Below are 56732 nucleotides of genomic sequence, written 5' to 3'. Positions count from 1 at the left end.
GACCGCCGCGGTGAAGGCCACCCCCGCCGATCACACTCCCGTCCCCGCCGCCTCCACTCCCGGCGTCAGGCCGCCGGCCAACGCGCCGGGCGCGCCCGGCGGTCCGCGCCCACCGACCAAACTTCAGGGCCGGCCCCAGAAGCGCCGCCGCGACGAGATGGACTTCCTGCCCGACGCGCTGGAGATCCTGGAACGGCCGCCCTCCCCCACCGCGCGCATCTTCACCGGCGTCATCATGCTGGCCTTCACCGCCGCCTGCGCCTGGGCATGGTTCGGCCATGTCGACGTGGTGGCGGTGGCGCAGGGCCGGGTGGTGCCGAGCGGCCGGACCAAGACCATCCAGCCGATGCAGACCGGCGTCGTTCGCGCCATCGACGTGGAGGACGGCCAGCTGGTCAAGGCCGGCCAGACCCTGATCGAGCTGGACCCGACCGAGGCCGCCGCCGACCGCGACCGCATCCGTTCCGACCTGTCCGCCGCGCGGGCCGAGGCGGCGCGGCTGCGGGCGGCGCTGGAGGTGGTGAACGGCAACCCCGATGCCGTCTTCGCCGCCCCCGCCGGCCTGTCGCCGGCCCTTGCCCGGATGCAGAGCCAGCTCCTCGCCAGCCAGATCGCCGAGCAGCGCGCCAAGCTGGCGGCGCTGGACCGCGAGCAGGCCCGGCGCGAGGCCGACCGCGCCACCGTGGCGCAGACCATCGCCAAGCTGAACGCCACCCTGCCGCTGATCCGCGAGCGGGCCGATGCCCTGTACGACCTGTCGAAGCGCGGCACCTCGTCCCGCTTCCAGTATCTGCAGCTTCAGCAGGATCTGGTCGGGCAGGAGCAGGAGCTTCTGGTCCAGAAGATCAAGCTGACGGAGGCCGACGCCTCCATCGCCGCCACCGCCGAGCAGCGCCGCCAGACCGAGGCCGAGTTCCGCCGCCAGCTCTACACCAACCTCGCCGAGGCCGAGCGCAAGGCCGCCTCGCTGGAGCAGGAACTGGCCAAGGCCGAACAGCAGGTCGATTTCCTGCGGCTGACCGCGCCGGTGGACGGCTATGTCCAGCAGCTGGCGGTGCACACGGTGGGCGGCGTGGTGACCACCGCCCAGCCGCTGATGGTCATCGTGCCGGAGGACAGCCATCTGGAGGTCGAGGCCTTCATCCCCAACAAGGACATCGGCTTCGTCCAGACCGGACAGGTGGCGGAGGTGAAGGTGGAGGCCTTCTCCTTCACCAAATACGGCCTGATCCCCGGCCGCGTCGCCTCGCTGTCCAGCGACGCCGTGCAACAGCAGCAGGCCGACAAGGGGACGGACAAGAATGGGGCCAAGGCGCCGGAGGCCGGATCGGTCTATGCCGCCCGCATCGCGCTGGACCGCGACACGCTGGAGGTCGACGGCAAACGGGCGCGGCTGCAGCCGGGCATGACGGTGACCGCCGAGATCAGGACCGGCCGCCGCCGCATCGCCGACTACCTGCTCTCGCCGCTGTCGCGCAGCGCCCAGGAAGCGATGCACGAGCGGTGAGATGTGCCCTCTCCAGGGATTCTCCCTCTCCCCCCCGGGGAGAGGGTCGGGGTGAGGGGGAGGCGTGGGGTGGATTTATGGAATGATGATAGGCGTTGCGTGTCGAGCAAAGCCACGCAGCGCGCCCCCCTCACCCTAACCCTCTCCCCGGGGGGGAGAGGGGATCCTCAGGATCCTCAGATTACGCCGCCACTCCATGCGCCATGTCATGCGCATCGTACCAGGCGTGCAGGCCGTGGGCGGCGTCCTCGAAGGTGGGCAGGGCTTCCGGCATCCAGGCCGCCGCGCTGTCGACCGTCCCGTGCGACGCCGCGTTGGCCGACACCGCGTGGCCCAGCAGGTCGCCGGCCTGAAGCTCGGCCACCTGCGCTTGGGCACCGAACAGGCTCTTGTCGGCGGCGACCACCAGCGTGCCGTTCCACCACATGCCGCTCTGGCCCTTGACCACGTCGCGCCCGTCGAGCGCGCCCTTGTCGTAGGTCACCGCGGCGTCGGTGGCGGCATAGCGGTGGCCGTTGACGCTGATGCTGTCGACCAACAGGTTGCGGTCCTGGCCGCCGGCGAAGCCGTCATTGTCGTACTGGACCTGCACCTTGTGGGCGCTGTCGGCCGACACGGTGGTGGTGAAGGCGTAGTTCTTGGCTGCGGTGCCCACCGTGGCGCCGCCGACCGCATGACCGTCGACCAGCAGGGTGAAATGGGCATTCACCCCGGCCGCCGCCGTGCCCTTGGCGTTGACCAGGATGGCGGCGCTGGTGGTGGCGGGGGCGCCGGTTCCGGGCGTCGTCGTCGTGCCGTAGAGCTGGCCGATCTTGGTCAGCAGCGCCTGGGTGTTGAGGTCGGTGTAGCCGGTGCCGGCGATCGGCGTCCCGGTCTGGTGGGCCAGCGACAGGAACTCGTCCTGGGTCAGGGCGCTGCCGCGCAGCGCGACCGCCTCCTGCTGGGCGAGCGCCACGGCGGCGGTCACCGCCGGCGCGGCGAAGGACGAGCCGTTGCCCATCAGCGTCCGCCCGGCCAGATCGGTCAGCCGGATGTCGGTGCCGTCGGCGCAGAGATCGGTGATGCCCGGATTGCGCTGGGCCCAGCCCGGCATGGTGCCGTCGCCGCCCGACGCGCTGACGCAGATGGTGTTGTGGTCGGCGGCGAAATAGGACACGTCGGTCGCCGTCCCGTTCTGTCCGGCATTGCCGGCGGCGGCCGACACCAGCACCCGCCTGGCGGCGAGGCCGGCCAGCTCGTCCGACAGGATGGTGGTGATCTCCGACGTGGCGGAGCCGCCGGCCAGCGACAGGTTGACGCCGACGATGTTGTAGTCCGACGCATGGGCCACGACCCATTGCAGCGCCTGCTCGATCGCCGACCCCGACGCGGTGGTGGAGGCGTCCGGCATCACCTTCAGCGCGATGATGCCGAGGTCCGGTGCCTGCGACAGGATGGTGGAGGTCACCAGGGCGCCGTGGGTGTCGGCGTTGGGGTTGCGCGCGTCGGCGTCGTTGTCGGCGTAGTCGTGCTGATAGACCACGCGCGAGGCGGTCTCCCAGGTCGGCGACCAGCCGCTGTCGATGACGACGACCGTCTCGCCCCTGCCGGTATAGGTGCTGTTCGCCATGCTGTCGGTCCCCGTCCTGCTGCCGTCGATAAGATGCGGGGCGGAGTATGAGGGCTGGCGGTGTGGCCTTCGGATGATAAGGACGGGGCGGAATTGGGGTGAGGTCCCGGCCTTCCGTCGAGCGTTATGGTGTCAGGCGGCGCGAACGACGACGGGATCGTCGGCTTCACGCTCGACCTGCTGGCTGATCGCCTTGATCAACCACTGATTGAGGGTCAGGTTCTTGGCCTCGGCGGCCTGGACGGCGGCACGGTGCAGGCCTGAATCGCAGCGGAAGAGAATCTTGCCGTTGAACGGCCGGTTGGGCTCCCTGCCCTCTTCCTCGCAAAAGGCGAGATACTCGTCGACCGCGCCGTGAAAAGCCTGGATGAAGCTCTCCACATTGTCGGCCTCGAAGAACACGCTGTCCGCTATGCCGATGACCTCGCCGGCCAACAGCTTCGTATCTTCCTCGAAGCGGATGCTGGCGGTGTATCCCTTGTATTGCATGTCGTCCGGTATCCGGGGGTGGGTGTTCTGCCCGCCCCCCGGCCCTCCTGTTGTCGATGTGTGGCTCTTTTATAGTGCTATCAAATTATGATAGCAATAACTTTAAGCAACCCTGGCCTTGCGGAGAAATTCGGCCACAGCCTTGACGGTATGACGGGCGACGGTGGGTTGCGGATGGGGCCGGGCGGCGATACCGATCTCGCCGTTCAGGGAGAGGCGGTGGTGGGAACCGCTCTTGCAGGTGACCGTGCCGCCGAGCGCGGTGATCAGGGTCACGATGTCGGCCCAGCGGATGTCCACCCGGGTGGGCTTTTCAAACAGGGAGGCGAGGATGGCGCGGTTGCGGGAATTCAGGGTCTGGGGCATCGGCTCGTTCATGTGCTCTCCGTAGGTTGTTGCAGCGGCGGCAGGATGGAGAATTTTCTTGACTCCCCTTTTCAGAGCTTCTATCGCTAGTAAAAAATGATGTTCTGATACCCTTCCTGCGCGAAGGGATGCGCACTGTATAGCCATTTTGGAGAATCGTCAATACGCCATTCTCGCGGCGCGCGTTTTTTCTGTGCCCCCTTTTGCTCATACCCAAAAGCTTTGTCCCAAGTCCCGCCCTTCCCGGCTTCCAAGCAGTGGGAATTGGTGCGGGAGCACCCCTTATGCGCCGTCGCATAAGCCTGGATCTGGTCCTCCCCCTCCGGCACCCCACCTGTAGAGGGACGGTCAGGCAGGACGGAGCAATGCTGTGCGAGGGGTGTGGATGAGGGTGCCGGTCGATTATCGCTGGGGGTTCGCCGCCCTGGTGTTCCTGCCGGCCGCCGGAGCAGCCCAATCTCCCGCCGCCCCTCCCGCCGCCCTTCTCCCTGGGGCGCCGGTGCTGGAATTGCCGGTGCGCTGCCGGATCGGGGCGGAGTGCTTCGTCCAGAACTATGTCGATGCCGATCCGGGGCCGGGGATGCAGGACTTCGCCTGCGGGCGGCTGACCTATGACGGGCACAAGGGGACCGATTTCCGGCTGCCCGACCTGGAGGCGATGCGGCGCGGGGTGGCGGTGGTGGCCGCGGCCCCCGGCACGGTCACCCGCGTGCGCGACGGCATGGAGGATGTCAGCATCCGGCAGAGCGGCGGCGCGCCGGCCGGGCGGGAGGCCGGCAACGCGGTGGTGGTCGATCACGGCAATGGCTGGGAGACCCAGTACAGCCACCTGAAGCGCGGCAGCATCGCGGTCAGGCCGGGCGACCGGGTGGAGGCGGGCACGCCGCTGGCCGAGGTCGGGCTGTCAGGCAATACCGAATTCCCTCATGTCGATTTCGGCATCCGCCACGACGGCCATACCCTCGACCCCTATACCGGCAAGGAGGCGGGAACCGGGGAGGCGCCCGCCTGCGCTGTCGACCAGGGGAAAGCACCCATGCCGTCCGGCACGCTGTGGAGCGACGCGGCGCGCCGGAAACTCGCCTACCGGCCGAGCGCCCTGCTCGGCGCCGGGCTGGCGCCCGAGGCGCCGAAGGCGGAGGTGGCGCGGGACGGCGGCTATGGCGGCAAGCCCCTGCCCGCGGATGCGCCGACGCTGGGGGTGTGGGCGGAACTGATGGGCGGGCGGAAGGGCGACCGGGTGACGCTGGAGGTGACCGGCCCCGACGGCCGCCGCCTGTCGCGCAACGAGGGCGCGGTGCCGCGTCCGCTGGCCGTGCTGTTCTTCGGCACCGAGGTGAAGAAGCCCGTTCCCGGCTCCTGGCCGCCCGGTCCCTACCGGGTGACGGTGACGCTGCGCCATGGCGACGAGACGGTGCTGCGGGAGGAACGGCGGGTCGATCTGCGCTGACCGGGTTGAGTGTAGGGTATCCAAGACAACGCGGAGGATTGGGCAAGTGACAACTGCCACGGCCTTGGCACTTGTCACGAAATGAACACGGACGCTCATCCCGAAAGTAGGCATCCGAAAGGATGAGACTACCTCCTTATTAAGTATTTCTGCCGTGTGATTGCCCGGTATCGGCAAGGCAATCCGGCAATGACAGACACGCAGCAGGCTTTCTACGTCGCGACCAACGGCAACGATTCCTGGTCGGGGCGTTTGGCGGCACCCAATGCCGACGGCACCGACGGTCCCTTCGCCACGCTGGAACGCGCGCAGAGCGCGATGCGGGCGACCGGCATCCGCGACACCTATGTGCGCGGCGGCAGCTATGCCATGGCGCGCACGGTCACGCTGACCGGGGCCGACAACGGCGTGCGCATCATGGCCTATCCGGGCGAGACGCCGGTCTTCAGCGGCGGCGAGCGGGTCGGCGGCTTCACCGCCATCGGCGGCGGGCTCTATGCCGCGCCGACGTCTGCCACCGGCCTCGACCTCTTCATCGGCGGGGTGCGGCAGAAGGTGGCGCAGACCGGCGACTGGAACGCCGGCGACGCCAAGTCCGGCTGGTCGGTGCTGGAGGCGGCGGCCGGCGGCGCCAGCAAGACCAGCCTGCGCATCGGGGCCGGCGACGGGGCGATGGCGGCGGTGCTGGCCGCCGGGGTCCAGCCCGGCATGATGGTCCAGACCTTCGACACCGAACGGCTGTCCGACAACATCGTCGGCGTCGCCTCCGCCGATGCCGGCAGCCGGACCGTCAACTTCACGCAAGGGGTGAAATACGCCCTGCGCAGCGGCGGCACCTACCGCCTGCTGAACGACGACGCCTTCATCCGCGACGCCGGCGAGTTCGCCTGGCAGGCCGAGACCGGCCGGCTGGTGGTGAAGCCGCAGGACCCCGGCACCCTGCTGGCCCAGGGCGCGGTGGTGCCGAGGCTGGGTACGCTCCTGTCGCTGAACGGGGCGAGCGGCGTCACCCTGCAGGGGCTGACCTTCGCCGACACGACCTGGGACGGCTCGGCCCTGACGCTGACCAATTCGTCGGGCAACAGCATCGCCGGCAACCGCTTTGCCGGCGTCGGCACGGCGATGACGCTGACCGGATCGTCCGGCAACGTGATCGAGGCCAACCGGCTGGAGCATCTGGGGGCGAGCGGCATCAAGGTCGCCTACGGCAGCAACGGCAACCGCATCAGCGCCAACAGCATCGACGGCATCGGCGAGGTGCTGAAGGACGTCGCCGGCATCCAGCTCTACGGCACCAGCGGCACGCTGATCTCCGGCAACGACATCCGCAACAGCCCGCGCTACGGCATCTCGATCAAGAACTGGGACGGCGCCACCGTCAATACCGACACGGTGGTGGAATACAACCGCATCTACGACACGATGACCGAGACCGCCGACGGCGGCGCCATCGAGATGCTGGGCCGCTCCAACGTCGATACCCGCACGACCATCCGCGGCAACGACATCCGCAATGTCGGCGGTCTGGCGACCGACGGATCGGGCTGGCTCGACCGCCACAAGAGCTTCGGCATCTATCTGGACGACATGGCCAACGGCGTCGCCGTCCGGGACAACTTCATCCAGAACACCGGCTGGGCCAGCGTCTTCATCCATGGCGGCGATTCCAACAGCGTCACCAACAACTTCGCCACCCTGTCCAACCCGCGCGAACGCTTCATCCGGCTGGAATGGGTGCCGAGCGCCGGCAGCATCGGCCTGCTCAGCAACAACAGCGTCACCGGCAACGTCATCTCCTCCTCGACGGGCGTGGATTACTGGGAGTTCTGGACCCCCGGTTCCTACAGCGTCACCAACAACCTGCTGCAGGGCGTGCGCGGGCTGACCGGCGGCGACACGGTGTCGTCGGGGCTGTTCGCCAACCCGGCGGCCGGTGACTTCCGGCTCGGCAGCGGGGCTGCGGCAGGATTGGGAATCCATGACCTGGACTGGGCGCGGATGGGGTCCGCTCCGCTGACGGTGCCGGGCATCCCCAGCCCCGGCGCAGGCGGCGGCAGTGGAGGCGGTTCGGGAAGCGGGACCAGCCCGGCGACCGGCACGTCTGCGGTCTCGTCCGGGCAGGCCTTTTCGCCGCTGGCCTACATCGCCTCCTACACCGACCTGTCGGCGGCTTTCGGCACCGACGCCGGCGCCGGCGCCGCGCACTACGCCGCCATGGGCCGGGCCGAGGGGCGGACGGTGAGCTTCGACCCGCTGGCCTACATCGCCTCCTACGGCGATCTCGCCAACGCCTTCGGCGCCAACGGCGATGCCGGTGCGGCACATTACATCACCGTGGGCCGGGCGGAGGGGCGGACGGTGAGCTTCGATCCGCTGGCCTATGCCGCCTCCTACGGCGATCTCGCCGCCGCCTTCGGCACCGACCGGACGAGCGCCGAGATCCATTACATCACCATGGGCCGGGCGGAGGGCCGGACGGTGAGCTTCGACCCGCTGGCCTATCTCGCCTCCTACGGCGATCTCGCCGCCGCCTTCGGCACCGACCGGACGAGCGCCGAGATCCACTACATCACCAACGGCCGGGCGGAGGGCCGGACGGTCACCTTCGATCCCACGGCCTATCTGGCCGCCAACAGCGACCTTGCCGCCGCCTTCGGCACCGACACCACCCGGGCCGAACTGCATTACCTGACCAACGGCCGGACCGAAGGACGGACGACCGGCTTCAACGCGTCGGCCTATCTGGCGGCGAACGCCGACGTGGCGGCGGCGACCGGCGGCGACCTGACGGCGGCGATGCGGCACTATATCGTCTTCGGCAGGCTGGAAGGCCGGGCGCTGAGCCCCGCCGGTTCCACCGCTCGCGCGGCCGGGATGATTCCCGACAGCGGCATGCTGGCCGCCGCCGGGATGGGGTGAGCAGGGCCGATCCCGGCAGGGAATGCTCCGGCCGGAGTATCACGTACCTGAGATTGCAGTAATTAATGGTCTGTTAGCCGGAAACGGAATTATTCTCCTCTCGATACGTTCTGGCGGGGGAGGAACCATGGTCACGAAGGCCGCTCAGGAGGGCGCCATGTCGGCGCTCTCATTGCTGGCGAAGCTGAAAGCCGCACCGGCTTCCCCGCTTCCCTCCGCAACTCCCTCGGCCGCGTCTTCCGCGGCGGTCTCCTCGCCAGCTTCCTCGCCAGCTCCCTCGGCCGCGAAGAAGCCGGTGACCGATACGGTATCGCTGTCGGCACAGGCGGTGTCGGCGATGAACGGGTCCGCCGACACGCCGGCCAAGCCGCCGGTACAGCTGAAAATCGCAGGCGATGTCAGCTTCGCGGATTTCCGGGCGACGAGCGCGCGCATCCAAAAGGTCATGGAGTATCAGTCGGCGCGCATGGACTTCGTGCGTGACGCCATGAAATCCCTGCGCACTCAGTTCGGCTTCGAGGAGGAGGGCGAAAACGCCGGCAATCTCATGCTGTCCGGCGAGATCGGCAAGGTCGTCGAACGTCAGGCGGTGTCGAGAGGCGGCGTCATGCCGGAGAAATCCCAGGAGGTGAAGGAGTGGGAGGCCGAGCGCCAGTCGGAGGCGACGCCACCACCGAAGGGCTGGGACACGACATCCATGATCACGCTGTTCCTGCCGGGATCCCAGGGAACCGACGACAAGCAGGTGGAAATCTGGCTGGACAACCGGGCCTTCGACAAGCTGGGCAAGATGTCGGCCGACGAGGTCAAGGCCGGTCTGGTCGACATGCTGAACGGTCCCGATGCCGCGGCGTCGCAGGCGGCGGTGGACAATGGCGCGTTCGGCGCCGCGATGCGGACGGACAGCGAGCACCATCCGGAATACCAGCAATCCAAGGCGCGGCTCGGCTTCTTCGATCCCCAGCAGGGCACGGACGCCCAGCCCTGGCTGATGATCCAGTCGAGAAGCGAGCCGGGCTATGTCCAGGAGAATGCCGGCAAGCTGGTCGATACGGTCATGTCCATTCTCAAGGAAGGAGCAGCCGGCTCTCCGCCCCCGGCCTCGCCCCCTGGCCCCTCTCCCGCCTGACCGGGTGACAAGCCGGGCGTGAGCCGTTACAACGGCCCGTTCGGCGCCGCTGTCCCGCGGCACCCGGATTTCCATGCGGGGATGATGGCCCAGGCTCTTCTCGACACCCCCTTCGTCCAATCGGCGAAGCCCGGTTCCGACTCCGGCCCCGGTCCGGATAGGGCCGGTCCGGGGAAGCCGTCCGGACGGCGGTGGCCGCTGCTGGTCAAGCTGGCGGTGACGGTCGTGGTGCTGGGCGCGCTCGCCGCCGGGGCCGACTGGCCGGGTATCGCCGCGCGCCTGTCGGCCGCCGATCCGTGGCTGTTCGCCGCCGGCTTCGCCGTGAAGGCGCTGACCCTGCCCTTCGCCTCGCAGCGGTGGCGGGCGGTGGGGCGGGCCGCCGGCTTCTCCCTGACCCGCTGGACCGCCTTCCGCCTGCAGATGGCCAGCGGTTTCGTCGGCCAGATCCTGCCGGGATCGGTCGGGGCCGACCTGCTGCGCGGCTGGTTCACCTGGCGGCTCGGCCACCCGGCCGGGCCGGTGATGCTGGCCCTGCTGGTCGACCGGCTGATGGCGCTCTTGGGCGTGGTGCTGATCGGGCTGGTCGGGCTGCCGCATCTGGCAGCGGTGGCGCCGCCCGCCGTCGCCGGCACCGTGCTGGCCGGGGCGCTGGTCCTGGCCGTCGCCATGGGGCTGCTGCTGCTCGCCGGGCGCATCCCGCGCGACCGGCTGCCGATCCCGAAGCGGCTGCGCGACGGGGCGTTGGGGCGGACCCTGTGGGGGGCGGTGGCGCAGCTGCGCGCCATGGCCGGCAACCCGGCCGCCTGGGCGGCGCTGGGCCACAGCATCGGCGTCCATCTCGCCACCATCACCGCCACCATCCTGTTCGCCCGCTCGGTCGGCCTGCCGCTCGGCTGGCTGGACGGGCTGGCCATCGTGCCGGCTGCCATCGTCGCTGCCGCCTTGCCCGTCTCGCTCGGCGGCTGGGGCGTGCGCGAGGGGGCGATGGTCGCCGGTTTCGCGCTGCTCGGCTTCGATGCCGACGCGGCCCTTCTGGTCTCGCTGCTGATCGGGCTGTCGATCGCCGTCCTCTCGCTGCCCGGCGGCCTGTTCTGGCTGCTGCTGCGCAACGAGACCGCCGCCCGGACGGCTGTCCCGACGTCTGATGGCGGACCCGACGCCTTTCCCACGGACTTCTCCCGATGACCGACCAGCCGACTTCGACGCTTTCCCAGCCCGCTCCCGTGGTGGCCACCCCCGCCGCGATGGAACCCGCAGCCGAGACGCGCGGCCTCTCTCCGCGCCAGCAGCGCATCCGGTCGCTGTTCGACGCCATGGCCCCCCTGCGCGACCGCTGGGCCGAGCGCAACCGCGCCTTCCACGACGCCGACCGCGCCTATCTGCGCTTCCTGATTCCGGAAGGGGCGACGGTGCTGGAGATCGGCTGCGGTGTCGGCGACACGCTGGCGGCCCTGAAGCCGGCGCGCGGCGTCGGCATCGACCTCAGCCCGGCGACCATCGCCGTGGCGAAGACGCGCCATCCGCAGTTGGAGCTGATCGCCGCCGACGCCGAGGACCCGGCGACCATCGACGCCGTGGAGGGGCCGTTCAGCCATATCCTGCTGTCGGGCACCATCGGCTTCCTCGACGACATCGAGGAGACGCTGCGCCTGCTGCGCCGGGTCGCCAATCCCAAGACCCGCATCATCGTCAGCTATCACTCCCGCGTCTGGGAGCCGATCCTGTGGGCGGCGGAGAAGCTGGGCATGCGCATGCCGCAGGGCCAGCAGAACTGGCTGTCGACCAGCGACATCGTCAACCTGCTGGATCTGGCCGGCTGGGAGCCGGTGCGCCGCGAATGGCGCCAGCTGATCCCGAAGCGGCTGTTCGGGCTGGGCACGCTGGTCAACCGCTACATCGCCCCGCTGCCGGGCATCCGCCGGCTGTGCGTGCGCAACTATGTCGTCGCCCGGCCGCAGCCCACCGTGGATGAGGTGACGGTCGACGGCAAGCCGGCCTCGGCCACCATCCTGATCCCCTGCCGCAACGAGCGCGGCAACATCGAGAACGCCATCCGCCGCCTGCCCCGCTTCGCCCCCGACATCGAGGTGATCTATGTCGAGGGCAACAGCCGGGACAACACGTACGAGGAGTGCCTGCGGGTCCGCGACGCCTATCCCGACTGGGACATCAAGGTGATGAAGCAGCCCGGCAAGGGCAAGGGCGACGCGGTGCGCGCCGGATTCGCCGTGGCGCGCGGCGACATCCTGATCATCCTCGACGCCGACCTGACGGTGCCGCCGGAGACGATGGGGAAATTCTATCAGGCGATGGTGTCGGGACGCGGCGAGTTCGTGAACGGCACCCGGCTGGTCTACCCGATGGCGCCGGAGGCGATGCGCTTCCTGAACTTCCTGGCCAACCGGGCCTTCGCGCGCATCTTCTCCTTCCTGCTGAACCAGCGCTTCACCGATACGCTGTGCGGCACCAAGGTGCTGTGGCGCCAGGATTACGAGACCATCGTCGACAACCGCCATTACTTCGGCGATTTCGACCCCTTCGGCGATTTCGACCTGATCTTCGGCGCCGCCAAGCAGAACCTGAAGATCGTCGAGGTGCCGGTGCGCTACGCCGACCGCAGCTATGGCGAAACCCAGATCTCCCGCTTCACCCACGGCTGGCTCCTGGCCCGCATGGTGGTGTTCGCCTGGAAGAAGCTGAAGGCGTTTTAAGACCTCAGACCGGCTCGGCGGCGGCCAGCGGCAGGAAGGCCTGATAGCTGTCGCGCTGTTCGGTGAGGCTCAGCAGCAGATCGTTCAGGCTGTCGCGGGCGAAGGTGTCGGTGGTCGACGCCATCCGGCGGCGAACGACGGCGATGAACTCCTCCAGCACGTCCAGATGCAGGGTGGCGGAGGCGAGGACGTCCTTGGCAATCGGGGCGGCGATCGGGGCGGTCATGATGGCGATCTTTCGCGGAAGAGGGGACGGCGGAGGGAGCGGACTGGAGTGGCCGGATCAGGCGGCGAGCGCGTTGGCGGTCGGGGCGGCGGCGAGTACGGCGCGGTAGGTCTCGCGCTGCTCGGTCAGGCCGGCCAGCAGGTCGGTCAGGCTGTCGCGGGCGAATTCGCTGGTGGTACCGTTCAGCTTCGACTGGGCGATCGCGATGAATTCATCGACCACATCCAGGTGCAGGGAAGCAGAGGCGAAGACGTTTACGGCGCAATCGGTCTTGGACATGGCGGCGATCCTTAGTATTCGGGGTGGAGGCTTCTGCCCGTTCTGATGAGCTTATTGAGCCATCCGGCCAGTTAACGAGGTGTTAAGATCACCGATTGGTTCTAGGTCGATTGATGATTACCACTTCCAAGAATAAATCATTCGGGTAGTTTTGCGTCGGTATTACTTCTTTCGATAAGGCATGAAAAAAGCGCGGCCGGGTCACCGGCCGCGCTTCTTGTCGTTTCAACTCAGGTCCGGCCAGACCGGCCCTATCAGACCGCCCCCATCAGACCGCTTGCGGCAGCCCGTGGATGTAGCCGACGCCGCCGCTGCGGCGGTTGCGGTAGGCGTCGTCGATCAGCGAGGCGAGGCTGTCCTTCACCTTGTCGTGCAGCCCCTTCTCCCAGTCGCCGGGGTGCTGGAAGTTGCTCATGACGTAGGAGAAGCCGTTGACGTCGTCGACCGCCTGCAGGCCGGTCGATTCCGCGCCCGCCGGGCAGGACAGGATGCGGGCCAGCTTCTTGCTGTCGACGTTGTAGGCCCACAGGAAGTTGTTGACGTGGTTGCCGCTGTCCTCGCCGATGAACAGCGTGCGCAGCTTCTCGGAGAATTTCAGGTTGTCGGGGTTGGCGATCAGGTCGGCGTCGGCGGTGTTGCCCAGCGCGTCCGGCGTGGCGAGGTCGCGGCCGACCAGGGCCGGGACGGCGCTGAAATGCACCGGCACCCAGTCGCTGGCGATGGCCGCCCCGGCCATGTCGGTCTGGCCGCCCTTCATCGGCAGCTGATAGACGGCGCCGGCGTTGATCTTGTCGACCTTGATGCCGCTCTTGCCGTCGCTCATCGTCTTGTAGATGTAGGACACCGCCATGTAGGCGGTCTTGTCCTTGGCGTTGACGGTGACGCCCTCCAGCTTGGTCAGGGCCAGCGTGGCGCCGACGGTGGGGGCGTAGCGGTGGGTCTCCAGGAAGGCGGCGGCCTTCTCCATGCCCGGCTTGAACTTGACCCACTGGGTCTTGCCGCTGAAGGGGATGGCGGTAAAGGACGGGTCCTTCGGATCCTCCTTCTTCACCTCGACGATGTCGGCGGCCTTCAGGCTGTCGGCCAGCTTCTCGATCTCGGCGCTGGTGGCGTGGCCCAGCTTGACCCACTTGAGCGCGAAGGCGCCGCCCTTGTCGATGTCCTTGCCGGCCTCCTGCTCCATCTTCGCGGCATAGAGGGTGCCGGCGGACAGGTCCTTGGCCTTGTCGGCGATGAACATGAACAGGCCGCCGTTGGTGGCGTCGTCACCCATCAGCACGGTGCGCTCGTCCGGCATCACCTGCACCAGCTCGTGCGAGATGCGGCCCAGGCAATAGTGCTTCTTGATGGTGCCGGTGCCGTCGGGGTGGACCGTCACCTCCGGCAGGTGGCCGTAGTGATAGGGGTTGGCCTTGGTCTCGTCGCCGAACAGGTTCTTGCTGTAGGCGCGGAACTGGTCGTCCAGCGCGGCGGCGTCCGGCTCGTACTCCTCGCTCGACAGGTGGGTGTTCCAGGGCGACAGGCTGGCGCCGCAGGTGATCCACAGGCCGTGCGCCGGGCTGGTGTCGACATTGTGGTACTGCACCAGCTTCAGTGCGCCGGTTTCCTTGTTCTGGTCCAGCGTCAGGACGGCGATCGGCGACGGCAGCTTGCCGTACATCGAGGCGTCCTTGGAATCGCGGGTGGCGTATTCGAACTGGACGACGGCGAACAGGGTGTTGCCGGTGACGCCCGCCACCTTGGCGCCGGGAATCGGGGCCAGCAGGTTGCAGCCGTCCGGGCAGTCGGAGAAGAAGGGCGCCGGGGTCGCCATCGAGGTATCGAGGATCGGCTTGCCGTTGATGTCGGTATAGCCGCCGGCCAGGATCGTGCCGCCCTTGCCGTCCGGCACCATGTCGCCGGTGATGAACAGCGGCTGGTAGCCGAGCGCGAAGCTCTGCTTGGAGCCATCGGCCCAGGTCACGACCATGCTGGATTCGACCGTGGTCTTGGCCTGCGCGGCGGCGGCGGTGGGGGCGGCCATGCCGACGAACTCGACGGCGACCGGCGCGCCCTTGGCGGCGGCCGCTTCGGCGCCCGAGGCGAACAGCAGCTCGCCGGCGCCGATGCCGGCGACCGGCAGCAGCGGCAGCCCGGCAAGGGCGCGGAGCACCGAACGGCGCGACGTTTCAGGCAATTGAACGGGCAAGTTGGTCATGGCTGGTGTCTCCCGAACCCTCATCAGGGCAAGCGGCTGGCATGAGCGGCGCCGTCGGGCTATTGGAGCCCGTTCGGCGCCGGCTTGATCTTGGCGAGCGTCGGGAAGCTACAGCGGGGATGTTACAGTTTGACGGTCGGTTCCCTGTTCGATGGCGGGGGGAACCGCCGCCGGTCAGCGCGCGCTGAGCATGCAGGTGCGGTCGGACGGCATGGGCAGGACCACCGGCTTGCCGTCGGCCCCGGTGCCGCGCACCTCACGTCCGCCGGCTTTCCCACCGGATGCCGGCAGATCGACGATCTCCGGGTCGGTCACTTGGCCCGCGACGCTCCATTGCCGGGTCTGCGGGTCCTGGCAGCGCAGTTCGTACCGGCCCTTCATCGGCTCGGCGGCGGCCGGGAGGGCGGCCAGTGTCAGGAAGGCCATCAGGGCCATTGGGGCGAAGCGGGTCATCGGGCTTTTCCTCAATTGGCTGTGTCTGGGCCGGCTGTGTCCGGGGAATGGGGGCGGGACAGCACCCGCGCGATGTCGGCCTGCCAGACCATGCTGACCAGCGCGATCTGCGTCAGCAGATGCATCTCGCCGCGGCCGATGGCCTCCAGCAGTTCCGCCCTTGTCAGGTGCAGGATCTCGGTGTCCTCCAGGTCGTCGACGATCGGGTCGGCGACCCGGCGGCAGCCGGTGGCGTGGAACATGTGCGACCAGGCCCCGCCCTGGTTGGCGTTGACGATGTAGGCGCCGAGGTCGGTCCAGCTCTCCGCTTCCATTCCCGTCTCCTCCATCAGCTCACGCCTGGCCGCGGCCAGCGGCTCCTCGCCGGGCGACAGGTGGCCGCCGGGGAAGACCAGACCGACCTTGCGCGGGCCGTGGCGGTACTGGCGGTAGGTGACGATCCGCCCGTCCGCCGTCTCGGCGAAGATGCAGGCGAAGGAGGGCTGGTCGAACTGGTAGTAATCGTCGATCCGCCGTCCGTCCGGCAGCTCCACCGTCTCCACCCGGACCTTCAGGAAGGGATCGGCGTCGAGCAGCTCACGGCTGCCCAGCACGGTCCAGGGGCGATGCAGGCGGTAGGGGCGGTGTCCGGGCATGGAATGGCCTGTTCTGGGACGGGGGCGATCACCACAGCCGCGTGACGATGCCGTCGAAGACCGCGTCGGCGGAGACCAGCGGCAGCTTGTAATGCATCGACGTGGCCGCCAACAGACGGTCAAAAGGATCACGGTGGGGCCAGTCCATCATGCCGGCGATCAGGCAGACCGCGGGATCGAAGCCGGCCACCAGCCCGCCCTGCTCGGTCAGCAGGGCATCCAGCCGTTCCACGAAGGGGGTCATCTCCGGCCATTTGCCGAGCCGGACCTTCTGGGCGATCTCAAAGAAGGTGATCGGGCTGACGAGCACCATGTCGGCGGCTGCGATGGCGGCGACGGCCGGTTTCGACAGGCGGGCATCGCCGGACAGGCTCCAGGCCCAGGCATGGGTGTCGAGGAGGACCGCCGTCATGGAACCCTGACGCCCTCCCCTTCCCAGGCGTCGAGATCGGCCTCGTCCATCGGTTCGAAGAAGTCCGGCCCGGTGCCGAGCCTGTCCTTCAGCAGGCCGATGGTGAAAGACCCGCGGGAAACCGGGACCAGCCGCACGACCGGCCTGCTTCCCTTGGCGATGACGACCTCTTCGCCGCGCAGAGCCGCCTCGATCAGCTTGGACAGGTTGGTCTTGGCCGCATGAATGGTGAACTGCCGCATCCGGCCCCTCCATCTTTCTCAAGGATCATAGGCGTCGCCCCCCATCTTGGTCAACTTGGCTAACTTCATGGCGTGACGGTGAATTTCCTGGGTGCGGTTGATAATCTTCAGTTGCAGGGCGATGTCCGGGCAAATGAGAGAAGGTTTTGTAGAAAAACATGAGAAATATTCTCTAATGGCGTGTGTCGAATGAATCAAAGTGTGACAGATTCTTCCCAAGCATCCATTTCTATTGAGCAGGCTCGGCAATAGTGCTTATCGGTCCATGCACAATTGCGGTCAAAGTCCATGCGCACCGACTCCTGCTCCCCGATCCCGCGCCTGATCCACCAGACCTGGAAGACACGCGACGTTCCGTCGGAATTCCAGGCGCTGCAGCGCAGTTGGATCGACCGCAATCCCGGCTTCGAGTACCGGTTCTGGACCGACGAGGACATCGGGCGCTTCATCGCCGGGGAGCATCCGGCGCTGCTGCCGGTCTTCCACGGCTATGCCGATCCCATCGCGCGGATCGATCTGGCGCGCTACCTGATCCTGCGCCGCTTCGGCGGGGTCTATGCCGACCTCGATTTCGAATGCCTGCGTCCGATCGACGGGCTGCTGGAGGGGCGGAGCTTCGTCGTCGGGCTGGAACCGGAGGAGCATGGCGGGCTGGCGAAGGCGGTGGAGCGCGGGCTGCCCCGCATCCTGTGCCCGTCCTTCCTGGCGTCGGTGCCCGGCCATCCCTTCTGGGACCATCTGCTGGACCGGCTGGTCGAGGCGCGGTCCTGCGCCGACGTGCTGGACGCCACCGGCCCCTTCCTGCTGACACGCGCCCACGCTTCATATCAAGGGGAAGGCGCTGCCGCGGTGACGGTGCTGCCGCCGGAACTGCTCTATCCCGTGACCAAGGATGACTGCTGGGGCGGCCGCCTGTTCGATCCCGTCTTCTGGGAACAGGCGACCCGCCGGGCCTATGCCGTTCATTACTGGGAGGGCACCTGGTTCCGCGGCGATGCTGCATCCAAGACCGCTCCCGAGGCCGCATTGCCGCGGCAGATCGCTGCGGTGGTGACCGACGGCCGGCCGGAGGACGCCCGCTCTCCGATAAAGGCGGAGGGGCTGCCCCTGATCTCCTGCCTGATGGTCACCAGAGGGCGGAGAGCATTGCTGGAGTTCGCCATCGACGGCTTCGCGCGCCAGACCTATCCCAACCGGGAACTGGTCATCGTCTGCGACAGCCCGGCCTTGCCGCAGGACGACCCGCTGGAGCGCGCCATCCGCGCCGCCGGGTGCCCGAACATCCGTCTGATCCGGGTGACTGCGGCCGGGCGGGAGGGAGGCGCAACGCTGGGCGAGCTGCGCAACCTTGCCGTCGACCATGCGGCCGGCCGTTATGTCTGCCAATGGGACGACGACGACCTGTACGACCCCTGCCGGCTGCAGATGCAGCAGCGGGTGCTGGCCGCGGCCGGCGCCCAGGCCTGCCTGCTCGGCCGCTGGATGATCTGGTGGCCGGCCGAGGGCCGGCTGGCGGTGTCCTGCGAACGGGACTGGGAAGGCTCGCTTCTGTGCGAGAAGGCGGTGATGCCCCGCTATCCGGCGCTTCGCCGCGGCGAGGACACGCCGGTGGTCGAACAGCTGCGCCGCACGGCCCGCGTCGTCCGGATGGACCTGCCGCGGCTCTACACCTACGTCGTCCATGGCGGCAACACCTTCGGCGGTCGGCATTTCGAGGAGCACTGGAAGGCGACCGCCGCCCGCTTCAGCGGCGACCGCTGCCGGGCCATGCTGGAGGAGATGGGCAAGCGCCTGCCGGTGGAGGCCTATCGGCGTGCCGTCACGCCTGCCCCGGCGATCGTGGCGGCACGGCAGAAGACGACGATGCATGAAAAGCTGCTGGTGCTGACCCCGGTGAAGGACGCCGTCGCCCATCTGCCGCGCTATCTGGAACTGCTCGGCCGGCTCGACCACGACCCGTCCCGCCTGTCGCTGGGCTTCCTGGAGGGGGACAGCCGCGACGGCACCCATGACTGGCTGGCGGCAAGGCTGCCGGAACTGCGGGACCGCTACCGCCGGGTGACGCTGCTGCGCCACGATTACGGATTCCGGCCCGAGGGGCCGCGCTGGGCGCCGGACATTCAGCGGCGGCGGCGGGAGCTGCTGGCGCGCTCGCGCAACCGGCTGCTGTCCGGCGCGCTGGGTGACGAGGACTGGGTGCTGTGGCTCGACGCCGATCTGGTCGACTATCCGCCGGACCTGCCGGCCCGCCTGCTCGCCGCCGGGCGCGACATCGTCGTCCCCCACTGCGTCCTGCCCGACGGACGGACCTTCGACCTCAACAGCTTCCGACTGACGGCCCCGGAGATCGGCGGGGAAGACCCGCGCCATCTGGCCGACGGCATCTTCCAGCCGCCGCGCGGTGCCGGCCGGCTCTATCTGGATGCCTTCGCCGGCGAGGACATCGTGCCGCTGGACGGGGTCGGCGGCACGGCGCTGCTGGTGCGCGCGGACCTTCACCGCGAGGGGGTGTGTTTCCCGTCCTACAGCCACCGCGGCTACATCGAGACCGAGGGGCTGGCGATGATGGCCAAGGATATGGGCGTGACCGCCTGGGGCCTGCCGGACCTGCGCATCGTCCATGCCGATCACTGACAGACGGAGCAGCATGCCGACCACCGGAACCCCCAACACCGACAGCCCGGAAATCGCCGCCAGCATCGTCATCTGCACCCATAGGCGCCCTGAACTGCTCGGCGCCTGCCTGGACAGTCTGATCGGGCAGCGGGTGGGCGGCTCTCCGGGTGCTGCGCATGAAATCCTCGTTATCGACAATTCCGCCCTGGCGGAAGGACGCCCGGTCGTCGAGGGCCGACAGGCCGTCTTCGCTCTGCGGGGGGTGCCGCTGCGCCATATCGTGGAGGAGCGTCCGGGCGTCAGCTTCGCCCGCAACCGCGGCGTGGCCGAGGCGGCGGGAGCGCTGATTGCCTTCATCGACGACGACGAGCGGGCCTGCGAAGGCTGGCTGGAGCGCTTGCTGGAGCCTTTCCACCGGCTGGGCGACGCCGTCGACATCGTCGCGGGCGAGGTCGAACCGGATTTCGGAGACGTGCCCCGGCCGGGCTGGCTGGCCGACGACATGCTGCATTTCTTCTCGTGCCGCTGGGGATGGGACAGCCAATCCCGCTTCCTGCGTGAGACGGAATGGTTCGGCGAAGGGAACTGCGCCTTCCGCAAGCGGCTGATGGCGGGCCGTACCTTCCCGACCGACCTCGGCCGCAAGGGGGACGGGCTGCTGGCGAACGAGGGCGTCATCTTCATCGAGATGCGCCGTGCGGGAGCCGCCACCTACTATGTGCCGGCCGCCACGGTGTCCCATTTCATCCACCCCGACCGGCTGAACCGACGCTGGCTGATGCGGCGGATGTTCTACCAGGGGGTCTCCAACCGCCTGATGCAGCGGCGGAACGGGCAGGCGGAACAGGGCTGCAACTTCAACGTCAATCTGGCCGATCTGGCCGCCATCGACATCGACAGCCTCGAGGGCGAGAGCCTGTGGGCGATGATCCGGCTCTATTACGAGATCGGCTATGCCTCGGCTCTCGCCATGGGGTGAAGCCGCCGGACGGCCGGAGCCATCCCTTCGTCACGGCGCCACGTAGATCTGGTTCACGAAGGGATCCAGCCCGTCCGGCACCCCAGCGCAGCGGCGGTCGAGCGGCGGGACGGTCGGTCCGTGCGGGCTGCGGTTGACGTTGTACTGGGCCGTCAGCAGCAGGCGCCGGCCGCGCCGCGGCAGGGCGCCCTTGTGGACGCCGTAGGTGTCGCCCATGAAGCGGCTGCCGGCCGAGCCGGTCATCGTCACCGTGCCGGCGCTGCCGAAGGCGGCCTCCACCTGCGCGTCGGTCAGGGCGCGGCCGGTGGAGAGCAGGCGGCTGCGGTGGCTGCCCTTGACGTAGATGTGCGGGCCGCCGTCCTCGTCCACGTCGGTCAGGTAGAAGAAGAGCTTGAAGCCGCGCAGGCTGTCGAGGTCGCGGTGGTGGCGCTGGGTGCCCTTGGCCGCCTCCCGCCCGCCGAAACTCTCGCCGCCCCAGGACCACCAGCAGCCGATGTTGTCGAGGATCGGCTTGCAGCCGAGATACAGCTCCGCCGTCTCCAGCACCTGCGGATCGTTGAAGAGAGCCAGCACATGGGGAGCCCGCAGGATCTGCTCGATGCCGTGATAGCCCATGTTGGAGTCCGGGCTGGGCGGGCTGTCGGGCCGGAACCAGCCCAGATGCGGGCGGAAGGGATCGTGGCAGGGGGTGTTTTCGAAATAGGCGCGCAAGTCGGCGACGACGGCCGGGTCGATCGGCGGCAGCGGCGGGGTGATGCCGTCCCTCTCCAGCGTCCGGCACCAGTCGCGCGCCTCCAGCGACGGCTGGAAGCCCGGCGTGCGCGGCCGCCGCGCCGCGATCAGCGCCGACAGCCGGTCGCGCAGGACCGGATCGGTGACGATGGGCAGGATGTCGTAGATGGCGTAGCGCGGATCGGCCTTCACCTTGCGCCAATAGGCCCGCGGCGACGTGATGCGCGTGCGCACATTGTCCAGAAAGCTGCCGACGGGGGCGGCAGTGGGGACGAAGGAGGACGCCATGGGATGCGGCACCGCGTAAAAGGAGAATCGTCTGCGGTGAAAACTCTCCATAAGAGCAGCGATCTTTCAAGGCGCATCCGGTCCTTCGTCGCGCCATGCTGCTGAGGCACGAGGTCGCGGGTCCACAGAGGGGCGGGTTTATTGGGGTTGGGCTTGCACAGGATCGGCGGACGATCAATGTTACATGTAACATAAGGGAGTGCCTGCCCATGCCCACGCCGCTTTCCTTCCGTGTCCAGCGCCATCGCAACGGCCTGCGCGCCGCCGGGCTGCGGCCGTTGCAGATCTGGGTGCCGGACACCCGCCGGCCCGGCTTCGCCGCCGAATGCCGGCGCCAGTCTCTGCTGGTCCGGGACACGCCGCAGGAGCAGGAGACGATGGACTGGCTGGACACGGTCCGCGATACCGAGGGCTGGGAGTGAGGCGCGGCGATCTGGTGACGGCCGCCTTGCAGGGTGACTGCGGCAAGCCGCGTCCGGCACTGGTCATCCAGTCCGACCTGTTCGACGGGCATCCCAGCGTCACCATTCTGCCGATCACGAGCGCCCTGGTGGACGCGCCGCTGTTCCGCCTGTCGGTCGATCCGACTCCGGGTAACGGTCTGCGCAAACGCTCGCAGGTGATGGTCGACAAGGTCCAGACGATCGCCCGCGACAAGATCGGCGAAGCGTTCGGACGGTTGGAGGATGAAAGCATGCTCGCGGTCAACCGGGCGTTCCTCCTCTGGATCGGGCTGGCCTGAGCAGACTCGTCGTTTGCGGGCTCGTTGCTGCTTTTCAAAGAGGGAGTAGGGAACCCGATGGCCATGACCGGTGCCGAACATCGCGTGCTGTACCGCGACCCGCGGTTCTATGCGTCCTTCCCGTCGCTCACCCCGGTGGGAGACGGATCGGTGCTGCTGGCCTTCCGGCGGGCGCGCGACCATCGCTGGCTGCGCGGGGCGGAATATCGGACGGGGGAGACCGGGTTCAACCATGTCGACCATCTCGATTCCCGCTCGCAGACCGTGCTGCTGCGGCTCGGCCCCGATGCCGAACCGCTGGGCGAGGAGATGTCCCTGCCGCCCGATCCGCAGGCGGCCGACCAGGACGCCAGCCTGCTCAGCTTGCGTGACGGCCGCATCCTGCTGACCGGATTCTGCTGGTATCCGGTGCCGTCGTCGCAAGGGGAGGCGCTGCGCGCGCTGGGGATCGGGCTGACCGGCAATCCGCAGAAGACCGGCGACCTCTACATCTTCTGGGGCGGCTACAGCCGGCACAGCGACGATGGCGGCCGGAGCTGGACCCCGCACCGCGACCTGCCCCCCCTGCCCGGCCATCCCGACATCGTGCCGGGCCAGCGGCCCTTTTACGGCGGTGCGGTGCGCGGCCGGGCGGTGGAGGCGCCGGACGGCACCATCCTGCAGACCGGCTACACCCACCACCCCTCCACCGGCACCTATGCCAGCCATCTCTTCGCCTCGACCGACCGGGGGGAGAGCTGGGTTCATCGGGCGATCATCGCCATCGACCCCGAGGCCAAGGCCGGCTTCTGCGAGACGGCGCTGCATCTGGACGCCGACGGCGTGCTGCACGCCTTCCACCGCACCACCGGGCTGGACGACCATCTGGCGACCTCGCGCTCCACCGATCTCGGCCACAGTTGGGAGCCGTGGCGGCGCCAGGCGGTGGTCGGCCATCCCTATGACGCCTGCCCGCTGCCGGACGGCCGGCTTCTGCTGGTCGGCGGCTATCGCCATGCGCCCTACGGCGTGCGTGCCCGCCTCTACGACCCGCGCCGCCAGCAGCCCAGCGAGGTGCCGGAGTTGGTGCTGCGCGACGACGGGCCGGCGCCGGACCTGGGCTATCCCTGGGCGGCGGTGCTGCCGGACGGCCGCGCCATGGTCGCCTATTACATCTGCGACGCCACGGGGCTGCGCGGCATCGAGGCGACGCTGTTCCGGCCGTGACGGGAGGAAGCGCCTGCGACCTGCTGTGCCCTGGACCGGCCGGTGGGGCGCGGGCTACCCTTTGCGCATCATGGAAAGCCCCCTCCCCTTCGCCGCCGCCAAGGCCGTCCCCGGCATCGACCCCGCCGCCTACTACGACCCGGAGATCTTCCGGGCGGAGGAGGAGCGGGTCTTCCGCCATGCCTGGATCTTCGCCGGCTTCACCGACGAGCTTGCCCGGCCCAACGACTATCTGACCCGGCGGATCGGCGGGCTGGATGTACTGGTGCAGAATTTCGACGGGGAGCTGCGCGGCTTCCGCAACGTCTGCACCCACCGCTTCGCCATGATCCACCGGGCGCCGCGCGGCAACGGCATGCTGCGCTGCGGCTATCACGGCTGGACCTTCGACCGCGACGGCGTGCCCTACGGCATCCCCGGCAACGAGGCGAACTTCGGTCTCGACCGCGACGGCCGCTGCGGCCGTGCCCTGACGCCGGTGGCGGTCGGGGTGTGCGGGCGCTTCGTCTTCCTGCGGCTGGCGGCGGAGGGGCCGGACCTCGGCGACTGGCTGGGCGTCTATGCCGACGTGCTGCGCCATGCCTCGGAGGTTTTCGTCCGCCCCTTCGACGAGCGATCGATGGAGTGGGCCGCCAACTGGAAGATGGGGGTGGAGAGCGTGCTGGAGGTCTATCACGCCGACCTCACCCACCCCACCACCTTCCGCAAGCTGGTGAAGGGCGACTGGCGCTGCGATTACGACGGCGCCCATTCCCGTGGCGTCACGTCGGTGTCGGACAAGAGCGCCCGCTGGTGGGACGGCGTGTCGGAGCGGCTGGGCTTCCGCCCCAGCCCGCTTCTGCGCGACTACGACCACCTGCACATCTTCCCCAACCTGGAGATCGGCTTCACCCGCGGCGCGGTGATGAGCGTCCAGACCTACGACCCGCTCGGCCCCGACCGCTGCGCGCTGAACCTCCGCCTGTTCCTGGCCGATCCGGACGGCGCCCCTGGGGGAGATGCCGGCAAAGGCGGCCCCGCCGCCCGTCGCCTGATCGAGGAGGGCGCGCGCGACCTCAACGTCGCCCTGCTGCGCGAGGACCAGGAGGCGTCGGAACTGGCCTTCCGCGGTTGCCGCCAGACGGAGCGTCCCGCCCTGCTCGGCCTGAACGAGGAGCGCATTCAGCAGTTCCACGCGGTTTGGCGGGGGATGATGGGGGTGTAGGGGCGGTTACGGCTGTCTTGCCGTCGGCGGGACGGTCTTGAACAGCCGCGGGTCGAAGGGGACGTCCTGGACGTCGGCGATCCGCAGCTTTCCGGCATCCGGGTGCAGCGTGTTGAGCAGCACATTGTGGACGTCGGGCATGATGGCGCTCGGCACCCGCAGCAGGGCCGAGCGGCCGGTCGCCAGCCACGCATCGCCGACGGCGCGCGTCACCTCCGTCCGCTCCCGCCAGTCGGGGGGAAGCGGCGGCGCATCCAGGGAAACCAGCCCGACCTCCACCGCGATGGTCAGCAGGCGGTAGCGGTCCGGCAGGGCGGCGGGAGAGGCGATCTCCTGATGGACCAGGATCTCGATCAGGGCGCCCGGCGGCGATTCGGCGAGATAGACGATGGGCCGCCCGCGATTGTGCCAGCGGGCACCGGCGCGCAAGCCGCCGACTCCCTGCAGATCGGCATGGTTGCTGATCCGCCAGAGCGTCACGCGAAATAGCCCTCGTCGATCTGGATCAGGGCCTCTTCCACCAAACGGGCACCGATGTCGGTGTCGATCAGGGCGATGGCCGCCTCGCCGTCGAAACGGCTGCGGGGAGCATGGAGCCAGGACAGCGCCTTGTCCCGGTTGCCGAACACCGCCTGCGCCAGGGCGACGATGCTGGCGGCGCGGTAGGCGCGCTCGCTCTCCTCCAGCGACAGCGCCTCCCCCTTCTGCCGGCGGTGTTCCAGCGTGCGCCGGGGAATGATCCGGCCCAGGGTGCGGGCGTCGAGCCCGGCCGCCTGCAAGGCGCCGACTGACTGGGGAGACAGCCTGCCCCGCACCATCCGCAGGACGTCGAGATCGTCGGCAGGCGGGTGGTCCAATCCCAGAAGGTCAGCGGCAAGCACCCGCTGGCGATCGGCCAGGGCCGCTGGCGAAGCGGGATTCTGCATCTCAACCTCCATTGCGCAAATTGCCACTGTCGATCTGGCATCTTGCGCCGAAGGCATCAAGCCTGCCAGTCGGTTCCTTTCAGGACGGCAGCCTCAACTTTCCCATGGATTGATGATGGGAATCCCGCAATCCAGGAAATCCGCCACGTTTCTGGTTGCCAAGGCAGCGCCACGGGACGCCGCGACGGCGGCGATCTGCGCATCGAAGGCTCCGGTTGGCCGACCTTGTTGCCGTCGTCCCGCCGCGACGGGCGCGAAGGCTTTTGCCGCCATGCTGTCGAAGGGCAGCACCCGGCCGGCGAAGTCTTCGGCAAACATCTGCTCCGCCGCCGTCAGCAGATCGCTCCGACGCCGCCCCTCCGGCAGCAGGGCGAGGCCGTACAGGATTTCCGCCTGGGTGATCGTCGTCGTGAACAGGGTGGCGGCGGAGTGTCCGGTGAACCAGCGGAGTACGGCTTCGGACGGGGTTGGACGCATCAGTTCCGAGAGCACGTTCGTGTCGAGGACGATCATCAGTCGAAGCTCGGCGGCGTCCGCAGGGCTTCGCGCTTCACCTCCGCCACCTCGACACCGCCGAGCCGCGCGAACCGCTGGTGGATGGCTTCCCCGAGATTCGTCGCCGCCTGGCCCTCTTCCGTGAGCGCTGCGCGCAGGATGTGGCGGGCCTCATCCTCCATGGAGCGGCCGTGATGGGCGGCCCGGATCCGCAGCCGGGCCTTCAAGGGATCCTCGAGGTTCCGGATCGTGATGCGGGCCATCGGTCGCTCCTGAACATGTCGGGAGAAGAAGGTTAGACAGTGACTTCATTGATTTCAATGATGGCGCTCTGCCCTTTCTACCGCCACTCCCGCCCGTCCATGTCCTGGTAGATGCGGAAGCGGTCGCGCACCGCCAGCCAGTCTTCGGCCAGCATTTCGAAAATGTGCAGGTCGATCTCCTGCCCGTCCTTCACCACCTGGCGCTTCAGCACGCCGACCGGGCGGTAGCCGATCATCGGCTGGCCTTTCAGCAGGCGGGGGCTGTTGGTGCCCAGGATGTGGTTCACCACCTTGCGCAGCCCCATGGTGAAGAAGACGTGGTTCAGCATGTAGGCGAAGTTCAGCGGCGCCGCCCCCATCCGCCCCGCCCGCTCGCCCATCAGCACGCCGATGGTGGCGATCCGCCACTCCGGCTCGGTCACGGTGATGGAGACATGGCCGGCCGGCACGCCGTCGACGCAGAGGATGCGGTGGACATAGTCGTCGCGCTCTTTACTGCGCCGCAGCCACGCCTTCTGCCGCTCCACGTCGTAGGGGACGACGCTCAGCATCTGGCCGGCGATGTCGGGCCGGGTGCGCCAGTCGAGCAGCAGTCGGGCGTGGTCCTCCGTCGGCTCGATGAAGGTCAGGGCGCCACTCACACTGTTTCTCCCAGCTGCCGCAGCATCGCCTGATGGAAGTCGAGGATGCGGCGCTCGCGCCGGCCGTAGATGCCGGTGATGCGGGGAAGGTCGGCGATGCCGGGACGGCCCTGCTGCACCGCCTCGCAGACCGGGCGGTCCTCGGCGATCACCGTGCTTGCGGATGTGATCAGATAGGCGGCGGTGGAGCGGTGGAAGGCCTGCTCCAGCGCCGTCTCCAGCCGGGTGGTGGGGAGGAACAGCTGCCACCGTAGGACCGAAGCGTCGGGGGCAACGGGATCGACCCGGTGCGGGATCACCGTCGCGCCATAGAAGGTCGCCAGATAGAAGTTCGGGAAGATGAAGGTGTGGCGGTAGACGGACTCTTCGGCGAAGCGTCGCATCCGCAGCTTGGCGTCCAGCTTCGCCCACCAGCCGGCGGTGCCGTCGGCCAGCAGCCAGCGGGAATCGCTGTTGGCGCCATGGCGTTCGGTGACGAGGTGGCTCTGCCAGTCGGGATGGACGGCGGGGTGGATGGTGTCGGGATGGACGGTGGAGCCGTGGAAATCGTCCATCGTGTTCTCGACCAGCGCCTTCCAGTTGGCCCGGAACGCGATGCCGACCGGGGCCTGCGGGTTCAGGCAGTTGGCCGACATCGTCGCCAGCCGCTCGCCATAGGGCGCCAGATGGTCGGCCAGGGTGGGACCGCCTTCTTGCGCCACGCGGGCGAAGACCAGGGCGCCGCAGCGGTCGATCTGCAACGGCCGCACCCGTTCCCCGTCGCGGCAGATGCCCTCCATCGCCTCGCCGCGGCGGTGCAACTCGAAGCGCAGGCCGGTCATCTCGGCGGTCAGGAGGTTGGTGTCGTCGAACACGCCCATATAGAGCCAGCAGCGGCCGAACACCCGCTCGCGTTCACGGGCGAAGGCCTCCCCGGTCCAGAAATGGCTGTGGGGCAGGAAGGCGCCGGCCTCGGGGATGACGCTCTGGACGGGATGCGCGTTCATGCCGGCAGTTCCGCATCGGTCGTAATGGGGGCGGTGGCGGGATGGAGGGTGATGGTGCGGGAGAAGCGCCCGTCGACATTGATCGGGGCGGCACCGGGCGGGGCGGCGCTGTGCAGCACCAGCGCGCCGTCCGGCGCCAGATGCAGGCGCAGGTTGGCGGCCTCGATCGTCTCCCAGCCGTCGGCCGGCTCCACCGCGTCGCCGCGCCGGGGGAAGGCGTCGGACAGGGCGGACAGACGGGCGAACAGGCCGCTTCCCAGCTCCTCCTCCAGCGACGGGCCGTCGCTGGCCACCCGGACGAATACCAGCCGGCCGCAGCGGGCCAGCGAGGCCGGATGCAGGGCCAGCCGGCGGCGGCCCTCCGCCTCCAGCTGGAAGTCGGTCGGGTTGAAGGGCAGCCCCACCGGCACGCCGTCGGCGTCGAAGCTCCAGCCGTGATAGGGGCAGCGCAAGGGGCCGCAGCCCGCCGGCTCGCCGTGGATCACGGCGAAGCGGTGGGTGCAGACATTGCGGAAGGCGACCACCCGCCCCTTGATGTTCTGCGCCACCAGCGGCACCGCCCCCACCCGCGTGGTGACGAAGGCGTTGGGGGTGGCGAGGTCGTCCGCCATGCAGAGGTGGAACCAGCGGTTTTCGGGAACAGTGTCGGGCATCGCGGGCCTCAGGCGGTGCGGCCGCCGTCCACCGTGACGATGGACCCGGTCATCCAGCGGCTGGTGTCGGCGAGCAGATAGGCGATCATGTGGGCGATGTCGTCGGGATGGCCGAAGCCCAGCGGCTGCAGCGTGCGCAGATGCTCGTACTGCTCGGCGGTCAGCTTCTGCTTGCCGCGTTCGATCAGCTCGGTCTCGACGATGGAGGGAACCACGCAGTTGACGCGGATGCCGTCGCTCAGCAGCTCCACCGCCAGCCCCTTGGTGGCGGCGATGATGCCGCCCTTGCTGGCGGCATAGACGACGTTGCCCGGCGAGGCCGCCGTCGCGGCGGTGGAGGAGATCAGCGCCATCGCCGCCCGCTCGGCATGGCAGCCCTTCTGCCGCAGCCCGCGGGCGAGCGCCAAGGCGCTGCCCAGGTTGGCCCGCATCACCTCGTCGAAGAAGGCGGCGGAGAAGATGCGGATCGGCCGCAGGGTCTGGATGCCGGCGCAGTGCGCGATGCCGTCGAAGGGCGCGTCGTCGGCGCACAGCCCCTTCACCCAGCCCGGCACGGCTTCGAGATCCGACAGGTCAAAGGGGGCGATGGCGTGGCCGTCGCCCTCTCCATCGCCCGCCAGCCGGTCGGCGGTCTCGGCCAGCCGGTTCACGTCCCGGCCGTTCAGCACCAGCCTTGCGCCGAGCTTGGCCAGCACCACCGCCGTCGCCCGGCCGATCCCGGCCGAGGCCCCGGTCACCAGGATGCGGCGGCCGGTCAGGTCCATGGGGTTGTAGGTGGCTGTCATGGCGGGGAAATCCAGCTTGGTGGCGTATCGGGATGCGGACCATAGCACGACCGCCGACCGACATCAGCGCGTCCGGGGCTGCGGCCTTTTGGTGCGGGACGCCTGCGTCCGTCCTTGTCTGGGAACGACGGCACCGCTGATGCCGGTCCATAGAGAAACGTACCATTGTAATGGTGTTCTATTGGGGATACCCTTCAGAAACACTCCACTTGGATGGAATATTTTGTGAGAGAAGCGGCCATGGGCGACGGTGCAAGCCTGACTCTCCAGATCCATCAGCACGGTGCCTGGCACGATGCCGCCGACTTGGCGGTCGCCGATATCCGGTCCGGGATCCACTCGTCCACCCGGCTCGAGTACGACCCTTTCTATTTCATCACCTTCGGCAATGCGGACCTTGCCGCCGGCCGGCCGGTGACCGACTGGCGGGCGGTGTCGGTGCGCGACCGGGTCGATATGGCGGCGCATCGCCGGGACCATTGGCCGCCCTTCCTGCTCGACCTGCTGCCCCAGGGCCATGCCCGCCGCCGTCTGGCGGACGAGATGGGGTTCGATCCCGATGACGAGAGCTTCGCCTTCCCGCTTCTGCTGCGCGGGGCGGGGAGCCCCATCGGCAACATCCGCGTCAAACAGGCTTATGAGGCCGAGCGGGAGCGCTTGAGCGGTGAAACGGTGGCCGGCGTGACGCTGGACGAGGTCTTCGACCGCTCCCCCGCTTTCCAGGACATGGCCGGCCGCTTCGCCCTGATCGCTTCGGGGTCGAGCGGTGTCCAGGGAGAATGGCCGAAGCTGCTGCTGACGCGCAAGGATAACGGGCTGTGGTATCCCGACTCCCTGGTCGGGGATGACGAGGCCCGCGACCATGTCATCGTCAAGATGTCGCGGGCGAAGGGACCGGAGGACCGCCTGATCCTGGCTTGCGAGGCGCCCTATCTGGAGATCGCCCGCGGCTTCGGCCTGCGGGTCGGCCGTCCGCTGATCCATCGCGGCGACACGCTGGTGATCCCCCGCTTCGACCGCGCCGTGGTGGCGAACGGTGTGTTGGGTGGCGGCGTGACGCGGCTGGGCCAGGAAAGCCTGGTGTCCGCCGCCGGTGTCGCCGCCTTCGGCCACCAGACGACGCATGAGGCCTATATCGCCGTCCTCCATGCCGTCTGCACCGAACCGGCCGGGGAGATCGTCGAGTATGTGCTGCGCGACCTGCTGAACCGGGCGATGGGCGACACCGACAACCATGGCCGCAACACCGCCCTGCAGAAGCGCCCCGACGGCTGGATCGGCCTGACCCCGCGCTTCGACTTCGCGCCGATGGTGCTGGATCCGGGGGTGATCGCGCCATCGACCCGCTGGGAGTGCCTGCGCGGTGGCGGCTTCCCCATCCGGTTCGAGCGGATTTGCGAGGCCGTCGCCGCCGTCACCGGGGACGATGGGCTGGGCAGGCGGCTGGCCGGGGCGCTGTCGGCGAAGGCCGATGCGGTCGCCGCCTTGCCGGAGACGGCGCGTGCCCATGGGGTACCGGAGCCGGTGATCGCCCGCGCCTTCGCCGCCTGCGGCGAGCTTGCCGCCGCACTCGCGGCGCTGCCGGCAGGAGATTTTGGGAAAGGCCGGGCCGATGCCGCGCCGTAAGCCGCCCAGCCGAGTGGAGCTGTTCGAGGCACGCCATAGCCTGCTCCGGGCGGCGGAAGGGGGAGAACTGACCTGGGCCGAGGGGGTGCGCGGCATGCGTCGCTCCTTCGGCATGACCCAGGCGGAGTTTGGGCAGACCTTCGGCCTCACCACCCGGCAGGTCTCGCAGTTGGAGACCGGGGCCGCCAACCCGACGGTGGCGACGCTGGAACGGCTGGCCCGGCCCTTCGGGCTGACCGTCGGCCTGATCCCAAAGCCTGCCATCCCGGAGCCTTCCCGGAAGGAACCGGAGCGGTGACCATAGGACCGTGTGCCGCAATCAATCTTCCGGAAACCAATCCGGCGTCACTGTGCGCTATGGTGCGGGCTATGGTGCCGGCCACCGATCACCGAAGAGGCCCTTGCCGGGCCCTGGAACACGCGAAGGACAGGACTGCCATGAAAGCCATCATCGACGGCATCCGGATCGCCGGCCTGCGCGCGGTGGTGCCGCCCCAGCGCCATTCCTTCGTCGAGGATCCGGGCATGTTCACGGTGGAGGAGGCGAAGAAGCTGGCCGCCACCATCGGCGTGCAGGAACGCCGCGTGCTGCCGCCGCCCTATTGCGCATCCGACCTCTGCGTCGCCGCGGCGGAAGGGCTGATGCAGCAGCTGGACTGGGACCCGGCGACGGTGGAGGTGCTGGTCTTCGTCTCGCAGGACGCCGATTACGTGCTGCCGGCGACCGCCTGCATCATGCAGCACCGGCTGGGGCTGCCGACCAGTGCGGCGGCCTTCGACGTGCCGCTGGGCTGCTCGGGCTATGTCTACGGCCTGTGGATCGCGGCGAAGCTGCTGGGCGGGTCGACCGCCAAGCGGGCGCTGGTCCTGTGCGGCGACAACGCCACCCGCCACCTGCACCCGGAGGACCGCGCCACCCTGCCCTTGTTCGGCGATGCCGGATCGGCCACCGCGCTGGAGGTGGACGCGGCGGCCCCGCCGATTCCGGTGGTGATCGGCACCGACGGCGCCGGCGCCCCGCACATCTTCGTCAAGGCCGGCGGCAAGCGCCATTGCCTGATCCCGCCGGTCGGCACCGCCGGCCGGATCGCCGGCGGCGACGAGGCCGCCCAGCTGGAGCGCGATTCGCGCCTGACCCTGAACGGGGCGGAGGTGTTCTCCTTCACCCTGCGGGCCGTGCCGCCGCTGCTGCGCGAGGCGATGGAGCATGCCGGCACCGACGTCGACGGCGTCGACCGCTTCGTCCTGCACCAGGCCAACGCCTTCATGCTGGAGCATCTGCGCAAGCGCGTGAAGGCGCCGGCCGAGAAGTTCATCATCGACATGCAGGGCTTCGGCAACACCAGCTCCGCCTCCATCCCGCTGGCGGTCTGCCACAGCATGGGCGCCCAGCTGGCGGCCGGTCCGGTGAAGACGCTGATGGCCGGCTTCGGCGTCGGCTGGTCCTGGGGGGCGATGGTGGCGGAGCTGGGGCCGATGCCGGAGCCGCAGGTGGTGGATTTGCCGGAGGGCTATCCAGTGCTGGCGGTGGGGTGATCCTTGCCTTCATCAGGTGGGGATCGATGCCTCGGCCCTTTCACGCACCATCAAACCCGTCGCGCAACCCAGGCTCGCGTCAGATAGGTCGTCCTGACCAAGCGTTCGCCTTTCAGCACATCAGCGGCAAAGGCAAGGAAGTCTGCAAAACGTTCCGGACCAAGTTGGGCCTGCACATCGTTCACCGATCGCCATGCCCCTAGATAATGCTCAACCGACAAATCGGCCGTATGCCGCCCTTCCAAGTAGACGATGTCATCGAAATACGGGCAGGCCCACAGACGCTCGGTCAAGGTCGCGGTGATCCCTGACCTGCCGGATGAAACGCGCTTCATGTCCGGCGACATGTCGCGCAGACGTTCCTCAATCCGCACAAGCAGCGGATTGGCTTCGATCAAGCGGGGGTTCCAAAGAGCGACAAAGTGGCCGTCGGGGCGGAGCACGCGGTGGAATTCCCGTGTTGCCGTATCAAAATCGGCCCAGTGAAACGATGAAGCCATCGAGAGAAGATCAGCGGAGCTGTCGGCCAGGGTCGTCCGCTCGGCACTGCCATCGATCCAAAGGACTGGACCGTTGTCGGCGGCGGCGGCACCGTGGCTTCGCATTTCGGCATTGGGCTCTACTGCTATGACAGAGCGAAAACTGCGCCGTGCGAGCATGCGGGTCCAGATGCCCGTTCCGGCCCCCACATCGACCGCGTCGGCCTGCGATGGTGGCTTCCCAATCAGCCCGACGATCGCGGAAAGTACCGTCTCGCTATAGGCAGGCCGATACTGTGCGTAGTCTTTTGCCAATCCGGTGAAATCACCATGCTTTACGGTTTCAGTGCTCACTGAGTGCTCCACAGTATGATGTAGGCGTCCACAGCCTGTCTGCAACACATGGCACACATTCGACAGTCGGTGTTAATGACTGGTTTATGCCATACGATCATTGCCGGAGAGACCGAAATCGCCCATGGTACAAACCGCAGACAGACTGCCAATTCAAGGGTTGCCCGTGTGACCACCGAACAGCGTCGGGAGAAACTTCCACTTCGACAGGACACAGGACTCTCTCCGTTGCATTCCATCAGCCCAAAACAGTTCGACTCCCTCGTGGAAAAGCTGAGTGAGAACCAGTTTGTGCAGGATCGCACAGGAGTTGTAGTTTGGATCACCGGATTATCCGGTGCCGGGAAGACGACGGTCGCACACCGCCTTGTTCCCATGTTCGCTCGGGCGCAAAGGCCATGCGTCATATTGGATGGCGATGTCATACGAGACCTGTTGAGCAAAGAATTGCAGATTGCATTCGGGCATGACCGGGAGCAGCGGCTATGGCTGGCCCTGCTTTATGGAAGGCTGTGCCAAGCCGTTGCTGCGCGTGGGCTTGACGTGCTCTGCGCCACGGTTTCGATGTTCCATGAGGTGAGAAAGTGGAACCGGGTACAGATTCCCGGCTATCTGGAGGTCTACCTGCGCGTTCCCGTGGACGAGCTGCGCCGCCGTGATCCGAAAGGGCTTTATACCCGTTCAGCGGCCGGTCATGGTGCCGGCATGGTCGGGGTGGATGTCGTTGCCGAAGAGCCGCGCCACGCCGATCTGGTCGTCGATCATGCCCCTGACCGGACGCCGGACGATACAGCAGAGGAAATCTGGCGGCTAATCCACAACACCACTATGCCCCGGTCACTTTCCTCTCGCTGATTGCCCAGCCAATCACCCGACGCGTTGGCATTGGTTCCATTCGAAGTAAATGATCCTTAATGTTTAGGCTGGACCATTTCGTGGTGAAGAGTCGCTTCTCCGAGCAACTCCACCCCGCTACACGACATGGCCATGACAGAAATCGTATCCCGGACAATCATGGCCCATGCACGGGACCATACCTTGGCGGACCTGGAACGGGTGGTTGAGAACACGGCCGCATGTGAGCCAAACCGAATCGAGCAGGTGGCGGCACCATGGCGCGGCAAATCCAAGGCACAAACTTTGTTGGCCCTTGAAAGCCGTCTGTGCACCGCCGCGGTCCCGCCGCTTGAAGTCGTTTCCCTGGTGGACTGGTTGAACCAGCCAGGACGCGTTCTCTCCCGGCTGAAAGCCAGAAACTGGTCCTGCATGGCGGTTCGCTCCTCGGCGGCGCAAGAGGATGGAACCGAAAGCTCCATGGCCGGCGCTTTTCTCACCCGGCTGAACATCCGACCGGAGGAGCTTGCCGAAGCCTGCGGCCAAGTCGCTTGGGCAATGGCTGAGCATCCCGGCGACCATCAGTTCTTTGTCCAACCGATGGTCGAGGACGTGGTCATAGCCGGTGTAGCCTTCACTCATGACCCCAATGGTGGTGGCCCCTATTACGTCATCAACTACAGCGAGGGTGAGCGGACCGACGCCGTTACATCAGGTGACGCAGCCGGGCTGCAAGCCTGCTACATCCATCACGCGGCTCCTGCCGGTCCAGTCCCTCTGGCTGGGGTCGTCGCTCTTCTGCGGGAACTTGGCAGTCTGTTTTCCGAGATGGCGCTTGATGTTGAGTTTGCGGTCCGCCGCGATGGAGCGGTGGTGCTGCTTCAGGTCCGCCCTTTGGTCCTGCGGGTTTCGCAACCGGATCCGAAAGCTCATACCGCCTGGATGGAGCGGATTGCCGGTAGGGTTGCCGCAGGACAGGCCAGTCATCCCTTTCTGTTCGGCAAACGCACCGTCTATGGCGTGATGCCCGACTGGAACCCGGCCGAAATTATCGGCGTGCGGCCGCGCCCGCTCGCCTTGTCCCTTTACAAGGACCTCGTCACCGACGCCATCTGGGCCTACCAACGCGACAATTATGGCTACCGGAACTTGCGAAGTTTCCCGCTGCTCCAGAGCTTCGAGGGAATTCCGTTCATCGATGTCCGGGTGAGCTTCAATTCCTTTCTCCCGAAGGATCTACCGGATGATTTGGCCGAGCGCCTGACCGATCACTATTTGGACACGTTGGTCGCCCATCCGACATGGCATGACAAGGTCGAGTTCGACGTCGTTTTCAGCTGCTACAGCTTCGACCTGCCGGACAGGCTGGAACGTTTGATGGCGGCGGGCTTCACCCGGGCGGACACCGAAACGCTGGCCGACAGCCTGCGCCGTCTGACCCACCGGATCATCCATCATGGACAGGGGCTTTGGCGGCAGGACCGCGCCAAACTCGACATCCTGGCCGCCAAGCGCAAGACAATCCTGGAGAGTGGGCTTGGAGCGCCGGAAAAGATTTACTGGCTGTTGGAAGACTGCAAGCGTTACGGCACCCTGCCCTTTGCCGGGTTGGCACGAGCCGGCTTCATCGCGGTCCAACTCCTCCGCTCGCTGGTGGAGGCCGGCGTCTTTTCGGAAGACGAGCGCGACCAGTTCATGGGCTCCCTCGAAACCGTATCGAGCGAGATGAGCCGCGACTTCCGGCAGATGTCGAAAAGCGCCTTTCTGGCCCGCTATGGGCATTTGCGTCCAGGCACTTACGACATCACCTCTCCGCGTTATGATGCGGCGCCGGAACTTTACTTCGACTGGTCATCTCGGCAGGACCATCCGTCATCCTCGACCAAGTCATTTTCACTTACCTTGGACCAGTTCCGCCGGATTGAGGATTTGCTCGCCCGTCACGGATTGGAGGACAATCTGCTCGGTCTGTTCGACTTTCTCAAGGCGGCAATCGAGGGCCGGGAGTATGCAAAGTTTGTCTTCACCGCCAACTTGAGCGATGCGCTTGAGCTGTTTGCCGGCTGGGGTGAAGAAATGGGGTTCAGCCGTGAAGACTTGTCGTTCGCCGACATCGGCGTCGTTACCCGCATCGTTGGAGGCACCGACGATCCGTGCGACTTGCTCCTCCGCTCGATCACCGACGGCAAGGAGCGGCATTCCAGAACATCCTGCATCGTCTTGCCGCCGCTCATCACCTGTCCGGACCAGGTCTGGAGTTTCCATCTTCCACCCAGCGCCCCGAATTTCGTCACCCAGAAGCGGATCACGGCTCCGGTGACGCTTGCCGATGGTGGGCGGGAAGGGTTGCAGGGCCGGATCGTCCTAATTCCGGCAGCCGATCCCGGCTATGACTGGCTGTTCACCTGCAACATCGCCGGCTTCATCACGCAGTATGGCGGCCTCAACTCGCACATGGCAATCCGGGCGCAGGAGCTGGGGTTGCCGGCGGTCATCGGCTGCGGCGAGGCCCTCTACCGGAACTGGTCCAAAGCGCGCCGGCTGCAGATTGATGGCGTCGGCAAGCAGGTGACGGTTCTGATGTGAAGAAATGGGGACGGAAGGCAAAAAGATGATAAAGCCGTTTATTGGTCTCACCCAGAGAGTGGAGGAGGTGACAGGCTGGAACGAACGGCGGGATCAGCTGGACCAGAGTTGGGTCCACTTCGTTGCCGCTTTGGGCGGAGTGCCACTTCCTTTGCCGAACCACCTTGAAACGGTTAGGCTCCTGATTCCAAAACTGTCGGGCGTCATCCTGACTGGTGGTGGTGATCTGGCGGCTCTTGGAGGAACGGCACCGGAGCGGGACGCCGTCGAAGAGGAGTTGATCGGGCAGGCTGCCAGGAGCGCCTTGCCTCTGGTGGGGGTTTGCCGCGGTTTGCAGGCTCTGGTGCAGAGCGCCGGGGGGCAGATGGCGGATGTTCCCGGTCACATCGGCAGTGCGCATTGGATCGAGGGTTCATGGGGGGGGCGGCGGGTGAACAGCTTTCACCGCTATGGGATCGTCCAGATGCCGGAGCCTTGGGTCATCGAAGCATACAGTGCGGAGGACAACCTGATCGAGGCGATCCGCCATCCCACACTTCCAATGGCCGCAGTGATGTGGCATCCGGAACGGGTGGCTCCTTTCGATCCCCGGGACATCGCCCTGTTCCGCAACCTGCTGGCCCTGTCATGAAAGCCATTCTTCTTGCTGCCGGTCGCGGTTCTCGTCTGGGGACCATGACCGCCACCCATCCAAAATGTTTTGTCCAGCTCCACGGAAAACCTCTCGTGCAGTGGCAGGTCGAGGCGCTGAACGCAGCCGGGATCGGCGAGATCGGCATCGTGCGCGGCTATCTTGCCGACTTCTGGGACCGGCAAGGGCTGCCGGTATCCCGCTTCTTCACCAATGGCCGCTGGCAACGGACCAACATGGTCGCCTCGCTTGCCTGCGCGGGGGAGTGGTTGGCCGAAGCGCCTTGCCTAGTCAGCTATACGGACATCGTCTACGGTTCCGGGACGGTCCGCCGGCTGATGGCAGCACCTGGTGAAATTGCCATCACCTATGATCCGGACTGGCTCCGGCTATGGAGCCGACGCTTTGCCGATCCGTTGGATGACGCGGAAACATTCGGTGTCGACGCAGGCGGCCGGCTGATCACCATTGGCGCTCGCCCCAAGTCACTGGACGAGGTGCAGGGCCAATATATGGGGCTGCTGCGCATCACCCCGGCCGGTTGGAAGATGGTGGTGGGGTATGTCGCAGGTCTGTCGCCGGAGGACGCCGACCGGCTCGACATGACCGGATTGCTCTCCCGCCTGCTGAAGCTCGGCGTCGAGATCTATGCGGTGCCCGCCGCAGGTCCCTGGTGCGAGGTTGACCAGCAGAGCGACCTTGCCGTTGCCGAAAGCATTTTCGCCGTGGGTGAGGGCTGACGCTGGAGGGGATCGGACCTCACCCGCTGTGGAACTCAGCAAATTGCTTTGCTGAATTCCATGGCTCCTGACAATATTAACTTCATCTGCCCCGCCCAGGGGCACCATACTGCATCGAGTTCAGGAAATGACCGTACAAGATACTTCTGATCGTTACGAGTTCGGGAAAAACTGGAAGCGGTATGTGGATTTGCACTTTAGTGAAGAGAAAATCGAGATTTCCCGTCAGCATATGTTGAGCTTCCTTGGGCGTTCCAATCTCTCCGGCATGCGGATGCTCGATATCGGCTCCGGCAGTGGCCTGCATTCTCTCGCGGCGTGGCGATCGGGCGTCCGCGAAATTGTGAGTTTTGACTACGACCCCAACTCGGTGGAGACGACCCGATTGCTCCACGAGAAGGTTGGCAAACCTTCGAACTGGACAATCCAGCAGGGTAGCGTTCTAAACAAGGAATTTATGAACTCCCTAGGAAAGTTCGACTTTGTGTATTCATGGGGCGTCCTTCACCATACCGGAAGCCAATGGAATGCCATTAATAACGCTATAGATGCTGTTTCTGACGATGGGGTATTCTATATTGCCCTATATGATAGTGACGTTTATGTGAACCCGGGCCCAAAGTACTGGCTCGATATAAAAAAGCAATACAACAGCGCTGGTAAGGTGAGGCGTTATGTTATGGAAATTGAATATATTAAGGATATAGTTTGTGGGAAAAGTATAAAGAACATGGCAAAAATATTCAGCATAATGGCTGAATACAAAAAAAGCCGTGGCATGAACCTTTACACAGATGTTCGGGATTGGCTTGGCGGCTGGCCTATGGAGTTCACGCGTATTTCTGAAGTCGTTGATGTTTTTTGCAAAGAAAACAATTTTCATCTACAAAATATATCGACAGGAGAGGCAAACACCGAATACGTTTTCAGCCGTGGAACCTGTGCGCCGGATCATGACTTGGCAAAACTATTCAAGGTTCCAGCCAGCATTGCGGACATCGATCTCTCCCGCCCGGTCGCCCTTTGGGGCTTGGGTATGCTTGGAGAATCCCTGCTGGATCTTCTGCTGCAGCAGGGAGCGCGCATTCCTGCACTCGTCGACAAGAGGCGCACGGGCAGTCTGAAGGGAATTGAGATTGTATCGCCGGACGTATTCTTGGAAACTGCGGATCGTAGCATGCCGGTGATTACCGCCAGTGTCTATTTCTCTCAAATCCTTCACCCGCTGGTCTCCAGAGGATTCCAGGACATATACCACGCTCATCCAATGATGGTGGACAAATACAGAAAAAATAACGGTGTTTACTAGAACAATCCTTTGGCGAAGAGTGACGGCAGAACAGGATGCTCTCCGTACGGCTGATGGTTGTGTTTTTCTTCGGCGCCTACCTGCCGCCGCAAGAGCAATTCCATTGAGCAGCATCTCGATTCCTGATTTAGTCGTTCTCTTGGTTTTTATCGCCGCGACGTTGAACAACAACTGCTTGGGCCGAGTTCATGAGAGATGTCACTGCAGTGCCGATGACGTCTGAGGCCATTGAGCAATGGCGCACCCGCATCCGGCTCGACACGGAGGTCAATTACCTTTACTGCATGGGGCTAGCCCTGGAGCGGACGGGGGAACTGAAGAACGCCGAAGACCTGTTCCGGCGAGCTGTGGAGCGAGATAGGAGTTTTGCCGGGGCACGAGCGGAGTGGATCCGCCTGCTCCGGCAGCGTGGCGATCTGGTTCAGGCGGAACAACTGGAGAAGGAAGGACTGAGCCTTGATAGGGACTTCCCGTTGGCGGCCTGTCTCGACCGGTTGCGCGATTGGGCAGCGACCTCCACAGAACTTCAGTCTCTGCTGCCCAGTATCCACCAAGTTATAAATGCCGCTGTCACGCCGGACGTGCGACGACGCGGGCGGGAAGCGCTGCGTGATGTCCTAACGGCCATGGCTTACCAAGCCGAGCAGCAGAAGGATGACGAAACCGCCGCCATGCGGCTGGAGGAGGCTATAGCTCTCGCCATTGAGCCATTGTCTCCATTGCTGACGCAATTGGCTCAGGTGCGTCGTCGGCAGGGACATCATGCCGCAGCGGCTGAGGCAATCCACCAAGCATGGACAAGGCTCCATACGGATGGCAACAGCCAGGATCCACAAGCCGTTGGGATGCTGGCGCTTATCATGCTGCGCAACACCCTGAGGCTGGACGAAGCGCTGGTGATTTGCGATGCGCTTTTGCGCGAATCGCCGGACAATTCGAACCTGATCGTGCACAAAGGGTTGCTGCTGGTGGCGAACCACAGGATCCCCGAAGCTGTTTCGATGCTGCACGCGGCCTGTTCGGGTGCGCCGACCAATCCGCTCCTTCAGACCTACCTCTCCATCAGCTTGGCGGCCGGAGGCGATGCGAATGCCGCTTTGGCCGCCGCGACCCGGGCGGTAGAGCTCGACCGTAGCAAAGCGGCGGGGCTGCAGGCGCTGGGGACGGCGCTGGCCTTGACCGGACGACCGTCTCAGGGGTTGGAAATGATCATCCATGGCAACAACTTGGAACCCGCGACAGACTGGGGGAAGACCACGGAGGCGGTGGCGCGCTGGTTGGGCAACGATCCTGATGGCGCCCGGCGTGCTGTGGCGGAATCCCTCACCATTCCCTTCCCGATGGGGCATGGCCACAATGTTGGCTTCTTGTTGCGGTTGCGACCCTATGCCGAGGAGTATCTGACGGCTGTCTACCGCGATCTGGGCGTCATGCTTCCCGCGTGAGCCCTGGATCATCTGTGAACAGGGAAAACTGCTTCCGAGGGTCAGGAGGGGCGTTTGATGATGAACGCTCCTCCGGTGGACAGGTTGACGATCGGCTCCGGCTTGTCCGCTAGGACCTCATCGAAGGCGGCGGTCGCTCCAGGACAGCTGCGGAAGCCGTAATCATCACAGATCATCAAGCCGCCGGGGACGAGCCTTTCATAGAAGAAAGCAGTGCTGTCCTTGGTGGGCTGGTACAGATCGACATCGATATGGACCAGTACGAAGCGGCGGTCATCCACATCGGGGAAGCGGTCGGGCACCCAGCCGGCATGCAGATGAACGAAGGGGAATTCCGCTAGATTGCGCCGCACCAAGTCTTCCCCAGCGCTCAATACCCCTTCCTGCCAATAATCGCCATCCTTCTCGCCGGGTTGGGACAGACCTGCGAACGAATCGAAGAGATGCAGCGATCGCGGCATGCCGCTTCGGACGATCCTGTCGGCCATGAACCAGGATGTGGCACCTGTATAACAGCCAACTTCCGCCATGTCCCCGTGCAGTCTGTCCACAAGCTGGGCCATTTGCCAGACCGCATATTTGCGGTCCATCGTGTTGCTGTGGTCGGGGAAGAAGCGCCGGAACGCGGCATGGAACTCCGCGTCTTTTTCCAGTTGTCGTCCATGATCGGGCAGAATGAAGCCGGGGGCGATCAGGGATGCGGCCGATGACAGGATCGTGTGCTGCTGCACATCCGTGAGTTCCGCCATCGTGGACGTCGACAGTATCATCGACTGAAGCGCTGCAGAGGGACTCGGAGGAGTGGTCAGCACCTGATAGAAGCGGCCATTGCTTGCAGGAGGAGTGCCGTCGCTTGAGGAGAAGAACAGCATCCCTTCCCAGTGTGAATAGCGCCCGCCGCCGGAGCCCCGGATATCGCTGTGCAAGGAATGTGCAGGACCAATTTCGCGTCCATTCTCGAACAGCCGCAAGACGGAAGCCTGTGGTTCCGCCATATGATCGCCCCGACCTGCCCATGACGGCAGGATCGCCGTGGCGCACCTGCCCTCTTCCGTCCGGATATCCGCAAGGGCGATGAGACGGGCTGCCGTATCGATGAGAGCGGTCATTGGGGAACGTAAATCCGATCCTGTGTGCGCGGGCTTGGGGCTGGACCGCAAGGTACGCAGAGTCAGCAACACCCCCAACAGGCTAACATCATGCATCCAGCCGACCAACAGGCCAGCCGATATGCCAGCTTGTGATCGTTCGTGTGCGGATTGCATGTCGTGCGTCCTTCCTGCGGCTCCAAAATGATTGGAATGCCGCTCACCGGACCCCGTCGTCGCCGATCCGCCCCAAAGCGATCAGGCACGGCAGGGGACGCCCATCGGCTGCCGCATGATGACGCATCAGTGCGGCAAGGCGTTCGGCATAGCCCAGGGTCGCCAACACCAGAGGCAAGGACAGGGCGGGCATCTCAGACAGACGCCGCACCGGAACGCCATGGAACAGGGGAATCGGTACGAGGTGGTCCATCAGATCGGCATAGGCCACCGGCTCCAGCCCTGCCTCGCGGACGCACCGGATAAAGTCGGGCCCCATGCCGCCGTCCCCCCCCACCGCCAGAATGGCGAAATCGCGGATCCCCATTCCCTGCAACCGCTCTACCAAGGCGCGGCAAACCGGACCATGCCCTCCTTCCAGCCCAAGGAAATCGGCTCGGCGCTGAAGAATTCCAGGTTCCACAAGGGTCAAGGCTCCTGATGGCCATGGGGCCAAGGCCGGACGCAGCCCCATCGCCAGAGACATGACCGGCCCCTCTGCCATCTGTATCAGCGGCCGAACCGCAGCCAGTGCGGTCGCATCGCAGATAACACGCTCTCCCTCGGTGCCATCATTCTGGTCATAGGCGAAGTTGCCCAGGAAACTGGCTTCAAAAGTGGTTGGCCGCAGCAGCGCAGCAGTCAGGGGCAGCAGAGCCGCCTCACCTTCGACCGTCACTGCCGGTCCCTGGGCGGAATAGACAGCGGCCATCAGTTCGGCATACCGGCGGATCCCTTGTCGCAGGAGGGACAGGCGACGCGCTTCCTCGCCTTTAGCCGGGGGATCGGCCAGAATCGGCATCGCTCTGCCGTCCTTGTTCCATTGGTGGCCAAGGGTGGTGCCCTCCAGCCCGGTCAGGACCCGTTCCAGGATTTGCGGGCTGCGGTATAGAACCCGGCCGAGAGCCATCCCTGTGCGACCCGATCCGCTGAAAACCTGCAGACGGATGCCGTCCGCGAGGACCGCAGCGACATCGGCAACGGCATAAGCCAGAAAAACCCGGCACCGACGTCGCCCTTCCGGCAGCAGATGGACCAGGGCTCTAGGGGTGCTGGCCCGAGCTCCCAAATCCACCAGTGCGACCGGTTCCTCTTTTCCCAGCACATCGGTCATGTGGTCCAGCAACAGCGTCCGGGTCTCGGTAGCCAAACGGGCGGCACGGTTTCGCAACTCCGGATCATCGAACAGGGAGAGCGCCATATCTGCCGAGCTGCCGGTTTCGGTCGTCTGGGCCAGGAGCTGTTCCAGCGTTAGCCCGGCCAGGGGCTGCAATTCCGCCGGAACTTTTCCGCCCGCGCTGGTCAACAGCCGGTCCCAGGACAAGTGGGGGCGCTCTCCTAAAACGCGGCGGGCGACAGCGGCATCCAGCTGCGCCAGTTCCAACGGCATCAATGCCTGACGGGATACATACAAAGGCTCCACCGTAATGGCGTAGCCGCGATGGGCGATCCAGCTGCGCATTAGCGGAACGAACAGGGTGGCTTCGCGCATCAGCGGAGCGATGCGCTGAATTCCCTGAATCCTGCATTGTTCGACGACCCAGCGGCAATATTCCGCCACCGCCGGCCCGAGAACCAGGCTGCCGAACTCCAGGGCGAATGCCTCTTCCGGACTGTCCTCCCTTCCGGCAAGCGCCGCCAGCCGACGAACGGGCAGGCCCGCTTCTGCCGTAGCCAAGCCGGTCATGCTGCGTTCGCGTTCGCGCAGCCGTGCCAAGCCAGGGCTTGGAACATAATGTATCGCCTGCAGTCCGGCTGCCCGTGCCATCGCCACATCCCCAACCGGATCGTCTCCCACGTGCAGGATGCGGGCGGGAGGGATAACCGGATGATCGGCCAGCAGCCGCCGGAACAGGCCCCCCTCCGTCTTGGAACAGCCCACGGTCCCGGAGACGTAGAGACGCTGGAACAGGGTGTCGGGAATCCCGGCTCCGGCCAGCAGCCGTACCAAGTCGTCCGCCGGCAAGTACATATCGGACAAGAGGACCACCGGTACGCCGGCCGTCTTAAGGCCAGCCAGCACCGGTTTCAGCAGTGGATTGGCGAAGATCTGCTCGGCCTCCACCATCAATTCCAATGCGGCCAGGGATGCCGGATCATCCGAATTGAGTTCGGCATGAATGGCGTTCAATTCCACCTCTCCGCCGCGAACCTTGCTCCGCGCGCGGCGCTCGGCTTCTTGTCGGGCTAGGCGGAAGAGATGGGGAGGCAGATGGGAGTCGACCAGTCCGCTCGCAGCAGCCCGTTCACCCACCCGTTCGAACAAGTCCGCCGGCTGCTCTATCCGGCGCAGCAACAGCGTATCGAAAACATCGAACGAGACCAGCAGGGGATCGCGCTCAAGAAGGCTGGACAGATTCATTCGGAATGGCCGGACTTGTTTGCTGGAGGTTTGGTTGCCGACCGCCATCCAAGCATGAGAGATCGGGTGATGACACCTGTTTCGTCCGCATGCGTCGGCGCTGCTGGCTACGCAGATTGTTGAGGCGGCGCCCCTAACCGGTCGAGGCAGACGCTTGAGAAGCCTTTCAGGGGCGGCTAATCTTTTGAGAGTCGGAGTTGGAAGAAACAGTGTCGTCGGACATAGGACCTTGGTCGAGGATTCGAAGATTTGAGGCCGGCCGTAAGTCCGTTGTCCGGGCAGGCGGCATCTTGTGTATCGGGCATGGAGCAGGACAGGCACGGCGACCGATTGGACAGCCGCGCCCGGCTTCTCGGCGCCATCCCGATATATCGCCTGTTTCGCGTTGTATAAGGGGAGCGTTGTCGAATGTGTGGGATTGCTGGGCTTCTGGACCTCTCAGGTCGCCACGCTCCTGAACGCAGCCAGAACATCGTCCAGAAGATGCTTGGTGCGATCCAGCACCGGGGACCCGATGATTCGGGCTTATGGACCAGTCCGGACGGACGCTGTGTTCTGGGACACCGGCGGCTCAGCATCATCGATCTGTCTGCGGCGGGTCATCAACCGATGATCGCCGGCGATTCTTCGTATGCGCTCACATTCAACGGTGAGATCTATAATTATCAAGAGCTTCGTGACGAACTGTCCGAACGGGGAGACGTGTTTTCCGGGCAGTCTGACACCGAGGTTCTCCTTACAGGTCTGGTTCGACATGGCCTGGATTTCGTAAAAAAAATTGATGGAATGTTTGCATTCGCTCTCTACAGCTCAATAAAAAAAGAGATAATTCTTTCTCGTGATTTCTTTGGCGAGAAGCCTCTATATTACACATTTTTAAATGGTTATTTTGCTTTTTGCTCCGAGCTGCATGCTTTTGAACATTTGCCGGACTTCAAGCCCCTTATATCTCGCCAGGCCATCGCTCAATTCCTACAGTTCCAGTATGTTCCGGCTCCAGGCACCTTTTACAAGGGGTGCCGCAAATTGCCCCCGGCTCATAGCATGACGGTATCGGCTGATGGGCAATCCGTGCTGAGCCGGTATTATGCGTTCGTTGCCGGAGACCGGGTACAGGACGACCGGTCGCTTGATGACCGCGCTGACGAGTTGGAAGAGCTGCTGCTCCGCAGCTTGAAGCGCCGCCTTATCAGTGATGTGCCGCTTGGCGCTTTCCTGTCGGGGGGCGTTGACTCCTCCACAGTCGCGGCTCTGATCACGCGCCGGCTCGGGCGTTCAATCAAGACCTTTTCCATGGGTTTCGTCGATGCGGCCGACAGCGAGCATCAGGAGGCCCGTGCCATCGCCGAGTATCTTGGCAGCGAGCATCATGAGAGGTTGTTGCCTTTGCCCGCTCCGGAAGAGGTTGCCCGAATCGCCGCCAATCTCGATGAACCAAATGCCGACAGTTCCTGTCTGCCGACATTCCTTCTTTCACAATTCGCCCGCACCCATGTCACCGTCGCGCTGTCGGGGGATGGCGGCGACGAGATGTTCGGCGGATATCAGCGTTACTTCGACTGTATCGATGCGTCCGAGCAGAACAGGGAGCGGATCGCGGCAGGAAGCTGGCATATCGGGCAAGACTATTATGCTGGACGGCTGCTGATTTTCCCCGATCGCGACCTGCGTGCCCTGTTGGGAGAGGATCCCGATCCTGTGTCGCCCTATGTGTGGGAGCTGAGGCACCAGATCGACGTTGACAAGCGGCCGCTCCTGTCCGTGCTTCGCGAACAGGACGCAAACAATTACATGCCTGGCGCCGTGCTGGCCAAGGTCGACCGTATGAGCATGCGCCACGGGTTGGAGGTTCGCACCCCTTTCCTGTCGCCAGAGGTTGGGCGGTTCGCCCAATCCCTGCCGATGCAAAGCTTGGCAGAAGGACGGGTCGGGAAGCTTGTCCTTCGTCATCTTGGAGCCCGGTATTTGCCGCGGGAATGGTTGATGCGCCCCAAGAAGGGCTTCGGTTTGCCGGTTGCGGGTTGGGGAGAGCGGGGACTGCGGCCTCATATCGAATCACTGCTGCTAAAAGATGATTGTCGCCTGTCCGCCTGGATTCCACCCGAAAGGCTGCGGAGTTACTGGGAAAAGAACAGCGAAAGGGTATCTTTCTATCAGCTCTGGTCTCTGGCCATTCTGGAGCACTGGCTGCGCCTTCATGATGGGAAACCAGTATGAACGGCCTTCTCAGTGGCAAGGACCTCGAGGCCGTTTACGCCGAGCTTCTGTTGGGGCGGGCAAAGCTGGTGGGATGGGGGTGTATCGCGCCATTTCCCTACTATTTCCTGACCAGTCCTCTGGTTCCTGAAATCATGATCGACGCCGATCCCGGAAAATGGGGACGGAGATTCTGCGGACTGCCCACCTTATGCCCTGATGCTTTGGCGGAAATGGACACGCAGGATACGATCATTATGGTCTATCCCATCTATTCACCGGAAGCCGTTGAGCAGATTCTAAGCCGGATCGCCCAATATGGTCCTTTCCGGGCCATAGCTCCGTTTCATGCTCCCGACCATCTTCCTCTTCTTTCCTCGGTTTTGGAGCATTCCAGACACGCTTTGGTGCGGGACGACGACCGGCTGCGCAAAGCGGTCGAAAGGACCGACCGGCTGGCACTTGTGTCGGCACAGGGGTTGGCGGATGCGATCCGGTCTGCCCGCAAGGTCAGCCGGTTCAAGGGGGCGGCCACACCGAAGCGGGCTCGGCTGTTCATCGGCCGGCTTCAGCCCGGCGGGGCTGAACGGCAACTAACCTATCTTGCCCGTGGCTTGGCGGCATCCGGTTGGGACAGCGCCGTCCAGACCTTCTCCCCGCCCCTGCCGGGCGCGGAAAGCTACCTGATGGGAGCGACTGGTTTCCTGCATCAGATTCTACCGTCGGCCCGGGAGTTCCTGTCACCGGAAGAAACGCTCGATGGTCTTCCCCTCGAACTTGCCCCGATCGGTTCTGTCCTGCGCCTTCTGCCGCTGGAACTGATACATTATGTAGCAATTGCATATTGGAGCTTGATGAGAGAGCGTCCTCTCTTGGTTGTAAGCTATCTTGATGTCATCAACGTCGCAGTCGGGATTGCTGCCCTTCTTGCCGGCGTTCCGCATATCTTGATTTCCGGGCGCAATCTCAACCCAACCCATTTTCCAAACCATTATGCGTCTACACAGGCATGGCTGAAGCCTTGCTATGAAGCCTTGCTGTGCTTTCCGGAGTTGCATCTCAGCGCCAACAGCGCCGCTGGTGCCAACAGTTATTGCCAATGGTTGGATTTGCCGGAAAATAGAGTATCCACGGTCCCCAATGGCCTGCTTGACGGAATGCTGCCTCCCATGGATCGGGCCGCGCGGAGTCGGCTGCGCGAGCAGTTGCGAATCCCGATAGAGGCTCCGTTGATCGTTGGTGTTTTTCGTCTTTCCGACGAAAAAAGACCGTTGCTGTTCGTAGAAACGGCTAGTCTCCTGCTGGAGGAATTTCCACAAGCCCATGTGATTCTCGTCGGAGATGGTCCACGGCGTGCCGATGTGGCTGCCGCCATTCGGGAATTGAAGGGAGCCGCTCGTTTTCACATGGTCGGCTCCCGGTCTGATGCCACCGACTTTCTCGGAGCCGCCGACTTGGTCTTGCACACCGCCTGGGCCGAAGGGCATCCAAATGTGCTGATGGAAGCACAGTTGCTGGAGCGGCCGATTGTGTGTACCGCTTCGCATGGAACCGCGGAGTGTCTCTATACCTCCTCTGTCATTCGTGTAGAGGACACGGCCGATCCTGCCCTGTTGGCACGATCGGCCGCCGCCATTCTGCTTGATGCCGCTGAAGCGGCAAGAGCCGCATCCCCTGCTCGGGCTTGGCTTCTCAACCGCTTTTCCATTGCGCGATTGGTGACGAACAGCTTGAAGGCCGCCGGCGTCCCGCAGACCAATGTCATGGAGGTTTGAACCGGTTCACCTGCCCTGGGAGTGGAAGGCAATCCACGAGCAGGAAAAAGCTGCCTGACCGCGGCACTCAGCGGATGCTTACGTCACAAGACGGCACACGGCGGAGGGGGGACTTGCCAAGGCGTTCTGCTGCTGGTTGGGTGTTTGCTCGATTGGCTCCGCCCAGGCAGGCGTTGCCTGACCAACCACTGCTTCGTCGGCTTCGAGCTTTGGCAGGTGGGTCACAATACTGTGGTGACTTGTTAAGAAGACCAACAACGCATTATTATTGAAATAATAATGCAGAGGCATCTATAAAACATTTGATAATGATGCCTCTGCAAATAATTTCATTCCGTTATGAAGCTTTGTTTTTAAATCATATGTTCAAATTTCGTTCCTTTGAATCTTTGGCATATATCGAGATAGTTCACAATAGCCTCCTTTGGGGAAGGTGATGCTTTTTTTGTTGGAACATTTCTGTCGAAATGGCCGTTAATTCCAAAAAAATCCCCCAAATCTTTTACCATCTTTTCTGAGAACAGTCCCTGCTCATCAATTATATCCTCGTAAGCAATCTCAAGATTTTCTGAATTTCTGCAAATAATTTCTGACATCTTTTCAGTTTGTCGATGAGCGATCTCAACTGCTTCATAGAACTTATTGGATTCAAGGGTTATTTGCCGTACTGAATATGGTTCTTTGTAATTCGTATAAGGGTTAAGTTCGGCCAAGCGGCTCGCCATTTCGAGAGCAACTGCATTGCGTCGCTTTAGATGAAGTATTTTGCAGTTGGATGAAATGATTGAATCAATCACATACTCTGCGCCGCTCCAATCGAAGGACCCGTGTGGAATTATCTGCCCATATTTAATATCAACAACAGAAACTTTCGACCCATCCTTGTAGTTGGCCGAAATTTCTTCCATGTTTTCTTTATAAACTTTGTACTTTTCAGAAAGATTTTTGATATCTCTCATGTATTCTATAGTGGTGTCTTCTTCAATGTGTTCGAAAATAGTGAAATTAAGCCCTGAGTTTGACCTAAGAAATATCTCCGGCCATCCACATACATCTTTGTGAGAATTCATGATCATTCTCAACATGGTTGTTCCGGAGCGCACGCTTGCTATCATAGCTATATGATTCATGATAATCCTCAACTCTTTTCCAGTCCTTATCGTCGTCAACATAACAAAAAATGCTTAATAATTAACTGAAGAGGCCTGCTTTCCCTCATCTGGACTTTGGCCAATTTCGTGATTTTTGGATCAGTCATGGAGCCAGAAGCCCGGCCCATTGGCGATATAGTCGAGCGCGCGGTCGAGCGGCATGGTGGCGACGCCGAGGAGGCCTGATGCTCCCCGACCTTCGCGATTCCACCGGAGCACCTTCACCTTGTTACCGTCACCCGTGGGCCGGAACCTGGCGATGGGAGCGCGAGCGCCGGTGCGCTTGCGAAGCGATGCAGAGTTGAGCGGGGCTATTCGACGGGTCCGGGATGCAAGCTTTCAGTTCCATGGAATGCGTGGAAGGTCTGGTGGCACTTGCAGTGGGAAGGCATCAACATGGCGTGCTGTAAGTGGGCTGATGCACCAGATGGACCTGACGGGAGCGGCGCAGCGCAAGGCGGTGCGGACCACGACCAGCACCAACACTTGGTTTGCACCTTAGTCGGCACCCATCGTAAACTTGCTGCAGGCGACGCCCCCGTCGCTATGAGACGATCTCTATGGAAGCCCAAAAATGGCCACACCTCGGAACCCGCATTTCGACGACAATCGGGTCGTCTGGTCAGATGAATATAGTGGGCATTATGTTCCGATCGCCTACGATGTCCAATTCGACGAACAGTGGCGTTTGTTTCTTGAACGTGCGATTGGGTTCCGCGATCATACGGGCGTAGAGATTTCCGATAACTTTATTAACGATCGGATCTTTGAACTAACCGGGGTAAGAGATTATATCGTTGCTTCGCAGAATATCGACGAAGCCGAACAAAACCGCGATATCGGCGGAAAATTGTATCTGGATCCAAAATTCCCGATCGACTTCTTTCAAGGAAAGCGTTGCCTGGATATCGGCTGCGGGGCTGGACGCTGGACAAAGACCCTGAAGACTTTGGGTGCGCACGTCAAATCAACGGACGTGTCGCGCCACGGCTTGGCCTCCACTCGCCGAATCAATGATGATGTCGAAGAGTTGAATCTGTTCGACATTCTGGAGAAGCGCGCCGATCTTCACGGCTATGCCGATTTCACCCTCTGCTGGGGGGTGCTGATGTGTACGCACGACCCATATCTGGCATTCCGCAACGTGGCAGCGACAGTGAAGCCGGGTGGAGATCTTTACATCATGGTGTATGCGCCCACCTATCATGCCTCCGATTTTGTGCTAAACAGTCGACGCCGCTTCCATCAGCAAGCAAGAACCAATGAACAGAAGCTTGCCTTTGCTTATGAGATTTCAAATAGGCCAGAAAATGCGATCAATCTTCTGGACATGCTGAATACGTTTTACAATTGGGTCATTCCCAAAGATGTAGCTGTTGGTTGGTTCGAGCAGCAAGGATTCGAGGATATAACCGTTCTCAATCTGCATGAGCCTCATAACTGTGGCTGGCATATCAAAGGGCATAAGAAATCCTGAAAAATGCTCCAGCATCCATCAAGGATGCGCAGAGATCTTACCCGTGTTCCAGTGCTTTTGGAACACGGGCACCTGATTGACAAAGTGACCGATCCGATATCCAAACGCATGATTTACCATTCCCTCCAATTGAGGGTTGTCCTGCTTCAGCTCATATTCTGAAAAGACTTTCTTGTATCTTCCAAAGCATGCATATGCGGGTTCAGAAATTTCCCGCTTCTTTTTCATGAAGTTGTCCCAAGAGAACTCTTTCTTCCATTCACTGTCAGGGCGGTCCATCTCCGCATAAACTGACAATACTCGACCAGGCTTATAATATTCCGGGAAGACTTCGCTCCCATCGATGGATCCAACATGCATATCTTTACGAAGCCATGTGATCCCCTTGGCCGGCATGATCATATAGCTGATGCCGTTCAAAACAAATCTATAGCTGAAAAGAAAAGTTTCAAAATCACCACTCTGTATGCCATACGGCACCTCCATCTGGCTCATGGAGATGCCATGATGCCTTGCAATTTTTTCATACCCGAGCGGTGTGGTCGCGGAAAGCTCGCTGACGTCAATGATCAATAGGTCATGGTCATGCAAGGTTTCGACGATATTTGGATAGAATCCGCACAGATCGTCCTCGTTGACCATCTCCGTCCAATGCTTGGACGGCTGGCCATCGTGAAGGATAATGTCCTGAAAAATCCGCCAGTTCACTGAACTCCGCGCTGATGCAAAGGGACAGCGGGTGTTCCAGGTCACCTTCACCTGGGAAGAGGCGGAATTCAGTATCGAGACCTCTGACGAATGATGCACCATGATCAAGAAGCGGCGCGATGCATGGTCCAACGCAGCCCAGTGCCGGCGAACGGTAGGAAGATCGAACCAGGACGTTGGAGTGATTTCCGGAGAGGATTGTAAAAAGCGGAGAACAGCCAGAGTGCCAACACGACCAATTGAAACAATAACGTCTCGAATCATCAACACACTCCCGGAAAACCTTGACCCAACCAGCTGAAGATCCGCATAGACACAATATGCGCAACCACATCAAAGTAGAGGAAGATCACATCTGGGAATAGAGATTTCCATCATCCTTTCATTTTCTTTCGGATTCCAGTTGCAACGTTGCGGCTCACCCCACGATCTTCCACGCCCCGTCGGGCTGGCGGCAGGCGGTGCCGAAGGCCTGTTCGGTGCGGCCGCCGACGACGATGGTCTGCTGGAACTCGCGGCAATAGGCGCCGGAGCCGTCATAGCCGTCCTTGACCGGCACGATGACGCCCTGGTTGCCGGACTGCGGGTTGTTCCAGGTGATCCGCTGGCCGATGGGGGCGCTGTAGGCCTGATGGGCGGCGCGGTCGGCATAGGCCTGGTCGGCACGGTCGAGCGAGGCGCCGAGTTCCCGCCCGGCGAAGGCGCCCAAGAGCGTGCCGATGCCCACCGCCACCAGCTTGCCCGAGCCGCCGCCGAAGCGCGAGCCGATCAGGCCGCCGGCGATGGCGCCGCCGACGGTGCCGAACCCTTCCTTGTTGCCCATCGACCCGGTCTGGCAGCCGGCCAGCATGGTGGACAGCGCGAGCACCGCGACGGCGGCGATACGGGTGGGGCGGGACTGGGCACGCATCGGAGGGCTCATCTCTGTTCCGAGGATTGTTGCTCCCGTTTATAGCGCAAGCGGTGCCGTTTGTGCAGCAGCCCTCGCATCCTTCGCGGTCATCGCCCGTCAGGCCGCCGTCCCGCAAGCGGCCGCGGCGCACGGCCGCTTGTGGCCCCGGGTATTGCCGCTACCGATGCGTGCCGACATGGTGTAAGCCTTTCGGCCGGCCTGTGACGCCTCTTCGCGTCGAACGGGACCGCCGCATATGGAAGAAGCCCGGAGTCTTGCCGACGCATGCGACTGCTGTTTCTCGTCAGTGATGCGTTCGGCGGACATGGCGGCATATCACGCTTCAACCGTGATCTGGCGGCCGCCCTGTCCGCTTCGCCCGAGGTCCGGGAACTGGTCATCCTGCCGCGCCGCGCGCCGCACCCGCCGGGACCGCTTCCCCCCCGCACGGTGCAGCGCGCGGCACCGGCGGGAAAGCTCGGGTTCGCGGGCGCCGCTCTGCGCGAGGCGGCGGGTGGCTTCGACGTCGTGATCTGCGGCCACATCAACCTGATGCCGGTCGCCATGCTGGCCCGCCGGATGGCCGGCAAGCTGGCCCGGGCCGGCCGGCCGGCCCGGCTGGCGCTGGTCATCCACGGGGTCGACGCCTGGACGCCGGTGAAGGTTCCCGGCCTCTCCGCCGTCGACATGACCATCGCGGTCAGCCGCTACACGCTGGACCGCTTCCGGGACTGGTCGGGCATCGCGGCCGGACGCGGCACGGTGCTGCCCAACACGGTCGACCTGTCCGTCTTCACGCCGGGGCCGCGCCCGGCGGCGCTGGAGGAGCGCTACGGCGTGGCCGGCGCCCGCGTGCTGATGGGGCTGGCCCGGCTCGACGCGATGGACCGCGACAAGGGCTTCTACGAGCTTCTGGCGGTGCTGCCGCGGCTGGCCGAACGGGAACCGGGACTGCGCTACCTCCTGTGCGGCGACGGCACCGACCGCCCGCATCTGGAGGCGGAGGTCCGCCGGCTCGGCCTGGCGGAGCGCGTGGTCTTCACCGGCTTCGTGCCCGAGGAGGAGAAGGCCGACCATTACCGCCTCGCCGACGCCTTCGCCCTGTGCGGGCGGCAGGAGGGGTTCGGCATCGTGCTGCTCGAAGCGATGGGCTGCGGGGTTCCGGTGGTCGCCTCGCGGGTGGACGGATCGCGCGAGGCGGTGCTGGACGGCGCCATCGGCGGGCTGGCCGACCCCGGCGATCCCGACGATCTGGCCGGCGCGCTGCAGCGCGCCCTGGCCACGCCGCGCCCCTGCGTTCCCGGCCTGCTGGCGCCGAGCTTCGGTCGGGACGCCTTCGTCCGGCGGGTGCGGGACATCCTGTCGCATCTCGCCTGACGTGCCGGAACCGGCAGGAGGAGACATGAAGGCGATGCCTTCGCGATTCGGATGTGATGGGGAATTGTATCGGCGCCTGCGGTTGGGCATGGTGTCGCCCGCCCCCACCGCAGGTACAAGCCACCATGAGGCGATATGACTGATCCGGTCCGGCTTGCCTTCCTCACCACCCACCCCGTCCAGTACGCGGCGCCGCTGTTCCGCCGGATCTCCACCGATCCGGACATCGACCTGACGGTGTTCTATGCCAGCGACCTGACGGTGCGCGAGTTCGCCGATCCCGGGTTCGGGCGCCGGATCGCCTGGGACGTTCCCCTGCTGGACGGCTACCGGTCGGACTTCCTGGAAGCCTGGGGCGGCACCGGGCAACTCGACCTTCTGCGGCCCTTCAGCCGCGGACTGGCGCGGCGGCTGAAGGAGGGGCGGTTCGACTGCCTGGCGATCCACGGCTACAGCCGGCCGGTCCATTGGCTGGCCGCCCTGACCGCCCGCCGGCTCGGCATTCGCGTCCTGTTCCGGGACGAGGCAACGCCGATCAGCCGCCGCCGCGGGCCGGTGCGCCGGGCGCTGAAGCGCGTCTTCTTCGCCGCCATCGACCGGCTGGCCGACGGCTGGCTGACGATCGGCAGCCTGAACGCCGCCTATTACCGGCAGCAGGGCGTCGCCGAGGAAAAGCTGTTCGCCTGCCCCTATGCCGTGGACAACGCCTTCTTCCGCAACGCCGCGCCGGACGAGGGCCTGCGGCTGCGGCGCGCGACCGGCATCCCGGACGGCGCCGCGGTCGTCCTCTATGCCTCGAAGCTGCAGCGCCGCAAGCATGCCGACCATCTCCTGGCCGCCTTCCGGCAGCTGGCCCCCGCCCCTGCCGGCCGGCCGCCGCCCCACCTCGTCTTCGCCGGCGACGGGGAACTGATGCCGGAACTGCGCGCCATGGCGGAGGGGATGGACAGCGTCCATTTCCTGGGCTTCCAGGGACAGAAGGAGCTGATCGCCTGCTATGCCATGTGCGACGTGTTCGTGCTGCCGTCCTCCTGCGAACCCTGGGGGCTGGTGGTCAACGAAGCCATGAATCTCGGCAAGGCCGTCATCGTCAGCGATCAGGTCGGAAGCGGCCCCGATCTCGTCCGCCACGGCGAGAACGGGTTCGTCGTGCCGGTCGGCGACATCGGGGCGATGGCCAAGGCCCTGGGCGCGCTCTGCGCCGATCCGGACCTCGCCGCGTCGATGGGGCGGCGAAGCCTGGAGATCGTGTCCGGCTGGGATTTCGAGGCGGACCTGCGCGGCATCCGCCAGGCCCTCGGCCTTCCCCCGCGGTCCTGAGGAAAACGGCATGTCCGGCAGCACTTCCCGCCCCCCCTCATCCCGGCCCTCCTCCTTCCGACAGTCTCCCACGGTCGCGATCGTCGTCACCCACATCGCCCCGGCGCGCGGCTATGGCGGCATCGCCGAATGCACGGCGCGGGTGGCCCAGGCCTGGGGCGAGGCGGGGCACGAGGTGATCCTGTGCGCCAGCGACGCATCGGAGGGCGCGCCGCTGCGCCCGGATGAGCTGGGGCTGCCCGACCGGGTGTCGCCGGTCCTGTACCGGGCGCGCAGATGGCCGCGCTGGGGGTTCGGGCTGGGGGCGCTGCCGGCGATCTGGACGGCCTGCCGCCGGGCGGATCTGGTCTATGTCAGCGGCGTCGCCACCTGGCCGACCAGTATTGCCGGGATCGTCTGCCGGCTGCTGCGGCGGCCCTTCACCGTCGGGGTCCATGGCAGCCTGATGGCGGGTCACGTCGCCTACATCCGCGCCCGCAAGCCGCTGAAATGGCTGTTCTACCGGCTGATCACCCTGCCGACCCTGCGCCGCGCCCGCGCCGTCCACGCCACCAGCGCGATCGAGGCCGAGGGCGTGCGCGCCCTGCTTCCGGCGGTTCCCGTCGCCATCGTCCCCAATGCGGTCGACAGCAGGGTCTGGCTGCCCCGGCCGCCGCGCCGGCCGGACGGCGGGCTGGTCATCGGCTATGTCGGACGCCTGTCGCCGGAAAAGGGCATCCTGCCCTTCCTGGAGGTCTGGCTGGCGAGCCGCGGGCCGGACGACCGGCTGCTGATAGCCGGAACGGGCGACGGCGACTATGCCACCCGGGTCGCCGCCCTGGCCGCCGGGGTCGGGGGAGCGGTGGAATGCCTGGGCTATCTGCCGGCCGACGGGGTGGCGGCGATGCTTGCCCGCTGCGACTTCGCCGTCCTGCCGTCCGGGCTGGGGTCCGGCGGGCTGCGGGAGAATTTCGGCAATGTGGTGGTGGAGGCGATGGCCCTGGCCCGCCCCGTCCTGGTCACCCGCGGCATGGCCTGGGACGGGGTGGAGGCGGACGGCACCGGTCTGGTCTTCGACCCCGACCCGGCCGCCGCCGCCGCCGTCCTGGACCGTGCCCGGTCGCTGCCGGCCGAAGCGCGCGCCGCCATGGGCCGCACCGCCCGCGATTTCGTGGAGCACCGCTTTTCCATCCCGTCGGTCGGAACGGCGCTGTGGTCCGCCGTCACGGGCGATCCCCCGCCCGGCCCGCAAGGCGGTGAATGACGATGGGGGCATGATGCTGGGGGCATGAGGACGATCGGACACGCGACCGCCTTGGCCCCCCTCCCGGTCTTCCTTCCCGGTCTTCCCCGTGCCGGCCCTTCACATCGCATGGACAAAAGGGACGCACCTCGATTAGGTATGGTTGAACAACTTGCCAGAGATTACTCCCCATGCCGACCTTATCCTCCCGTATCCACGCCCGTTCCGATCTGCTGTCGACGGAGGTCGACGGGGAAGCGGTGATCAT

General features: G+C 65.0%; 53 protein-coding genes (2 of these 53 only partly in view). 28 read left to right on the top strand and 25 right to left on the bottom strand.

What is annotated here, in order from left to right:
• Positions 1-1507, top strand: partial view of an HlyD family type I secretion periplasmic adaptor subunit gene (locus PWS46_RS29140; RefSeq protein ID WP_434625237.1) — the 3' portion only. Its footprint begins 11 nt before the window's first position; only the last 1507 of its 1518 coding nucleotides appear in the window; its start codon lies beyond the left edge, outside the window; it ends in the stop codon at positions 1505-1507.
• 181 nt (positions 1508-1688) lie between these two features.
• On the opposite strand, the gene PWS46_RS29135 is transcribed toward PWS46_RS29140, so the two are convergent.
• The 3 genes from PWS46_RS29135 to PWS46_RS29125 form a co-directional block, all read right to left on the bottom strand.
• Complete coding sequence (locus PWS46_RS29135; protein WP_434625236.1) at positions 1689-3116, bottom strand: carbohydrate-binding domain-containing protein; 1428 nt, start codon at positions 3114-3116, stop codon at positions 1689-1691.
• A gap of 132 nt (positions 3117-3248) precedes the next feature.
• Positions 3249-3605, bottom strand: a complete 357-nt coding sequence (locus PWS46_RS29130) for a type II toxin-antitoxin system HicB family antitoxin (protein WP_434625235.1) — start codon at positions 3603-3605, stop codon at positions 3249-3251.
• Positions 3606-3707: 102 nt separating this feature from the next.
• Positions 3708-3983, bottom strand: a complete 276-nt coding sequence (locus tag PWS46_RS29125) for a type II toxin-antitoxin system HicA family toxin (protein ID WP_434625233.1) — start codon at positions 3981-3983, stop codon at positions 3708-3710.
• Positions 3984-4356: 373 nt separating this feature from the next.
• Here PWS46_RS29125 and PWS46_RS29120 point away from each other — a divergent pair, with 373 nt between their 5' ends.
• The 5 genes from PWS46_RS29120 (at position 4357) to PWS46_RS29100 (ending at position 12180) form a co-directional block, all read left to right on the top strand.
• Positions 4357-5421 (top strand): M23 family metallopeptidase, encoded by a 1065-nt coding sequence (locus PWS46_RS29120; protein ID WP_434625231.1) that lies wholly within the window; start codon positions 4357-4359, stop codon positions 5419-5421.
• Between the two features lie 189 nt (positions 5422-5610).
• Positions 5611-8340 carry a right-handed parallel beta-helix repeat-containing protein gene (locus PWS46_RS29115; protein WP_434625229.1) on the top strand — a complete coding sequence of 910 codons (2730 nt, stop codon included), beginning with the start codon at positions 5611-5613 and terminating at the stop codon, positions 8338-8340.
• A 127-nt stretch (positions 8341-8467) separates the two neighbouring features.
• Positions 8468-9469 (top strand): hypothetical protein, encoded by a 1002-nt coding sequence (locus PWS46_RS29110; RefSeq protein ID WP_434625227.1) that lies wholly within the window; start codon positions 8468-8470, stop codon positions 9467-9469.
• Between the two features lie 18 nt (positions 9470-9487).
• Positions 9488-10654 carry a lysylphosphatidylglycerol synthase transmembrane domain-containing protein gene (locus PWS46_RS29105; RefSeq protein WP_434625225.1) on the top strand — a complete coding sequence of 389 codons (1167 nt, stop codon included), beginning with the start codon at positions 9488-9490 and terminating at the stop codon, positions 10652-10654.
• Positions 10651-12180 (top strand): glycosyltransferase, encoded by a 1530-nt coding sequence (locus PWS46_RS29100; protein ID WP_434625223.1) that lies wholly within the window; start codon positions 10651-10653, stop codon positions 12178-12180. Before PWS46_RS29105 ends, PWS46_RS29100 begins: the two co-directional genes overlap by 4 nt.
• Positions 12181-12184: 4 nt before the next feature.
• Here PWS46_RS29100 and PWS46_RS29095 read toward each other — a convergent pair whose 3' ends face one another.
• The 7 genes from PWS46_RS29095 to PWS46_RS29065 form a co-directional block, all read right to left on the bottom strand.
• Positions 12185-12406 (bottom strand): hypothetical protein, encoded by a 222-nt coding sequence (locus PWS46_RS29095; protein ID WP_109150563.1) that lies wholly within the window; start codon positions 12404-12406, stop codon positions 12185-12187.
• 57 nt (positions 12407-12463) lie between these two features.
• Entirely contained in the window at positions 12464-12685 is a 222-nt protein-coding gene (locus tag PWS46_RS29090) for a hypothetical protein (protein ID WP_434625221.1), read from the bottom strand.
• A 268-nt stretch (positions 12686-12953) separates the two neighbouring features.
• Positions 12954-14873, bottom strand: a complete 1920-nt coding sequence (locus tag PWS46_RS29085) for a PhoX family protein (protein ID WP_434625671.1) — start codon at positions 14871-14873, stop codon at positions 12954-12956.
• A gap of 183 nt (positions 14874-15056) precedes the next feature.
• Positions 15057-15335: a hypothetical protein gene (locus PWS46_RS29080; protein WP_434625668.1), complete on the bottom strand. Its 279-nt coding sequence runs from the start codon at positions 15333-15335 to the stop codon at positions 15057-15059.
• A gap of 11 nt (positions 15336-15346) precedes the next feature.
• Positions 15347-15970 (bottom strand): NUDIX hydrolase, encoded by a 624-nt coding sequence (locus tag PWS46_RS29075; RefSeq protein WP_434625666.1) that lies wholly within the window; start codon positions 15968-15970, stop codon positions 15347-15349.
• A 28-nt stretch (positions 15971-15998) separates the two neighbouring features.
• A complete protein-coding gene (locus PWS46_RS29070) occupies positions 15999-16382 on the bottom strand; it encodes a type II toxin-antitoxin system VapC family toxin (protein WP_434625664.1) in 384 nt (127 codons plus the stop codon).
• Complete coding sequence (locus PWS46_RS29065) at positions 16379-16624, bottom strand: type II toxin-antitoxin system Phd/YefM family antitoxin (RefSeq protein ID WP_434625662.1); 246 nt, start codon at positions 16622-16624, stop codon at positions 16379-16381. Before PWS46_RS29065 ends, PWS46_RS29070 begins: the two co-directional genes overlap by 4 nt.
• A 288-nt stretch (positions 16625-16912) precedes the next feature.
• Here PWS46_RS29065 and PWS46_RS29060 point away from each other — a divergent pair, with 288 nt between their 5' ends.
• Together PWS46_RS29060 and PWS46_RS29055 are read left to right on the top strand one after the other, a co-directional pair.
• Complete coding sequence (locus PWS46_RS29060; RefSeq protein ID WP_434625660.1) at positions 16913-19258, top strand: glycosyltransferase; 2346 nt, start codon at positions 16913-16915, stop codon at positions 19256-19258.
• A 13-nt stretch (positions 19259-19271) separates the two neighbouring features.
• Entirely contained in the window at positions 19272-20219 is a 948-nt protein-coding gene (locus PWS46_RS29055) for a glycosyltransferase family 2 protein (protein WP_434625659.1), read from the top strand.
• A gap of 30 nt (positions 20220-20249) precedes the next feature.
• On the opposite strand, the gene PWS46_RS29050 is transcribed toward PWS46_RS29055, so the two are convergent.
• Positions 20250-21239 (bottom strand): hypothetical protein, encoded by a 990-nt coding sequence (locus PWS46_RS29050; RefSeq protein ID WP_434625657.1) that lies wholly within the window; start codon positions 21237-21239, stop codon positions 20250-20252.
• Positions 21240-21448: 209 nt separating this feature from the next.
• Here PWS46_RS29050 and PWS46_RS29045 point away from each other — a divergent pair, with 209 nt between their 5' ends.
• The 4 genes from PWS46_RS29045 to PWS46_RS29030 all read left to right on the top strand — a co-directional run bounded on the left by PWS46_RS29045 (position 21449) and on the right by PWS46_RS29030 (position 24391).
• Positions 21449-21661 carry an antitoxin MazE family protein gene (locus tag PWS46_RS29045; RefSeq protein WP_434625655.1) on the top strand — a complete coding sequence of 71 codons (213 nt, stop codon included), beginning with the start codon at positions 21449-21451 and terminating at the stop codon, positions 21659-21661.
• On the top strand, positions 21658-21981 hold the full coding sequence (locus tag PWS46_RS29040; RefSeq protein WP_434625653.1) for a type II toxin-antitoxin system PemK/MazF family toxin: 324 nt from the start codon (positions 21658-21660) through the stop codon (positions 21979-21981). The genes PWS46_RS29045 and PWS46_RS29040 overlap by 4 nt, the downstream gene beginning before the upstream one ends.
• A 57-nt stretch (positions 21982-22038) precedes the next feature.
• Positions 22039-23187: a sialidase family protein gene (locus PWS46_RS29035; RefSeq protein WP_434625652.1), complete on the top strand. Its 1149-nt coding sequence runs from the start codon at positions 22039-22041 to the stop codon at positions 23185-23187.
• A gap of 70 nt (positions 23188-23257) precedes the next feature.
• Positions 23258-24391 carry an aromatic ring-hydroxylating oxygenase subunit alpha gene (locus PWS46_RS29030; protein WP_434625650.1) on the top strand — a complete coding sequence of 378 codons (1134 nt, stop codon included), beginning with the start codon at positions 23258-23260 and terminating at the stop codon, positions 24389-24391.
• A gap of 6 nt (positions 24392-24397) precedes the next feature.
• On the opposite strand, the gene PWS46_RS29025 is transcribed toward PWS46_RS29030, so the two are convergent.
• The 8 genes from PWS46_RS29025 to PWS46_RS28990 form a co-directional block, all read right to left on the bottom strand.
• Positions 24398-24871: an RES family NAD+ phosphorylase gene (locus PWS46_RS29025; RefSeq protein ID WP_434625648.1), complete on the bottom strand. Its 474-nt coding sequence runs from the start codon at positions 24869-24871 to the stop codon at positions 24398-24400.
• Positions 24868-25317, bottom strand: a complete 450-nt coding sequence (locus PWS46_RS29020; RefSeq protein ID WP_434625646.1) for an antitoxin Xre/MbcA/ParS toxin-binding domain-containing protein — start codon at positions 25315-25317, stop codon at positions 24868-24870. Before PWS46_RS29020 ends, PWS46_RS29025 begins: the two co-directional genes overlap by 4 nt.
• Before the next feature lie 93 nt (positions 25318-25410).
• Positions 25411-25830 carry a type II toxin-antitoxin system VapC family toxin gene (locus PWS46_RS29015; RefSeq protein WP_434625644.1) on the bottom strand — a complete coding sequence of 140 codons (420 nt, stop codon included), beginning with the start codon at positions 25828-25830 and terminating at the stop codon, positions 25411-25413.
• Entirely contained in the window at positions 25830-26075 is a 246-nt protein-coding gene (locus PWS46_RS29010) for a FitA-like ribbon-helix-helix domain-containing protein (RefSeq protein WP_434625642.1), read from the bottom strand. Before PWS46_RS29010 ends, PWS46_RS29015 begins: the two co-directional genes overlap by 1 nt.
• 77 nt (positions 26076-26152) lie before the next feature.
• Positions 26153-26716 carry a GNAT family N-acetyltransferase gene (locus PWS46_RS29005; RefSeq protein ID WP_434625640.1) on the bottom strand — a complete coding sequence of 188 codons (564 nt, stop codon included), beginning with the start codon at positions 26714-26716 and terminating at the stop codon, positions 26153-26155.
• A complete protein-coding gene (locus PWS46_RS29000) occupies positions 26713-27702 on the bottom strand; it encodes an RHO alpha subunit C-terminal catalytic domain-containing protein (RefSeq protein ID WP_434625639.1) in 990 nt (329 codons plus the stop codon). Before PWS46_RS29000 ends, PWS46_RS29005 begins: the two co-directional genes overlap by 4 nt.
• The gene (locus PWS46_RS28995) at positions 27699-28355 is read right to left on the bottom strand and encodes a Rieske 2Fe-2S domain-containing protein (RefSeq protein WP_434625637.1); all 657 of its coding nucleotides are present in this window, start codon (positions 28353-28355) and stop codon (positions 27699-27701) included. Before PWS46_RS28995 ends, PWS46_RS29000 begins: the two co-directional genes overlap by 4 nt.
• Before the next feature lie 8 nt (positions 28356-28363).
• Positions 28364-29140 (bottom strand): SDR family NAD(P)-dependent oxidoreductase, encoded by a 777-nt coding sequence (locus PWS46_RS28990; protein WP_434625636.1) that lies wholly within the window; start codon positions 29138-29140, stop codon positions 28364-28366.
• A gap of 240 nt (positions 29141-29380) precedes the next feature.
• Here PWS46_RS28990 and PWS46_RS28985 point away from each other — a divergent pair, with 240 nt between their 5' ends.
• The 3 genes from PWS46_RS28985 (at position 29381) to PWS46_RS28975 (ending at position 32302) form a co-directional block, all read left to right on the top strand.
• Positions 29381-30766 carry a type II toxin-antitoxin system HipA family toxin gene (locus PWS46_RS28985; protein WP_434625634.1) on the top strand — a complete coding sequence of 462 codons (1386 nt, stop codon included), beginning with the start codon at positions 29381-29383 and terminating at the stop codon, positions 30764-30766.
• Positions 30753-31064, top strand: a complete 312-nt coding sequence (locus tag PWS46_RS28980; protein ID WP_434625632.1) for a helix-turn-helix domain-containing protein — start codon at positions 30753-30755, stop codon at positions 31062-31064. The genes PWS46_RS28985 and PWS46_RS28980 overlap by 14 nt, the downstream gene beginning before the upstream one ends.
• Positions 31065-31204: 140 nt before the next feature.
• Positions 31205-32302: a 3-oxoacyl-ACP synthase III family protein gene (locus PWS46_RS28975; RefSeq protein WP_434625630.1), complete on the top strand. Its 1098-nt coding sequence runs from the start codon at positions 31205-31207 to the stop codon at positions 32300-32302.
• A gap of 50 nt (positions 32303-32352) precedes the next feature.
• Here PWS46_RS28975 and PWS46_RS28970 read toward each other — a convergent pair whose 3' ends face one another.
• On the bottom strand, positions 32353-33135 hold the full coding sequence (locus PWS46_RS28970; protein ID WP_434625628.1) for a class I SAM-dependent methyltransferase: 783 nt from the start codon (positions 33133-33135) through the stop codon (positions 32353-32355).
• Between the two features lie 228 nt (positions 33136-33363).
• On the opposite strand from PWS46_RS28970, the gene PWS46_RS28965 reads away from it, so the two are divergent.
• The 6 genes from PWS46_RS28965 (at position 33364) to PWS46_RS28940 (ending at position 40680) form a co-directional block, all read left to right on the top strand.
• Positions 33364-33990, top strand: coding sequence for an adenylyl-sulfate kinase (locus PWS46_RS28965; protein WP_434625626.1), 627 nt, complete (start codon positions 33364-33366; stop codon positions 33988-33990).
• A 183-nt stretch (positions 33991-34173) separates the two neighbouring features.
• Positions 34174-36555 carry a PEP-utilizing enzyme gene (locus PWS46_RS28960; RefSeq protein WP_434625625.1) on the top strand — a complete coding sequence of 794 codons (2382 nt, stop codon included), beginning with the start codon at positions 34174-34176 and terminating at the stop codon, positions 36553-36555.
• A 25-nt stretch (positions 36556-36580) separates the two neighbouring features.
• Positions 36581-37186 carry a gamma-glutamyl-gamma-aminobutyrate hydrolase family protein gene (locus PWS46_RS28955; RefSeq protein WP_434625623.1) on the top strand — a complete coding sequence of 202 codons (606 nt, stop codon included), beginning with the start codon at positions 36581-36583 and terminating at the stop codon, positions 37184-37186.
• A gap of 44 nt (positions 37187-37230) precedes the next feature.
• Entirely contained in the window at positions 37231-37926 is a 696-nt protein-coding gene (locus PWS46_RS28950; RefSeq protein ID WP_434625621.1) for an NTP transferase domain-containing protein, read from the top strand.
• A gap of 127 nt (positions 37927-38053) precedes the next feature.
• Positions 38054-39235 carry a class I SAM-dependent methyltransferase gene (locus PWS46_RS28945; protein ID WP_434625619.1) on the top strand — a complete coding sequence of 394 codons (1182 nt, stop codon included), beginning with the start codon at positions 38054-38056 and terminating at the stop codon, positions 39233-39235.
• A gap of 212 nt (positions 39236-39447) precedes the next feature.
• On the top strand, positions 39448-40680 hold the full coding sequence (locus tag PWS46_RS28940) for a tetratricopeptide repeat protein (protein ID WP_434625617.1): 1233 nt from the start codon (positions 39448-39450) through the stop codon (positions 40678-40680).
• A 41-nt stretch (positions 40681-40721) separates the two neighbouring features.
• Here the strand turns inward: PWS46_RS28940 and PWS46_RS28935 are convergent, their stop codons facing one another.
• Together PWS46_RS28935 and PWS46_RS28930 are read right to left on the bottom strand one after the other, a co-directional pair.
• Positions 40722-41789 (bottom strand): TylF/MycF/NovP-related O-methyltransferase, encoded by a 1068-nt coding sequence (locus PWS46_RS28935; RefSeq protein WP_434625616.1) that lies wholly within the window; start codon positions 41787-41789, stop codon positions 40722-40724.
• Between the two features lie 199 nt (positions 41790-41988).
• Positions 41989-44346, bottom strand: coding sequence for an HAD family hydrolase (locus PWS46_RS28930; protein WP_434625614.1), 2358 nt, complete (start codon positions 44344-44346; stop codon positions 41989-41991).
• A 408-nt stretch (positions 44347-44754) separates the two neighbouring features.
• On the opposite strand from PWS46_RS28930, the gene asnB reads away from it, so the two are divergent.
• The gene (asnB, locus tag PWS46_RS28925; RefSeq protein WP_434625612.1) at positions 44755-46563 is read left to right on the top strand and encodes an asparagine synthase (glutamine-hydrolyzing); all 1809 of its coding nucleotides are present in this window, start codon (positions 44755-44757) and stop codon (positions 46561-46563) included.
• Positions 46560-48317, top strand: a complete 1758-nt coding sequence (locus tag PWS46_RS28920) for a glycosyltransferase (RefSeq protein WP_434625611.1) — start codon at positions 46560-46562, stop codon at positions 48315-48317. The genes asnB and PWS46_RS28920 overlap by 4 nt, the downstream gene beginning before the upstream one ends.
• Before the next feature lie 353 nt (positions 48318-48670).
• Here the strand turns inward: PWS46_RS28920 and PWS46_RS28915 are convergent, their stop codons facing one another.
• Positions 48671-49447, bottom strand: a complete 777-nt coding sequence (locus PWS46_RS28915; protein WP_434625609.1) for a hypothetical protein — start codon at positions 49445-49447, stop codon at positions 48671-48673.
• 595 nt (positions 49448-50042) lie between these two features.
• Between PWS46_RS28915 and PWS46_RS28910 the strand changes: the two genes are divergently transcribed.
• Complete coding sequence (locus tag PWS46_RS28910) at positions 50043-50945, top strand: class I SAM-dependent methyltransferase (RefSeq protein WP_434625608.1); 903 nt, start codon at positions 50043-50045, stop codon at positions 50943-50945.
• Positions 50946-50963: 18 nt separating this feature from the next.
• On the opposite strand, the gene PWS46_RS28905 is transcribed toward PWS46_RS28910, so the two are convergent.
• Together PWS46_RS28905 and PWS46_RS28900 are read right to left on the bottom strand one after the other, a co-directional pair.
• A complete protein-coding gene (locus PWS46_RS28905) occupies positions 50964-51917 on the bottom strand; it encodes a hypothetical protein (protein ID WP_434625606.1) in 954 nt (317 codons plus the stop codon).
• A gap of 154 nt (positions 51918-52071) precedes the next feature.
• A complete protein-coding gene (locus PWS46_RS28900) occupies positions 52072-52563 on the bottom strand; it encodes an RT0821/Lpp0805 family surface protein (protein WP_434625604.1) in 492 nt (163 codons plus the stop codon).
• 267 nt (positions 52564-52830) lie between these two features.
• Here PWS46_RS28900 and PWS46_RS28895 point away from each other — a divergent pair, with 267 nt between their 5' ends.
• The 4 genes from PWS46_RS28895 to PWS46_RS28880 all read left to right on the top strand — a co-directional run.
• Positions 52831-53922 carry a glycosyltransferase family 4 protein gene (locus tag PWS46_RS28895; RefSeq protein ID WP_434625602.1) on the top strand — a complete coding sequence of 364 codons (1092 nt, stop codon included), beginning with the start codon at positions 52831-52833 and terminating at the stop codon, positions 53920-53922.
• Between the two features lie 135 nt (positions 53923-54057).
• Entirely contained in the window at positions 54058-55242 is a 1185-nt protein-coding gene (locus PWS46_RS28890; protein WP_434625600.1) for a glycosyltransferase family 4 protein, read from the top strand.
• A 10-nt stretch (positions 55243-55252) separates the two neighbouring features.
• A complete protein-coding gene (locus tag PWS46_RS28885; RefSeq protein ID WP_434625598.1) occupies positions 55253-56485 on the top strand; it encodes a glycosyltransferase in 1233 nt (410 codons plus the stop codon).
• Positions 56486-56655: 170 nt separating this feature from the next.
• On the top strand, positions 56656-56732 hold the start of the coding sequence (locus tag PWS46_RS28880) for a PqqD family protein (RefSeq protein WP_434625597.1). The gene runs 199 nt beyond the window's last position; the window shows 77 of its 276 coding nt (coding positions 1-77); the start codon lies at positions 56656-56658; its stop codon lies beyond the right edge, outside the window.

The organism is Azospirillum sp. B2RO_4 (genome assembly GCF_051124815.1).
In the GTDB taxonomy this organism is placed as follows: Bacteria; Pseudomonadota; Alphaproteobacteria; order Azospirillales; family Azospirillaceae; genus Azospirillum.
The sequence above is the reverse complement of the archived record's forward strand: the minus strand, read 5'-3'. Positions and strand labels throughout refer to the sequence as shown.

Coding starts and splice junctions, on each gene's coding strand:
- PWS46_RS29135 (WP_434625236.1), bottom strand. CDS start 3,116: ATGGCGAACAGCACCTATACCGGCAGGGGCGAGACGGTCGTCGTCATC.
- PWS46_RS29130 (WP_434625235.1), bottom strand. CDS start 3,605: ATGCAATACAAGGGATACACCGCCAGCATCCGCTTCGAGGAAGATACG.
- PWS46_RS29125 (WP_434625233.1), bottom strand. CDS start 3,983: ATGAACGAGCCGATGCCCCAGACCCTGAATTCCCGCAACCGCGCCATC.
- PWS46_RS29120 (WP_434625231.1), top strand. CDS start 4,357: ATGAGGGTGCCGGTCGATTATCGCTGGGGGTTCGCCGCCCTGGTGTTC.
- PWS46_RS29115 (WP_434625229.1), top strand. CDS start 5,611: ATGACAGACACGCAGCAGGCTTTCTACGTCGCGACCAACGGCAACGAT.
- PWS46_RS29110 (WP_434625227.1), top strand. CDS start 8,468: ATGGTCACGAAGGCCGCTCAGGAGGGCGCCATGTCGGCGCTCTCATTG.
- PWS46_RS29100 (WP_434625223.1), top strand. CDS start 10,651: ATGACCGACCAGCCGACTTCGACGCTTTCCCAGCCCGCTCCCGTGGTG.
- PWS46_RS29095 (WP_109150563.1), bottom strand. CDS start 12,406: ATGACCGCCCCGATCGCCGCCCCGATTGCCAAGGACGTCCTCGCCTCC.
- PWS46_RS29090 (WP_434625221.1), bottom strand. CDS start 12,685: ATGTCCAAGACCGATTGCGCCGTAAACGTCTTCGCCTCTGCTTCCCTG.
- PWS46_RS29080 (WP_434625668.1), bottom strand. CDS start 15,335: ATGACCCGCTTCGCCCCAATGGCCCTGATGGCCTTCCTGACACTGGCC.
- PWS46_RS29075 (WP_434625666.1), bottom strand. CDS start 15,970: ATGCCCGGACACCGCCCCTACCGCCTGCATCGCCCCTGGACCGTGCTG.
- PWS46_RS29070 (WP_434625664.1), bottom strand. CDS start 16,382: ATGACGGCGGTCCTCCTCGACACCCATGCCTGGGCCTGGAGCCTGTCC.
- PWS46_RS29065 (WP_434625662.1), bottom strand. CDS start 16,624: ATGCGGCAGTTCACCATTCATGCGGCCAAGACCAACCTGTCCAAGCTG.
- PWS46_RS29060 (WP_434625660.1), top strand. CDS start 16,913: ATGCGCACCGACTCCTGCTCCCCGATCCCGCGCCTGATCCACCAGACC.
- PWS46_RS29055 (WP_434625659.1), top strand. CDS start 19,272: ATGCCGACCACCGGAACCCCCAACACCGACAGCCCGGAAATCGCCGCC.
- PWS46_RS29050 (WP_434625657.1), bottom strand. CDS start 21,239: ATGGCGTCCTCCTTCGTCCCCACTGCCGCCCCCGTCGGCAGCTTTCTG.
- PWS46_RS29045 (WP_434625655.1), top strand. CDS start 21,449: ATGCCCACGCCGCTTTCCTTCCGTGTCCAGCGCCATCGCAACGGCCTG.
- PWS46_RS29035 (WP_434625652.1), top strand. CDS start 22,039: ATGGCCATGACCGGTGCCGAACATCGCGTGCTGTACCGCGACCCGCGG.
- PWS46_RS29030 (WP_434625650.1), top strand. CDS start 23,258: ATGGAAAGCCCCCTCCCCTTCGCCGCCGCCAAGGCCGTCCCCGGCATC.
- PWS46_RS29020 (WP_434625646.1), bottom strand. CDS start 25,317: ATGCAGAATCCCGCTTCGCCAGCGGCCCTGGCCGATCGCCAGCGGGTG.
- PWS46_RS29015 (WP_434625644.1), bottom strand. CDS start 25,830: ATGATCGTCCTCGACACGAACGTGCTCTCGGAACTGATGCGTCCAACC.
- PWS46_RS29010 (WP_434625642.1), bottom strand. CDS start 26,075: ATGGCCCGCATCACGATCCGGAACCTCGAGGATCCCTTGAAGGCCCGG.
- PWS46_RS29000 (WP_434625639.1), bottom strand. CDS start 27,702: ATGAACGCGCATCCCGTCCAGAGCGTCATCCCCGAGGCCGGCGCCTTC.
- PWS46_RS28995 (WP_434625637.1), bottom strand. CDS start 28,355: ATGCCCGACACTGTTCCCGAAAACCGCTGGTTCCACCTCTGCATGGCG.
- PWS46_RS28990 (WP_434625636.1), bottom strand. CDS start 29,140: ATGACAGCCACCTACAACCCCATGGACCTGACCGGCCGCCGCATCCTG.
- PWS46_RS28985 (WP_434625634.1), top strand. CDS start 29,381: ATGGGCGACGGTGCAAGCCTGACTCTCCAGATCCATCAGCACGGTGCC.
- PWS46_RS28980 (WP_434625632.1), top strand. CDS start 30,753: ATGCCGCGCCGTAAGCCGCCCAGCCGAGTGGAGCTGTTCGAGGCACGC.
- PWS46_RS28975 (WP_434625630.1), top strand. CDS start 31,205: ATGAAAGCCATCATCGACGGCATCCGGATCGCCGGCCTGCGCGCGGTG.
- PWS46_RS28955 (WP_434625623.1), top strand. CDS start 36,581: ATGATAAAGCCGTTTATTGGTCTCACCCAGAGAGTGGAGGAGGTGACA.
- PWS46_RS28950 (WP_434625621.1), top strand. CDS start 37,231: ATGACCGCCACCCATCCAAAATGTTTTGTCCAGCTCCACGGAAAACCT.
- PWS46_RS28945 (WP_434625619.1), top strand. CDS start 38,054: ATGACCGTACAAGATACTTCTGATCGTTACGAGTTCGGGAAAAACTGG.
- PWS46_RS28940 (WP_434625617.1), top strand. CDS start 39,448: ATGACGTCTGAGGCCATTGAGCAATGGCGCACCCGCATCCGGCTCGAC.
- PWS46_RS28935 (WP_434625616.1), bottom strand. CDS start 41,789: ATGACCGCTCTCATCGATACGGCAGCCCGTCTCATCGCCCTTGCGGAT.
- PWS46_RS28930 (WP_434625614.1), bottom strand. CDS start 44,346: ATGAATCTGTCCAGCCTTCTTGAGCGCGATCCCCTGCTGGTCTCGTTC.
- asnB (WP_434625612.1), top strand. CDS start 44,755: ATGTGTGGGATTGCTGGGCTTCTGGACCTCTCAGGTCGCCACGCTCCT.
- PWS46_RS28920 (WP_434625611.1), top strand. CDS start 46,560: ATGAACGGCCTTCTCAGTGGCAAGGACCTCGAGGCCGTTTACGCCGAG.
- PWS46_RS28915 (WP_434625609.1), bottom strand. CDS start 49,447: ATGAATCATATAGCTATGATAGCAAGCGTGCGCTCCGGAACAACCATG.
- PWS46_RS28910 (WP_434625608.1), top strand. CDS start 50,043: ATGGCCACACCTCGGAACCCGCATTTCGACGACAATCGGGTCGTCTGG.
- PWS46_RS28905 (WP_434625606.1), bottom strand. CDS start 51,917: ATGATTCGAGACGTTATTGTTTCAATTGGTCGTGTTGGCACTCTGGCT.
- PWS46_RS28900 (WP_434625604.1), bottom strand. CDS start 52,563: ATGCGTGCCCAGTCCCGCCCCACCCGTATCGCCGCCGTCGCGGTGCTC.
- PWS46_RS28895 (WP_434625602.1), top strand. CDS start 52,831: ATGCGACTGCTGTTTCTCGTCAGTGATGCGTTCGGCGGACATGGCGGC.
- PWS46_RS28890 (WP_434625600.1), top strand. CDS start 54,058: ATGACTGATCCGGTCCGGCTTGCCTTCCTCACCACCCACCCCGTCCAG.
- PWS46_RS28885 (WP_434625598.1), top strand. CDS start 55,253: ATGTCCGGCAGCACTTCCCGCCCCCCCTCATCCCGGCCCTCCTCCTTC.